General features: G+C 34.8%; 32 protein-coding genes (2 of these 32 only partly in view). 28 read left to right on the forward strand and 4 right to left on the reverse strand.

Features of this window, described 5'->3' with window-relative positions:
- Together LG651_RS06460 and LG651_RS06465 are read left to right on the forward strand one after the other, a co-directional pair.
- Positions 1 to 400, forward strand: partial view of a LacI family DNA-binding transcriptional regulator gene (locus LG651_RS06460; RefSeq protein WP_226695315.1) — the final stretch only. It extends 620 nt beyond the left edge of the window; 400 of the gene's 1,020 nt are visible here — the last part of the coding sequence; its start codon lies beyond the left edge, outside the window; it ends in the stop codon at positions 398 to 400.
- A 232-nt stretch (positions 401 to 632) separates the two neighbouring features.
- Positions 633 to 4,760: a hybrid sensor histidine kinase/response regulator transcription factor gene (locus LG651_RS06465; RefSeq protein ID WP_226695316.1), complete on the forward strand. Its 4,128-nt coding sequence runs from the start codon at positions 633 to 635 to the stop codon at positions 4,758 to 4,760.
- 145 nt (positions 4,761 to 4,905) lie between these two features.
- Here LG651_RS06465 and LG651_RS06470 read toward each other — a convergent pair whose 3' ends face one another.
- The 4 genes from LG651_RS06470 to LG651_RS06485 all read right to left on the reverse strand — a co-directional run bounded on the left by LG651_RS06470 (position 4,906) and on the right by LG651_RS06485 (position 11,169).
- Positions 4,906 to 6,426 (reverse strand): sialate O-acetylesterase, encoded by a 1,521-nt coding sequence (locus LG651_RS06470; RefSeq protein ID WP_226695317.1) that lies wholly within the window; start codon positions 6,424 to 6,426, stop codon positions 4,906 to 4,908.
- Positions 6,427 to 6,450: 24 nt separating this feature from the next.
- Positions 6,451 to 8,286, reverse strand: a complete 1,836-nt coding sequence (locus tag LG651_RS06475; RefSeq protein WP_226695318.1) for an alpha-L-rhamnosidase-related protein — start codon at positions 8,284 to 8,286, stop codon at positions 6,451 to 6,453.
- A 140-nt stretch (positions 8,287 to 8,426) separates the two neighbouring features.
- Positions 8,427 to 9,776, reverse strand: coding sequence for a Gfo/Idh/MocA family protein (locus LG651_RS06480; RefSeq protein ID WP_226695319.1), 1,350 nt, complete (start codon positions 9,774 to 9,776; stop codon positions 8,427 to 8,429).
- Positions 9,777 to 9,789: 13 nt separating this feature from the next.
- Complete coding sequence (locus LG651_RS06485) at positions 9,790 to 11,169, reverse strand: 3-keto-disaccharide hydrolase (RefSeq protein ID WP_226695320.1); 1,380 nt, start codon at positions 11,167 to 11,169, stop codon at positions 9,790 to 9,792.
- Positions 11,170 to 11,438: 269 nt separating this feature from the next.
- On the opposite strand from LG651_RS06485, the gene LG651_RS06490 reads away from it, so the two are divergent.
- From LG651_RS06490 to LG651_RS06615, 26 genes are all read left to right on the forward strand, one after another.
- On the forward strand, positions 11,439 to 14,507 hold the full coding sequence (locus LG651_RS06490) for a SusC/RagA family TonB-linked outer membrane protein (RefSeq protein WP_226695321.1): 3,069 nt from the start codon (positions 11,439 to 11,441) through the stop codon (positions 14,505 to 14,507).
- Between the two features lie 18 nt (positions 14,508 to 14,525).
- Positions 14,526 to 16,172 carry a RagB/SusD family nutrient uptake outer membrane protein gene (locus LG651_RS06495; protein WP_226695322.1) on the forward strand — a complete coding sequence of 549 codons (1,647 nt, stop codon included), beginning with the start codon at positions 14,526 to 14,528 and terminating at the stop codon, positions 16,170 to 16,172.
- Between the two features lie 127 nt (positions 16,173 to 16,299).
- On the forward strand, positions 16,300 to 18,633 hold the full coding sequence (locus LG651_RS06500; RefSeq protein ID WP_226695323.1) for a GH92 family glycosyl hydrolase: 2,334 nt from the start codon (positions 16,300 to 16,302) through the stop codon (positions 18,631 to 18,633).
- The gene (locus tag LG651_RS06505) at positions 18,630 to 19,937 is read left to right on the forward strand and encodes an alpha-L-fucosidase (RefSeq protein ID WP_226695324.1); all 1,308 of its coding nucleotides are present in this window, start codon (positions 18,630 to 18,632) and stop codon (positions 19,935 to 19,937) included. Before LG651_RS06500 ends, LG651_RS06505 begins: the two co-directional genes overlap by 4 nt.
- An 88-nt stretch (positions 19,938 to 20,025) precedes the next feature.
- Positions 20,026 to 21,663, forward strand: coding sequence for a sialate O-acetylesterase (locus LG651_RS06510; RefSeq protein WP_226695325.1), 1,638 nt, complete (start codon positions 20,026 to 20,028; stop codon positions 21,661 to 21,663).
- A 20-nt stretch (positions 21,664 to 21,683) separates the two neighbouring features.
- Positions 21,684 to 25,715 (forward strand): hybrid sensor histidine kinase/response regulator transcription factor, encoded by a 4,032-nt coding sequence (locus LG651_RS06515; protein WP_226695326.1) that lies wholly within the window; start codon positions 21,684 to 21,686, stop codon positions 25,713 to 25,715.
- A gap of 190 nt (positions 25,716 to 25,905) precedes the next feature.
- The gene (locus tag LG651_RS06520) at positions 25,906 to 26,991 is read left to right on the forward strand and encodes a glycoside hydrolase family protein (RefSeq protein WP_226695327.1); all 1,086 of its coding nucleotides are present in this window, start codon (positions 25,906 to 25,908) and stop codon (positions 26,989 to 26,991) included.
- Positions 26,992 to 27,020: 29 nt separating this feature from the next.
- Positions 27,021 to 28,340 carry a sugar porter family MFS transporter gene (locus tag LG651_RS06525; protein ID WP_226695328.1) on the forward strand — a complete coding sequence of 440 codons (1,320 nt, stop codon included), beginning with the start codon at positions 27,021 to 27,023 and terminating at the stop codon, positions 28,338 to 28,340.
- 9 nt (positions 28,341 to 28,349) lie between these two features.
- Positions 28,350 to 29,168 carry an alpha/beta hydrolase gene (locus LG651_RS06530; RefSeq protein ID WP_226695329.1) on the forward strand — a complete coding sequence of 273 codons (819 nt, stop codon included), beginning with the start codon at positions 28,350 to 28,352 and terminating at the stop codon, positions 29,166 to 29,168.
- 5 nt (positions 29,169 to 29,173) lie between these two features.
- The gene (locus LG651_RS06535) at positions 29,174 to 30,667 is read left to right on the forward strand and encodes a sulfatase-like hydrolase/transferase (protein WP_226695330.1); all 1,494 of its coding nucleotides are present in this window, start codon (positions 29,174 to 29,176) and stop codon (positions 30,665 to 30,667) included.
- 4 nt (positions 30,668 to 30,671) lie between these two features.
- Positions 30,672 to 33,482, forward strand: a complete 2,811-nt coding sequence (locus LG651_RS06540) for a heparinase II/III domain-containing protein (protein WP_226695331.1) — start codon at positions 30,672 to 30,674, stop codon at positions 33,480 to 33,482.
- Positions 33,483 to 33,486: 4 nt separating this feature from the next.
- Positions 33,487 to 35,469, forward strand: a complete 1,983-nt coding sequence (locus LG651_RS06545; RefSeq protein WP_226695332.1) for a glycoside hydrolase family 97 protein — start codon at positions 33,487 to 33,489, stop codon at positions 35,467 to 35,469.
- 15 nt (positions 35,470 to 35,484) lie between these two features.
- Entirely contained in the window at positions 35,485 to 37,152 is a 1,668-nt protein-coding gene (locus tag LG651_RS06550) for a sulfatase family protein (RefSeq protein ID WP_226695333.1), read from the forward strand.
- 15 nt (positions 37,153 to 37,167) lie between these two features.
- Positions 37,168 to 39,819 (forward strand): hypothetical protein, encoded by a 2,652-nt coding sequence (locus LG651_RS06555; RefSeq protein WP_226695334.1) that lies wholly within the window; start codon positions 37,168 to 37,170, stop codon positions 39,817 to 39,819.
- 1 nt (position 39,820) lies between these two features.
- The gene (locus LG651_RS06560) at positions 39,821 to 42,610 is read left to right on the forward strand and encodes a heparinase II/III domain-containing protein (RefSeq protein WP_226695335.1); all 2,790 of its coding nucleotides are present in this window, start codon (positions 39,821 to 39,823) and stop codon (positions 42,608 to 42,610) included.
- Between the two features lie 7 nt (positions 42,611 to 42,617).
- Positions 42,618 to 44,981 carry a PDZ domain-containing protein gene (locus LG651_RS06565; RefSeq protein WP_226695336.1) on the forward strand — a complete coding sequence of 788 codons (2,364 nt, stop codon included), beginning with the start codon at positions 42,618 to 42,620 and terminating at the stop codon, positions 44,979 to 44,981.
- A 6-nt stretch (positions 44,982 to 44,987) separates the two neighbouring features.
- On the forward strand, positions 44,988 to 46,355 hold the full coding sequence (locus LG651_RS06570) for an alpha-L-fucosidase (protein WP_226695337.1): 1,368 nt from the start codon (positions 44,988 to 44,990) through the stop codon (positions 46,353 to 46,355).
- 86 nt (positions 46,356 to 46,441) lie between these two features.
- Entirely contained in the window at positions 46,442 to 47,380 is a 939-nt protein-coding gene (locus LG651_RS06575; protein ID WP_226695338.1) for a GDSL-type esterase/lipase family protein, read from the forward strand.
- Position 47,381: 1 nt separating this feature from the next.
- Positions 47,382 to 48,812: a sulfatase gene (locus tag LG651_RS06580; protein ID WP_226695339.1), complete on the forward strand. Its 1,431-nt coding sequence runs from the start codon at positions 47,382 to 47,384 to the stop codon at positions 48,810 to 48,812.
- Positions 48,813 to 48,855: 43 nt separating this feature from the next.
- A complete protein-coding gene (locus tag LG651_RS06585) occupies positions 48,856 to 48,978 on the forward strand; it encodes an FAD-dependent oxidoreductase (protein ID WP_226695340.1) in 123 nt (40 codons plus the stop codon).
- A gap of 56 nt (positions 48,979 to 49,034) precedes the next feature.
- Positions 49,035 to 49,904, forward strand: coding sequence for an alpha/beta hydrolase (locus LG651_RS06590; protein ID WP_226695341.1), 870 nt, complete (start codon positions 49,035 to 49,037; stop codon positions 49,902 to 49,904).
- 179 nt (positions 49,905 to 50,083) lie between these two features.
- Entirely contained in the window at positions 50,084 to 51,439 is a 1,356-nt protein-coding gene (locus LG651_RS06595; protein WP_226695342.1) for a sulfatase, read from the forward strand.
- 18 nt (positions 51,440 to 51,457) lie between these two features.
- On the forward strand, positions 51,458 to 53,251 hold the full coding sequence (locus LG651_RS06600; RefSeq protein ID WP_226695343.1) for an arylsulfatase: 1,794 nt from the start codon (positions 51,458 to 51,460) through the stop codon (positions 53,249 to 53,251).
- A 24-nt stretch (positions 53,252 to 53,275) separates the two neighbouring features.
- Complete coding sequence (locus LG651_RS06605) at positions 53,276 to 56,011, forward strand: hypothetical protein (protein ID WP_226695344.1); 2,736 nt, start codon at positions 53,276 to 53,278, stop codon at positions 56,009 to 56,011.
- Between the two features lie 8 nt (positions 56,012 to 56,019).
- Positions 56,020 to 56,937 carry a prolyl oligopeptidase family serine peptidase gene (locus LG651_RS06610; RefSeq protein ID WP_226695345.1) on the forward strand — a complete coding sequence of 306 codons (918 nt, stop codon included), beginning with the start codon at positions 56,020 to 56,022 and terminating at the stop codon, positions 56,935 to 56,937.
- A gap of 157 nt (positions 56,938 to 57,094) precedes the next feature.
- On the forward strand, positions 57,095 to 57,671 hold the 5' portion of the coding sequence (locus tag LG651_RS06615) for a glycoside hydrolase family 95 protein (RefSeq protein WP_226695346.1). Its footprint extends 1,925 nt past the window's final position; the window shows 577 of its 2,502 coding nt (coding positions 1-577); its start codon is at positions 57,095 to 57,097; the stop codon falls past the right edge of the window.

Here is a 57,671-nt window from a genome sequence, read left to right on the forward strand (position 1 = left end):
AAAAAAGCACAACATCGCATTTAATCCTGAGAATGTAATAGTAACAAGATTAATGGAGGACGATGGTTTTAAAAGCATGCAAACCATTTTAAATTTGAAACAAAAAATTGATGCTGTGTTTTCGGCAAACGATATGGCTGCAATTGGCGCTATTAAATGTATTAAGCAGAGCAATTTAAAAATTCCAGACGATATTGCCATTGTTGGTTTTAGTAACGAACCTATATCAACTGTTATTGAGCCATCTTTAACAACAATTGATCAATCTGGGTTAGAAATTGGTAAAACAGCAGCAGCGTTAATTTTAAGCTACATTGAAAATAAACAAATTCCAGAAAAAGGAGAAAATATAGTTCTTAAGGCAAATTTAATTGAACGAAACTCATCGAAACGAAACTAAACTTTAATTGTAATTTTAGGTTTTTTGATTGTTGTTTTTAGTCTAATTACTTTAGTAAGTATATTATTCTAAATAGTTAATCTTTTAAAAAGTAATATTTTTTTTGTTATTTTAATTTTTTAAATCTTGTTAAGCGAGTTATTATACTTTACAAGAAAACTACTAAACTAAACCACTTTAATTAATGCGAATTAAAATTTTCATAACATTTTTGTTATGGGCCAATCTAAGTATGGCTCAATTAAATAATCTAAGATTTGAAAACTTAGACACCTACAACGGTTTATCCAGTAGTACTTGTGTTGAAATTTATCAGGATTTAGATGGTTTTATGTGGTTTGGTACTATTGATGGGCTTAACAAATATAACGGCTACGAATTTGAGGTTTTTAGAAATATTGTAGACGATAATACCTCAATAAGCAACAACAGAATAAATACTATTGAAGAAGATAATCAAGGTAATTTATGGGTAGGAACAAACAACGGGTTAAACCTGTTTAATAAGCAAACCAATCAATTTACCAGAATAGGGTTATACGACAATCTTTCTTTGGCCAGTAGCAAAAAAAAGATAATAAACGATTTACTTTACGATGGTATTAATAACACCCTTTGGGTAGCCACAGAAATTGGCGTAATAAAAATGGAGTTAAGCGATTATATTATTAATAGTGAAAACTCTAAGTTTTCGTATTATATTCATAATCAGTTGGATGTTAATTCTATCGATAACAATAGCGCTAATGTAATTTTACAAGATAAAGAAGGAGAAATTTGGGTGAGTACTAATGGCAATCACTTAAATAAATATAGTAAAAAGAACGATAATTTTGATAGAGTTTACATTGAAAGCGATATGCCTTATGAACTCAATCATATTAGAAAAAAGGTGTTTGTTGATGAAGATGGTGACTTTTGGATTGGTAACGATATTTCTCGTTTAATTTTATGGAACAGAGAAGATAATTCCTTTAAGCAAGTAGCTTTAAGCCAAAAGAGTATTCCAGTGCACGATATTTATCAAGACAAAGAAGGAATATATTGGGTTTCTACCGATGGTTATGGCTTGTTTTTATGCGAGAAAAATAATGGTGAAGTACATTTTAAGCAAAATATTTTAAACAATTATGCCGATCCGTTTTCATTGCCAAATAATAAACCAACTAAAATTATAGAGGATAATAATGGCGTATTCTGGATGGGGAGTTACGATGTGGGTGTAAGTATGCTCGACTTATCTAGTTCTTTTGCTTATTATTATTACACACCAAATAACAGCCAAGGATTAAATCAAAAAACAGTACAATCTGTTTTGCAGGACTCTAAAGGCCGAATCTGGTTAAGCGCATATAATGGCGGGTTAAATTTGTTTAACGAAAAATCGCAAACTTTTAGTCATTACTCCAGTCAAAACACTAAATTAAGTTCCAACAAAATAATGTACACTTTCGAAAGCAGCGATGGTTTTATTTGGGTGTGTACTTTAGATAAAGGGTTAAATAAATTCAATCCAGAAACCGGGAAGTTTGAAGTTTTTTTACACGATGATAATAATCCTAATTCTATCGGCCAAAGTTCTGTTTGGACAGGGGTAGAAGATTACAAAAATAGAATTTGGTTAGGGTTAAGAGATGAAGGTATAAGTTTGTACAATCCAGAAACGGGGCTGTTTAAAAATTACAAAAACGAGTATGGTAACAAAACAAACTTACAGAGCAATAAAATACTATGTACATTTATAGATTCTAAGAATAGATTATTTGTTGGTACGTTTTTAGGCTTAAATGTGGTGAACCTGGAAGGTTTGGATTCTATTCCTAACGATATTGTTTTTAATCAAGTAGATAAAAAAGGGATTGAAGGTGTTGGTATAAATTATATTACCGAAGATCATGCCGGTAATATTTGGGTTGGCGCAGATAGTGGTGTGCATAAATTAGATGCAAATTTAAACGTAATTAAATCATATTCTTCAATAAATGGATTACCAAACAATTTGGTAGTAGGTATTCAGGAAGACAATAATAAAAATATATGGATATCTACAAAAGGAGGCCTGTCTTTATTACATCCTAATACTAATGAGTTTAAAAATTTTAATACCCACGACGGTGTTCAAGGGTCCGAGTTTCAAAGCAAAGCGATTGCAAAAACTCAAGATGGACGTATCATTGTGGGTGGTATTAATGGGTTTAATATTTTTCAGCCAAACGACATATTATATCCAGCTTCGGTAAGCCTAAAACCGCAATTAACAAACTTTAAATTAAATAATAAAACCGTTATAGCAGGCGATTCTATTAATGGTCGAATTTTGCTAAATAAGGGAATTTCGGAGGTTAACAACGTGGAATTAAAATATAACGAAAATTATATTTCGTTCGAATTTTTAGCATTGCACCTTGAAAACCCAGAAAGAGTTCGGTACGCCTACCGTATGAAAGGTTTAGATGATGAATTTATTAACATAGGATCGAACCGCTTAGTAAACTTATCGAATCTAGAAAATGGAGACTACAATTTTGAAGTTAAAGCATCAATAAATAACAACTGGGAAAATGCACAAACGGCATCGGTAAATATAACCATATTACCTCCAATTTGGCGCACTTGGTGGGCTTACTTAATATATTTTGTGTTAGGAGTATTAATATTTTGGTTAATAATGCATTATTATACCTTAAAAGTGCAAGAAGGTCAGCTTCGAGAGTTAGACCAAATGAAGCTTCAGTTTTTTGTAAATGTGTCTCATGAATTTAGAACACCGTTAACACTTATATTAAATCCGGTCGATAAAATATTATCGAATTTTAACAACGACCCAGAGGTTATTAAAAACTCGGCCTTATCTATTCAAAGAAGTGCTCGTAGATTGCTGCATCTAGTAAACCAGTTACTAGATTACAGAAAAATGGATGCAGGTATGTCTCCAGTGCAACTCGAAAAAGGCGATATGTTAGTATTTGTTCAAGATATATTTTCTTTATTTAAAGGTTTGGCATTTAAAAAAGAAATAGAATATAAATTTAAAAGCTCTTCCGATAAAATAATAGCTATTTTCGATTTTGATAAAGTTGAAAAAATTGTAACAAATTTAATATCAAATGCTTTAAAATTTACAACTAGTGGCGGACGTATAACAGTATCAATTAATCAGGTAAAAAGTAATGCAAATAAGCCGAAGTCGCTGTTTTTCTCAAATAAAAAATTAAGTGATTATGTTGAGATTATTGTAAAAGATACAGGTGTTGGACTAGATAAAGAGCAGTTAAAAAATATATTTTCACGTTTTCATAATGCCGACCCAACAAAAACAGGAACAGGTATAGGGTTAAATTTTACAAAAGCATTAGTTGAGGCACAAGGTGGCGAAATACAAGTAGAAAGTAAATTTAAAAGCGGTGCAAAGTTTATTGTAAGGCTACCATTAAATTTAGGAGCGAAAGCAGAAACAGTTGAGAATGTTAAAGACGAATTCTTAATCAATTCAATTAAAACGGTAGAGTACGATATGTTAATTACGGACGATGTTAATATTGCTGTAAGAGACAATGAAAACGTTAAAAACACCTCTACAAATACTAAAAAGCCTGTTGTACTCATTGTTGAAGATAATAAAGAGTTGCGTACCCATTTAAGTAACGATTTAAGTCAGTTTTATCAAGTAAAGCAAGCAGCCAATGGGGAAGAAGGATTAAAAAAGGTAAAAAAAGCGCTTCCAGACCTAGTAATTAGTGATGTAATGATGCCAAAAATGAATGGTTTTGAGTTGTGCGAGGCAATAAAATCCGAATTTGAAACCTCACATATCCCAGTGTTACTTTTAACAGCAAAGACCCTAGAAGAAGATAGAATTCATGGCTATCAACATGGTGCCGATGGTTATTTATCCAAGCCATTTGTAACAAGTGTGCTTATGGCTCGCATAAAAAACTTACTCGAATCTAAAAACCGATTACGAAAACGTTACTCCGAAATAGGCGGCGTGTTTCCTTCTAGCGAGGTAACTACAAATAATTTAGACGAAGTATTCCTCGATAAAGTCACTAAAGTTATTTTAGATAATGTTAGCGATTTAGACTTTAAGCAAGAGCAACTATTAAAAGAAATAGGTATTGGTCGTTCTCAATTTTACAGAAAAATTAATTCTCTTACAGGTAGTAACCCGAGTAACTTTATTCGAACTATTCGCCTGCGTTATGCTTCAGAATTATTGTTAAAAGATCAATATTCTATTAAGGAAGTTACGCATATGTCAGGTTTTAATTCTACCGCATATTTTAGTAAAACCTTTAAAGAACTCTTCGATTTAACACCTAGCCAGTTTATAGATGAAAATGCTGTTAGTAAATCTTAATGAATCCAGAAAATTGGTTTTTACCATTAACCATTCCAGATAATTTTGTATCCGAGTAAGCTTAGCTATTAACCAAGTGATACGAAAAGAGGTGTAATTCAAATTTTATTTGAATTACACCTCTTTTTTCTTTGTCTTTTTTTAATTACTTCGTTTTGAAAGGGTAGGCTGGTAAGTTAGCTTCATTTACCAGATTAACACTTGGTTTTCCTGCAAAAGCATATCTAATATAAAGTGGTTGCTCAATTTCGGCATGGCTTAAAACAACGGTTTCTCCTTCAATTTTAGCTTCAGCTAATTTCCAATGTTTTGTTTTGTCGGCAATCCAAAAGCCTTTTGGGTTTTCATCATCGATTGTTTTTAGTCCATTACTATTCTTAAAATGAACGATTAAACGGTTATCAATAACTTCTACAGATTTTAACATGGGGCCTTCTGCAACAATAGGTTTATTAAGCGTGTTTTTTGCGGCCAATAAAGCCAAACGTTCACCAATAGGCAATTTGTCTTTTGGATGAATATTCTTAACGTCGCCTAAGTCAATAGTATTTGCAACCGAAGTATGCGGTAAATTAAGCGCTTGTAATTGAGATGCACGCATCCAAGCAAAAGATTCTTCCGTTGGATTTTCTGGGTCTATATTTGGCTTTTTAGCTGTGCCCTTGCCATAACCAGGTAGCATTACAATAGCAAAATGCATGCTAGGGTTTTGCCACTTTGTACGATAATTTAAAATCCATTGTTGTAGTACGTCTGCATATTCCTGCATGCCAATAACTCTGTGAAACCAATTGTTTTCATTAACCGTTGGGACGCCCGAAATGTATCTTGTATTTCGTTCGCCTTGATACCAAACTAAACCTCTACAGGCAAATTTTGTTAAGGGATGCATCATCGCATTATAAATAATATTGGGTTGTCGGCGCATAAAAACATCTTCTTTTTGTGTCCAACCATCGGGAGCATTTAAAGATTTTTTTATCGTGTTTTTGGTAATGGTATCTTTATCAAAATCGAACATAATGTTTTTAAAGTACATAAAGTCGTTTTCCATATCGCGAGGCATCCATGCTTCAATAGATGAGCTTCCCCAAGACGTATGAAGAATTCCGACAGGAATATCTCCTAATTGCTCTAAATAATGCGAAAAAGCAGAAGCTACTGCACTAGAAGAATTACCAATCTGCCATGTTCCAGTTACCTCGTCTTCTTCTTCAAAAGAAACGGTGCGTTTAACATCAAAACTGCGAATGTTTTCAGATAAAGGAGTAATAGCTTTAACATCAGGAACGTTATTTACATTCATTTGCATATTAGATTGTCCAGAACAAATCCAAACTTCACCAACTAGAATATTTTTTATTTTTATTTCAGATGATTTTGATTTAATAATCATTTCACTAGCAGTTTTATTAGCTTGTAGTGGCTCTAATTTAAGCATCCATTTACCGTTGCTATCTGCTAGTGTGGATTTGTTTTGGTTAGAAAAAGTTACTGTAATACTATCGTTAGGAGAAGATAAACCCCAAACAGGAACAGCGATGCCCTGTTGTAAAACCATGTTATCACCAAAAAGGTTAGCGGGTTTTAATTCCTGTGAAAAACTTAAAACTGATTTTGTTAATAGTAAAAGTAAGGTTAATGTGTTAAGAACCTGATTATTCATTTTTTTATAAAAAGTTGATTGTGTTTAGTTTATTATTTTAATAATACTTTCACCAGATTTTAATGCCACTGAATTTACTTTCCGTTTTACTTTTTTATTGTTTAAGTAAGCTTTTTTAAATGGTTTTGGTATTGAAAATTCGGCAGTCATTCCGTCTGGAATTGTAATTGTAAATGTAGCGGTTTGTGCCGAGGTTTTTTCATAATTTCCTAAAATAATACCATGTTGCGTTGGTGTTTTTATTTTTGAAAATGTTAAATCTCCCATTTTAGGTTTTATCTTAGCAATTTTAAACCCAGGAGTTTTTGGTTGTATGCCCCATAAATAGCGAGTAATAGCATTTAAGGGAGCGGTTCCCCAAGCATGATTCCAGTCGGTATTGGGTTTGTATTTTACATCCCAAGCTTCCATAGCCATTGTAGAGCCTACTTTTATCATGTTCCACCAGTTTCTATCTCCAATGGTGTCGGAAATTAAATGATTTGCGTAACGTTCTTCATCATACTTATACAAGCCTTCAAGTAAATATTGAGCCCCATAAACACTGCAGGCCATTCCTCTCGATTTAATAAACTTAGTCACCGAAGCAATATGTTCTTCAGGAACTAAATCGAAAGCTAAAGGAAGCATATTGCCGTGTAAAGAGGCATGTTTTGAGCCCTCACCATCAATATAGATGCCTCTTTCAGAATCTAAAAAGGTGTTATTTATAGTTTGTTTTACTTGTTTAGCTTTTTTACTGAATAATGTGGCATCATCTGTTTTATTCAAGGCTTCAGCAATTTTACTCATTAACACTAAGTTTTTATAGTAAAAGGCGTTTACTGCGGTGTTAACATCAACAATTTCGTAACCATCTCTTTCACCTTCGGCAGTAGCGAGTTTCCATCCGGTATCTTTTTGTGCAGGTGGCCAATCAATAATATCTTTAATTTTAGTATTCGGATTTTTAAATCCTAATTTTTTAATTAAATCTTTAGTTAAGTTTGGCGATTTAGAGCTTATTAAACCATCAGGTCGTTCTAAATCCATTAGTGTTTTAAGCTTTAAATTGTTGTAATGGTTTTCTAAAGGTTTTAAGTCGCCAGTATACATGTAATCTGTATAGAACATGAGTACAGTGTGTAATAACCATTCGGTTGGCCATGTTGGGTGATTAATAAAATAGGCGTTGGTGCGACGCGCCATAGTATAAACGCTATCTACACTGTAATGACTAAGTTGATTTATATAAGCATCGGCTTCATAAGGAATACGCTCACGATCACCATCTACATAATATCCAGTAAATGTAGTTGCTTTTATAGTGTGTTTACACAGTGCCCAAATAGAATCCATAATTGGGTTGGAAGACGAGAAATAGCTGGCATTATCGTTAAATTTTGCGTGCAGCGCCTTTTGTTTAAATGTAAGTTTATCTATCGGGATTTTTAGGTTTTCAACTTCGGCGTAACGAAAAGGTATTATTACTCCAATCGAATCTGGTAGCATTATGGCATCTCCTGTGGTGTTTCTTTTAAAGGCTTGCATGCTTACGCTTGTTGGCGTGTGGGCTAATAAATTTGGTAAAATAGATTTTCTGTACCTAATAGTTGCTCCAGGTTTTCTATCAATTTTATGATTTTCAATTAGTTTTTCTCCTAAATGAACTATTAACGAATCGTTTTGATTTTGAGTTGCAGTTAGTTCAACGGTGCCGAAATAAGCTTTACCGAAGTCAATAAAATAATGACCATCATTTATTTTAACTACGTTTTTAGGTTTAAAAAAAGAGTGTTCTAAATGTATTTTATCATTAGTTTGGCTAAAAGCGTTTAAAATAATCAAGAAACAGGTTATTGAGAGAATGGTATTTTTCATTAGAATAGTTTTTTTTGAAAGTAATAAAATGATGGCTTTAGGTCAATTTTCTTATACAGACAACGTGTTTAGAACGACGGATGTCACGGTAATAAAAAAAAGCCTTAAGTTTTTAACTTAAGGCTTGCTATTAAAAACAATTAAACGGGTTTAATTTCCCATCCTGGTTCGTAAGTTCTAGACCATAATTTCATAGCTTCTCGGTTAAATATTCTTCCAGTAACTTCATCGACTTCGAAAGATTCATTAATTCTTGAGGCAATGTTTGCATAATGGGTTAGCATTTGGCTAATGGCACCTTGTTCTATAGGTGAAGTTAATTCTGCTTTACCTCTAATGGCATCAAAAAAGTTTAAGGTATGGGCTACGGTTAAACCGCCACCACCGCCAAGTGTGTTGCCGTTTTCTAATCCCGGAACAATGTTTTCTTTTATTAGTTTGCCTTTAATATCGTAAAGTTTATAGCCATCTCTGTCGATAAATACAGAGCCATTTGACCCAAATATTATTGTGCCTCTTCCAGCACCATATTTATCGTATCCATTTCTACTTCGTCCATCCCATTGAATAGTTCTATTACCGGAGAATGTAAATGTCGCTTCCATAGTGTCGTACATTTCCCAACCATCATCTTTATAGTGAAACTTACCAGATTTAACTTCAACATGTTCAGGTATTTTAACACCTAAAGCCCAGCGAGCAATGTCTAGTTCGTGCGTAGCATTATTACCCATTTCGGCAGTTCCGTAGTCCCATCCATACCAATGCCAATTATAATTCCATGTATCATCGGTATAAGCTCGACGTGGAGCTGGCCCTTGAAAAAGTTCCCAATCTAACCCTTCTGGAGGTGCTGTTTGTACTTGTTTAGGAACGGGACCTCGTTTACTAGTGTAAAAGGCAATGGCGTTGTAAACATCGCCAATAACACCGTTATGTATTTCTTTGATAATTTCCTGTGATTGCTGAGAGGAACGCTGTTGGTTTCCCATTTGTATATGTTTGCCATATTTTTTTTGATAGGCAATAAGTAAATCGCCTTCTGCTAGGTTATGGCTACACGGTTTCTCTAAATATACATGCTTGCCGGCAGCTACCGCCATACAGGCTCCTGGCGCGTGCCAATGGTCTGGTGTGGCCATAAAAATAGCGTCAACATGTTTATCGTTTAAAATGTTTCTAATATCATTTTCCAGTTTCGGTTTTTGGTTGCTATTTTTGGCTACTTCTTGAGCTGCTTTATCTCGTTGACTTTTCATAACATCGCATAAATAACTTAGTTCAATGTTATTACTTTTGTCGTAAATAGGGTGCATGTAAGAGCCATAACGTCTCCCTAAACCTTGAATTGCAACATTTATTCTGTCGTTGGAGCCAATAATTTTGTTATAACTTTTTGCCGACATTGCACTCAGGCTACTTGAAATTAACGTTGTGCCAGCGGCACCTAATGCTGCTTTTTTTATAAAATCTCTTCTGTTTGAACTCATTGTGGTATTTGGTTTAGTTGTTAATAGGACGAATTTTAATATTTTTAAATGATACAAGATCGCCGTGATCTTGTAGCAAAATTTGGCCTTTATCTAATTCGCCAAAATTTGGCCATTTTACATATTTACTTTCCGAAACTAATTTTTTGTAGTTTTCGCTTTTTCGTTCGTATTCTAAAACTTTCATGCCATTTAACCAATGTTCAATATGATTGTTTTTAGATATGATATGAGCTGTATTCCATTCACCAATTGGTTTTACAGGTTTGTTTGGGTCGGCTTTTATTAAATCGTATAAAGAGCTAACGGTGCGGCTTCCTTCGTGGTTACCTTTTTTTGCGTCTGGGTGTAAATCGTCGTCTAATATTTGAAATTCTAACCCGATTGAAGATCCAGGGCCTTTATTAATCTCGGTATCTACGTAATATTTTATACCACTATTTGCTCCAGGAGTAAGTTTAAAATCGACTTTTAATTCAAAATCGCTAAATTGCTCAGTAGTTACAATATCGCCACCCGCTCTAGATTCGGCTCCACCCGAAGATAATACGCTTAAAATACCATCTTCAATTACCCAACCTTTTTCTGGAAAATGATCGAGCTTAGCACCGCGCCAGCCATTTGTGGTTTTACCATCCCAAAGTAGTTTCCAACCTTTTTTTGCTTCATCTATGGTTAAATTATTTTTTGTAATAATTGGTTCAATAGGGCTTTTTTTGCTGTATTTTGAAAGACTATCGGTTAAAATATTGATGTTTTTCCAAATTATTTCTGTGCCTTCTTTTTTATCCTTTTTAATACTATGTACTTGTAAGCAAATAAATCCGCTAGCTGTTTTATCATCAATTAAATGAGAAGCCGGCACACCGTTAATCCATGTTTTAATGGTGTCACCAATTGCTTCAATACGATAATGGTTCCAGTCATTTTGTTTAAAAGCTTTTTGCGCTTCGGGGTTTTGCTCTAAAGTGTTAAGCCAGCCACGTCGTGCTTCATCGTAAATTCCCGCACTCCAAGCTCTATCAGATGGGTCAATTTCAACTTGATATCCATGAACACGTCCATCTTTGTAATGAGGGAAACTATTGCTTCGTATTTGTATACCGCTATTCATAGTAGAATCAACTTTATAATCTAATTCTAAAATAAAATCGCCGTACATTTTGTTAGTAGTTAAAAACGAATTTGGCGTATTATGTACCGTGCTGCCAACAATAGTTCCGTTTTTAACACTATAATTGGCTTTACCGCCTTTTTGAGACCAACCGTCTAGATTTTCGCCGTTAAAAAGTGAAATCCAAGGTGTTGTATCGGTTGGCGCTTGTTTACAGTTGTAAAATATAATTAAAATAGCAACGAGAAGTATTTTGCTATAAAATACAGGTTTTTTCATGTTTAGTTGTTTTAAAAAAATTAATTCACAAGATAGAATTAAGAAACAGTAGATTGATGGAGGAATCACTCAAATATATGGATTATTCATTCTATCGGAAAAGATTTTATTGCATTAATTTATGCGGATTTTTTATTGTAGAACCCTTTCAGGTAGATTTTATATTACACTTTAATTGATTGATGCGTCCATGAATATGAACTGAAAATCCATTTTATGCTTAATTAATAAACTTAACTTGGCACCAACAACTAAACAAATAATTATTTATGAAAACAATTAAACTAATGATGGCGGTCATGGTTTTATGCTTAACCAGCATATCATGGGCACAGGTAAAAGTGTCTGGAACCGTAACCGATGACCAAGGTTTATCCTTGCCTGGGGTAAACGTAATTGTGAAAGGTAGTAATACTGGAGCTGCCACAGATTTTGATGGTAATTTCCAGATTGCTGTTAATAATGGAGATGTCCTGGTATTTTCTTATTTAGGATATGTAAATAAGGAAGTTACCTTTTCAGGACAAACGTTTTTAAATGTAAAAATGCAGGAAGATGCATCAGAACTCGATGAAGTAGTAGTAATTGGTTATGGTTCTGTTAAACGAACCGATTTAACTGGCGCTGTTGCTTCAATAGGAACGAAAGAAATTACACAACAAAAGAAAACCGATTTAGGGCAAGCCTTGCAAGGTCGTATTGCTGGGGTAGATGTGAGAACCACGAATAATAAACCAGGTGCACCTCTTTCTTTTGATATTAGAGGTAATACGGTAATTCAAAATAATGACGAAACTAGAGATGGATTAAATTTTGATGGCGATTTGTCTAAACCGCTATTTGTTGTAGATGGTGTGTTTTTCGATGATATTAACATTTTAAATCCATCCGATATTCAGCAGGTCGATATTTTAAAGGATGCTTCTGCAACTGCAATTTATGGGTCTCGTGGCGCTAATGGTGTTGTAATAATTACAACAAAAAACGGTGTAGAAGGGGTTACTCGTTTTACATACGAAGCTACTGTAGGTATTAACTCCGTAGCGAATAAGCCAGATATGTTTACTGGTGACGAGTATGTTGCTTTTGTTGAAGATGTTTTACGAAGCAGCGAATGGCAGGGACTTTTTGATTACAATACACCGTATTATCCAACAGTAGATGATTATAATAATGTTGCAATTGATTTTTCTGGAGAATTTAGATCTTCGAATGAAGAAGCCGATAATGTTGCTAACCGTCGTTATACCGATTGGCAAAACGATTATTTAAAAACCGGTATTCAAACCAGTCACACTATTGCGATGTCTGGTGGTAGTAATGGTTTAACTTATAACGGTTCTATTGGGTATTTAAGTAATGAAGGGGTTATGGGAATTGAAAAATTTGAACGTTACAACCTAAGCACTGCTATTACAAAAAAAGTGTCCGATAAGTTTACGGCAGGTTTAAAAGCGTATTTATCATTATCTGAAAGAGAAACAGGAAGTAACGAGCTATTTAGAAGTACACTTCGTTTAGCGCCAACTGTAAATCCAAGAGATCCAGATGGCAACCTAATTTTATTTCCAGACGATCAAGATGGTAGGTTTACAAATCCATACTACGAAGCATACGAAGATGCTTGGTTAAATAATACCAGAGCCTTAGATGTTATTGCAAACGTATTTTTAAATTATACCCCTACAAAGTGGTTAAGTTTTAAAACGCAGTTTGCACCAAACATACGAACTACTCGTCATGGGCAACAATTTGGTTTACTAACCAAATCTGCAAGGAATGACGAAACGCGAACTCGCGCTTATTACGACGCGTTTTTCGATACCTCTTATACTTGGGATAATATTGTAGATATGAATTTTGATGTGGCTGAAGGACACAATTTAAAAACCACATTGATATCGTCGGTTTATTACAGACAAGATGAATACAGTAATATTGAAACTAGAAATTTCGACACCGATATCTATCAATATTACAATACCGCAGCAGGTTTAGATGTTAGAACTTATGCAACCGATTACGAAAAAGAAACCCTAGCATCTTTCGCCGGTAGATTAAACTATAGTATAGATGATAAATACTTATTTACCTTTACAGGTAGGTATGATGGTTCTTCTAAATTAGCTGTTGGTCACGAATGGGCATTTTTCCCTTCGGCAGCCTTTGCTTGGAAAGCCAGTGATGAAACATTTTTAAAAAATGTAGATTGGTTAAGTAACTTAAAACTACGTGTTAGTTATGGTGAGTCTGGTAACGATAATGTTATTGGGCCATATCAATCTTTTGCATTTTTAAACGGTACCGATTATGTTTTTGGAGAGGACCACTTAAATGGCGTACAAGTAGCCGGTTTAGCTAACCAAGAATTAACATGGGAGCGCTCTAAAGAGGTTAACTTAGGTGTAGATTTAGCCGTAGTTCAAAATAGAGTGCGTTTAGGCTTAGAAGTTTATAATAAGAAAACGGTTGATGCTATTTTAGGTAAAACTTTATCGGCTATTACAGGTTATGGAACTGCAATTGGTAACTATGGTTCGGTAAGAAATAAAGGTGTTGAAATTACATTAAATACAACTAACATACAAACCGAAAATTTTAAATGGACCACCAGCTTAAACTACGCACGAAATAAAAATGAAATTATTGAATTGGATGGCGATTTAGATAGTTATCCTTACGGAAATCATGGTGTTCGAGAAATAGGACAACCAGTAGATGCTATTTATAGTTACCAATTTGATGGGATATGGCAACTCGATGAGGCTGCAGAAGCCCACACCTATGGAGCCTTCCCAGGGCAATGGAAATATGTAGATCAAAATAACGATGGTGTTCTAAATCAGGACGATAATGTTGTAATAGGTTCTATATCCCCAGATTGGATTGGGGGTATGACAAATACCTTCTCTTACAAAAATCTAGATTTAACCATACAAATGCACGCAAGATATGGAGCTTATGGGCATTCCGAGTTTTATAACAACTTTGCGCCTTGGCAAAACGATGGCGCCAAGTTTAATAAAGTAGATTTAGATTATTGGTCACCTAATAATCAAGGCGCTAAATATCCAGCAGCACGGTATGCATCAACTGGAAACGATTATTATGTAGATGTAGATTTTATTAAAATTGGTAATATCGGGTTAGGATATAATTTTAATCAACCTATGCTAGATAAACTAAAAATGTCAAGTTTAAGGTTAACCCTAGATCTTCAAAACCCATTTACATTTACAGATTATGCAGGACCAGATCCAGAAACTGCATTAGGAAATACCTATAACGCAGGTTATATGATGAAAACAGTTTTATTCGGACTTAAGTTAGCCTACTAATTTTTAATTCTTAAACACATGAAAACAAATAAAAATATAAAATCAATAGTTACCATTCTTGCTGTAGCGCTTTGCTTTATTGCTTGCGATGATTTTATTCAAGAAGATGCATATTCAGATATTACGAGTGAAACTTTTATTGACGAAGATAATGCCGATCAACTTGTAATTGGGGTTTATACAGCCACACGAGCAGTCTACAGAAATCATGACTATAAATTTGCAGGAACCGATATTTTTACCACAAAAAGTGAATTGTTTGCCTTTAGCAGTGGGAACGATTATAATAATTTTGTAGCGCCAGAAACCAATGGGGTTTGGAGTGTAAATTATAACGTAATTGCAAAAGCAAATACAGCTCTTAACCGTTACGAAAACCAAGTGAATTGGAGCGATACTAATCTAGAAGCTAAAGCTTATGGTATAGCACAAGCACGAGCTTTAAGAGCATTGGCGTTTTTTAATTTAGCAGTGCAATATGGAGGTGTAGTATTAGATCTTGAAGAACCATTAAGTATTCGAAATGATTACACGCGTTCTTCGGAAGAAGAAACATTTAACTTAATTATTAGCGAGTTAGAAGCAGCCATTCCAGATTTGGAAGCAGATCCGCAAATTGGGCGCTTATCGGTTCGAGCAGCAAAACACTTACTATCTGAGGTTTATTTAACAAGGGCGTATAAAACTTTTGCGGGAACTAACGATTTTCAAACAGCAGCAGATTTGGCTGTAGAAGCTATTGATGGTTATGATATTAGAAGTCAGTCATTTGCTGAGGTGTTTGATTATAGTAATCAAATAAACGATGAAATTTTATTCGCAGCCCATTGGGAAAATAATGGTTTTGATGAAGATAGAAATAATAACAAACATTCCTTATTTATGTATAATTTATTTGATTTACCCGGTGTTAGTAGATCAAATCAATACGGCGTGCAAGGTGATGGCCTAATGATGACACCATATTTCTATTCTTTATTTGCAGATAACGATACACGTGAAGATGCAACGATTCATCGCGTAATTTATGCCGACGAAGATTCAGCTTGGGAAGACGATATAGTTATTCCTGGAGATACTGTTGTTTATTTTCCAAAAGAACCTTTAGATGTCGCAGAACTTACCGATAAACTAGATAGATATTGGGTATACCAACCCGATGAATACTTATGGGGAAAGCCAGATGATATTCCAGGTGTTAATTACACCTATTCTTCAAATCCGTTTTTTATAAACTTTCCAATCATGAAAAAGTTTGATGATGAAATTTATAACGATCAAAATGGAGGGGCTAGAGATACTTTTATTTTTAGAATAGCAGAAACCCATTTATTAGCTGCAGAGGCTTTTTTAGGAGCAGGAAACACAACTCAAGCGTTGTTTCATATAAATAGAGTTCGTGAGCGAGCTACAGGAGATGTCGATTTTTATTCAACAATAGATTTAGATGTAATTTTAGAAGAACGCGCTTTAGAATTAGCAGGAGAAACTAACAGGTGGGCGGTGTTAAAACGTATGGGGAAATTAGAAGAACGCATAGAATTATACAACCCACATGTAATCGATCATGGTGCGTTTGATGCTTCTAAACATTTATTACGTCCTATTCCTACCAGAGAAATAGCAATATCACCCAATACCATGGAGCAAAATCCTAATTATTAATAGAATACAATTCAATATTTGAGTTTAGTTTTTTTAGTTTTTACAGGCAGACTTATTTGTCTGCCTGTTTTTTAAAAGCTAGAGATTAAATAAAATAAAGTCTCAATAACAAAACAGCAATACATTTATGAAGAACCTGTTTATATTTAAAAAAGTTATTCTCGTAACTTGTTTGATTTTTGCTTTGTTTTTGTCTTGCCAAAATGTTAAGACAGAACAGGTTCAAAAAACAACTAAAACCGTAGATTATACGGCAAAAGTTTATCCTTGGCTAGATACCGAAAATTCTCGATGGTTTTTCTTTTCTTCGGCATCCAGACCATTTGGCATGGTAAATTTAAGTCCCGACACGCAAATTGGTGGTGCTTGGGGTAGTGGTTATCGATATAAAACCGATACTATAAAAGGCTTTAGCCATATTCATGCTTGGCAAATGGCGGGTGTGTCGGTTATGCCTGTTACGGTTTCTAAAACTGAAAAAAGTAAAATATATCAGGATTTTTATTCAAAATTTAGTCACGAAACTGAAACCGTAAAACCTGGGTTTCATCAAGTTCAATTACAACGTTATGATATTACGGCAAAATTAACCAGCACAACTCGTGTGGGTTTACATGAATATAGTTTTCCAAACACCCAACAATCCGCTATATTATTCAATTTAAACACGAAACTTGGACCTTGTAAAAATGAAAATGGTGATTTAAAACAAGATTCGGCTCGTGAGCTTTCTGGAAGTGTTACCATGGCAAAAACAGGAAGAAGACCTAAACCCATAACTGTATATTTTAAGGTGAAATTGAATGCCGATGTGGCGTCTGTTGAAAAAGATAAAAAAACAGGAAATTATTTAGTTACGCTTAAAGATGCTAGTAAACCAGTGCTAATGAAGCTTGGTATATCTTACACCTCCGTAAAAAATGCCGAATTAAATATAAACGAAGAACTCCCAAGTTGGGATTTTAATAAGGTTGTCGAGGCTTCTAAAAAACAATGGAACGATTTACTAGGCAGAATTGAAATTCAAGGCGGAACAGAAGAAAGTCAATCTCGATTTTATACCGATTTGTGGCATGCATTGCAAGGGCGTCGCATTATTAGCGATGTAAACGGTGCTTATCCAGATTTAACTGGAGAAAATTTTAAAATAGGGCAATTACCATTAAACGAGCATGGAAAACCTAAATTTAATCACTATAATTCCGATTCTTTTTGGGGCGCACAATGGACATTAAATACGCTTTGGGGTTTAGTTTATCCAGAAATTATGGAAGAATTTGTGCATTCCCTAATGCAATATTATAACGATGGTGGTTTGGTGCCTCGAGGTCCTTCTGGTGGTAATTACACGAATGTAATGACGGGAGCTTCGTCTACGCCGTTTATAGTTTCGGCCATACAAAAAGGCATTATTAAAAACGATTTAGAGTTTATTTATCAGGCTTTAAAAAAGAACCATATGTTAAATGGTATTATGGCAAAATCGGGTTATGAACACAATACTTTTGAAGGTGGCGGATTAAAATATTACATAAATCAGGGCTATGTGCCTTACCCATTACCCGATGGTAAATTTGGTATACATGAAGACGGTGCTAGCATGACTTTAGAGTATGCATACCAAGACTATACTTTGGCTCAATTAGCTAAAAAGTTGAATCATGAAAGTGATTATAATTATTTTATAAATCGGTCTAAAAATTATAAGAATGTTTTTGATGTTGAAACTGGTTGGGTGCGTCCAAAAAATGTAAACGGCCATTGGAAGCAAAATTTCGACCCATTTCAAGTTGAGCATGGTTTTATAGAGTCTAACGCGGCACAAGCAACTTGGTTTGTACCGCACGATATTAATGGTTTGGCAGAATTAATGGGAGGCGTTTTTAACGCTTCAGAAAAACTAAATGAACAATTTAAAACAGCCGAAAAACAAAATTTTGCAGCAGGAAATTCGCATGCTCAAGAGTCGCATCCAGAGTATAGTCGAGTTCCTATAAACTATGGAAATCAGCCTTCAATTCAAACGGCTTTTATTTTTAATAAATTAAATCGTCCAGATTTAACACAGTTCTGGACTCGAAAGGTTGCCACTAAAACTTTTGGAGGTTTAAGCCCGAAAGTTGGATATTTTGGAGACGAAGATCAAGGTTTAATGGGAAGTTTAAGTGTGCTACTTAAAATGGGGCTGTTTCAATTAAATGGTGGAACCGAAGAAAATCCAGAATATCAAATAGGAAGCCCTGTTTTTAATCAAGTTACTATTCATTTAAATTCAAATTATTATAAAGGAAATAAGTTTGTAATTTCAACCGAAAATAATAGTGAATCAAATGTAATAGTAAATAAAGTGATGTTAAATAATACGGAAGTTACAGACTTTTCAATAAAGCATAACGATATTATAAACGGTGGAAATCTTCATTTAAAAATGACTAATCAATCTTTAAATTTAAGCGAATGAATCGTTCAGGGAAAATTTCAATTTTACTAATAGTTTTTATAGCGTTTTCATCATTTGCACAGCTAAAAAACAAGCCAGAACTTAATGAGAAGTTTATGGATATGGGCTTTGGTATTTTTATTCATTGGAGTCTAGATTCGCAGTTAGGAAGTGTAATTAGTCACTCTATGGTTGGTGCTTCCGAAGATTATGTAAATCGGTATATGAACGAATTACCAAAAACATTCTATCCAAATAAATTCGATCCAGACGAATGGGCGCGACTTTTTAAACTTACAGGTGCCGAATATGTAATGTTTACAACTAAACACCATAATGGATTTTGCATGTGGGATACTAAAACCACCAGTTTTAATATTATGAATACGCCTTATGGTAAAGATATTACTGGATTATTGGTAAAATCGTTACGCAAATTTGGTTTAAAAGTAGGGTTTTATTTTTCTCCAGAAGATTTTAGTTTTATTCATAAACAAGGGCATTTAATTTCCAGAAAAGGCGAAATGACCCAAACCACAGAAAATGAAGCCTTATTTGAATACGATAAAAAACAACTAGACGAATTATTTACAAAATATGGTAAAATAGATTTAGTTTTTTTCGATTCGTTTTCAAATAAAAATATTGTGCAATATGTACATGAAAAATATCCTGATATTGTAGTAACTCGCGGCGAAATGCAAACACCAGAGCAAAAAATACCAGATGGTGCCATGCAAGGGCCATGGGAAACCTGTATGACTATGGGAACCCAATGGCAGTATAAACCAACAAACGAAACCTATAAATCGGGCACCGAATTAATTGAGAAATTAATTGAAATTAGAGCCAAGGGCGGAAACTTTTTACTAAATATCGGGCCTAAGCCAAATGGCGAAATTCCTATTGAACAAGAAGAACGATTACGAGAAGTAGCCTTATGGATGTTTGTAAACAACGAAGGCGTAAAAAATATTAGGCCTGCGCCACACAAAATTAAAGACGGCGATCTTTGGTTTACCCAAAACGAAAAAGAAAATGCTGTTTATGTGTTTATTACCGACCAAAAAGGGGAGTGGTTTAAAGGATTTAGAAGAAATTTTTTAATTAAATATTTAAAGGCAACTCCTAAAACTACAATCTCCGTATTAGGGCAAAATGATAAAGTAGTAGAATATTGGCCAGAAAACAATCCGGAATCACGATTTATACAACATAGCGGAGGTCTTGAAATTTCTATAAGCAGAGCGCATCGGGTATATAATAATAAAATTTGGCCCAATCCAGTGGTTGTAAAACTTACTAATGTAGAATTTACAGAATAATTTACTCGCACAATTAAAAGAATAGGGTGTAGTTAAATTGTAATTGTTTAATAAAGGTTCTATTTTTAAGTCGACTATTTAATAATTCATGACTATTTATAAAAAATATACCTTTTGGTTAGCTTTATGTTTAACCGGAATTTTGGTTGCGCAACAAAATAATAAAACCGTTATAGATTTATGGCCAGAGTCGGTGCCCGGACAAACCGAAGCAAAACAACAGTCCGTTGTAAGTAAAAATACATCAGGTAATGTTACGCGATTGGCTAAAGTAACGCGGCCAACTTTAACCGTTTTTAAACCCGAAAAACCAAACCAGTCTGGTGCTGCAGTTATTGTTTGTCCTGGAGGTGGTTATGGCATTTTGGCCATAGATAAAGAAGGCTACGAAATTGCAGAATGGTTAAATCAATTGGGGTATACGGCCTTTGTTTTGCAATATCGAGTGCCCAAAAATAGGGCAGGTGCTATTCAAGATGTGCAACGGGCAATAAAGGTTGTAAAAAGTAAGGCTGAATCATACAAATTAAATACCAATAAAATTGGAGTTTTGGGGTTTTCGGCCGGAGGACATTTGGCTGCCCGAGCGTCAATTAACTATAATATTGAAACTTATACAAAAACAGATGAGGTCGATAACTTTTCGCCTCGTCCAAACTTTACCATGCTTATTTATCCGGCGTATTTAGATGGTGGTGAGGACAGATCTATTAGTCCAGAATTTCAATTTAACGCATTTACACCACCTTGTTTTGTGTTTGGAACAGCAGACGACCCTTATGGAAATAGCGCATTAGAAATAACCAAAGCACTTCGAGATAAAAAAGTGCCTGTCGAGCTACACATGCTAGCAAAGGGTGGCCATGGTTATGGATTGCGGAAAGGAAACAACGCAGCAAAAACTTGGCCTAAATTGGCCGAATCTTGGCTCGATAAGCTGGTTAATTCCATGCAAATTGTTAAATACGAGCGGAAATTAAATTTTCCAAAAACCGAGGTGAAACCAGATGGTTTACGAAAAAAGGAAGATGTTTGGGTGTTTTTTTTAGCCGGACAATCAAATATGGCGGGTCGTGGTTTTGTAGAACCAAACGATACCATTCCTAATTCTAGAATTTTAACCATTAATAAATCAAATACCATTGTTTTAGCAAAAGAACCATTACATTTTTATGAGCCAAAAATGGCTGGGTTAGATTGTGGTGTTTCGTTTGCAAGAACGCTATTAAAAGAAATTCCTAACCATGTTTCAATATTATTAATACCAACAGCAGTAGGCGGAAGTAGCATATCACAATGGATACATGATGAGGAACATAGAGCGGTAAAACTCTTCAGTAATTTTAAAGCGAAAATGAACTTAGCCAAAACATACGGTACCGTAAAAGGCATATTGTGGCATCAAGGTGAAAGTGATGCTAACCAAAATGGCATAAAAAATTATGATAAAAATTTAAATAGGCTTTTTAAATCCTTTCGAAAAATAGCCGGAAATAAAAAGTTGCCAATTATGTTAGGAGAATTGGGTGGTTTTAGGACAGATAGTGAAACTTGGAAAGCTATGAATGTGATAATTCATAATTATGCCGAAAAGCATAAATATACCGAAGCGGTTTCAACAGAAGACCTTACAGATCGAGGCGATAATTTACATTTTAACTCAATAAGTGAGCGTAAATTAGGAGAACGATTCGCAAAAACATTTTTAAAAATGCAGCTTGAATGATTTGAAAATTATTACCAACTATGCTAAACCGTTTTTTATTTTATATTTTTTTACTAATTACTTGTTTAATTAATGCTCAAGATATTAAGTTCGAGCATTATAACGATAAAGGTGGGCTGTCGCAAAACTCGGTGCGTCACATTGTACAAGATAAACAAGGGTTTTTATGGATTGGTACCTTTTCTGGGTTAAACCGTTTCGATGGCTACGAGTTTAAAACCTATTTAAGTAATTCGGGAGACAAAAATAGTATTAATAACAACGATATTACCGCTTTAAAATATGATAAAAATAATAATTGGTTGTGGATTGGAACAAGAAACGGCTTAACACAACTCAATTTAAATACCTATAAATTTACCACATATTTAAATCAACCCGAAGTCGCAAATAGTTTGCCCGATAATGAAATTAGGTCGGTTTATATCGATAGTTTTAATAGAGTTTGGGTTGGAACAAAAGATCATGGTTTATATTGGTTTTATGCTGAAGAAAACCGATTTGAAAAGATAAACTTGCCTCATTTTGATTATATAAAAGAAATTTTTGAAGACGATGAAGGTAATATTTGGGTAGGTAGTTATGGTACAGCTTCTGTTGCTAAAATAGTATTAAATAACAACGGTGAAATTCAAAAAACGGCAACTTATACCATTCAAAACAAAAACACTTCAGAAAACAACCCGTATTTAAATTTTATATATCAAGATAAAGCTGCGAATTTATTTGTGGGCACCAGAAGCGGACTTTTTAAGTTGAATAAATCTGAAAATAAATTTGAACATTTAGAGGTTCGTAATAAAGAATTAAACGAAGCTTTGGGCTCTTATTTTAAATCTGTATCGCAATCACCAGAAGGTAAATATTGGGTTGGCACTATTGGCGGATTACTGGTTTGTGATAAGTTAGAAGATATTCAAAAAGGGCATTTTAAACATTATTTTGCCGATTTAACAAATTACACATCGTTGGTAGATAATTTGGTGACATCATTATTTTTTGATGCCTCTGGGGTACTCTGGATTGGCACAGAAAATGGACTCGATAAATACGATCCGTTTCAAAATCAATTTCATTTAAATAAAGACATTTCAAAATACATAGGTAACAAAGTGCCTTGGATTCGTGGTTTTGCAAAAACATATAACAACAACCTCATTGTTGCTACTAGGCATAACGGTTTATTTGTTTCTACTAATTTTGGGTTTAAGCCTTTATATCATGGTAAATACGATATAGCCAGTATTTATACCATAAATGAAAAATTGTTTTTTTGCGGGTTATGGAATGGTAAATTGTTGGTTTATAATTATGTAAATAATACTGCAAAAGTAGTTGATGTTGGTTTTGGGGATACGCCAATTGTGGCTTTCGAAACTTTAGGAAATAACCAGCTCGTTTTAGGCTCGTTTGGCGAAGGGGCTATTAAAATAAATACCAAGAATTTAAAACCTGAAATTAAAGGAGAACACCTGTTAAAAACGGCCGATGTTAACGAAATTCTTTATGGAAAAAATAATGAAATTTGGTTTGCTACCGAAGCCGGATTAATTAAGTATAACCTAAAAACAAAAACTCAAGAGCATTATTTGGCTACAACAGATCAAAAATCTGGGTTGCCACATGTAAATGTAAGTGATATTATTTTCGATAAAAACGAGGTGCTTTGGGTAGCAACTAGGCAAGGGCTTTGTTATTTTGATAAAACTAAAAACAAGTTTGTTCAACCAAAAGAACCTGCTGCTTTAACCGAGAGTTGGATTACAGATTTATTAGTCGATTCTAATAATAATTTATGGTTAAATGTAAATAATAATAGTGTAGCGCGTTACAATTTTAAAACGAATAGTTACAACGCCTATCGGGTAGATAGCGGTAATCGATTAGATTATTACAGTCCAAAAGGTTTTTTTAGTAAAGGCGCTTCAAATATTTATTTGGGTGGTAAAAATGGCGTTATTCATTTTTCTCCAGAAGCATTAAATATTAATAAACTGGCTCCTAAACCAATAATAACCGAAATAAAAGTACAAAACGAAGTTGTAATTCCTGGTAAAGAAATTAACGGTAAAATTCCATTAGAAAAAGATTTAAACGAAGCTCAAATTATGGAGTTAGATTATAATATTCGAAATTTTTCTTTTCAATTTTCTACACCGTCATACACAAACCAATTACTAAATCAATTTCAATACAAATTAAATGGTTTCGATAAGGATTGGATAACAACAAGTAGTAACTCACGTACTATTCAATACACCAATTTGTTTCCTGGTGAGTATCAATTTCAGTTAAAAGCAAGTAATAGCGACGGCGTTTGGAGCACTGTACAATCATATCAAATAAAAATTAATAAACCCTTTTGGCTAACGTATAAAGCCCTTGTGTTGTTTTTATTATTAATAGCGTTAATTACTTATTTTGTTAGGCGTGAGGTTAAAAATAGAATGCGATTAAAGCAAGAGTTAGTAACCGAAAAAGTTAATAGGGAACGCGATGTTAAATTAAACAATGAAAAGCTAAGGTTTTTTACTAACATTTCGCATGAGTTACGCACGCCTTTAACCCTAATTTTAGGTCCGGCTAAACAGCTTTTAGAAGACGAAGAAATTAAAAGTACGAGCTACCAAAAAAGTCGTTTTCAACTTATTCATCAAAACGCAAGTCGATTATTAAACTTGGTTAATCAAGTGCTCGATTTTAGAAAAGCACAAACTGGAGAACTAAAATTAAAAGTAACAAAAACCAATGTTATTCAGTTTACACAAAACACCTTCGATTCCTTTAAAGAATTTGCATATAACAAAAACATTCATTTTAATTTTAACACCGAGGCCGATTCTATTTCTGGTTGGTTAGATAAGGATAAATGCGATAAAATTCTATATAACTTATTATCAAATGCTATAAAGTTTACTCAAAAATATGGCCATGTCGATTTATTTGTAGGTTTTAAAAATAACGATAAAACGCATTTAATTATTGAGGTTTCCGACGATGGTATCGGGATTCCTAAAAAAAGCCAAGAAAAAATATTTAATCGATTTTATCAAGCAACAAATAGCAAAGAAAATAATACGGGTTCTGGTATTGGTTTGTCTCTTGTAAAGGCGCTGGTCGATTTACATAAAGGAGAAATTTCTGTTAAAAGTAAACCTAAAAAAGGTAGTGTTTTTACGGTTTTATTACCAATAACGCGCGATTTTTATAATGAAGATGAAGTGTTTGAAATAGAAAAAAATGAAGAAAATTTTGTTCCTTTTAATGATAAAACACCAAAAAATCTGTCAGCTAATACCGAGATAAAACAAAAGATTTTAGTAATTGAAGATAATTTAGAACTACGGAATTATTTAATAGATTACTTATCGAATTACTATCAAGTTTTTGAAGCTGAGAACGGAGAAGAAGGTTTGCAGTTATGCCGGAAAATTAAACCTATTTTATGTGTTGCAGATGTTATGATGCCAGTTAAAGATGGTTTAGAGTTTTGTAAAGAGCTAAAAAACGACGAATCTATAAGTCATATTCCAGTAATATTATTAACAGCGCTTTCCGAAAACGAAGATAAAGTGCGTGGTTTCGATTTAGGTGCCGATGGTTATTTGGTGAAACCATTCGATCCGGCCCTGTTAAAATCTCGAATTTCAAATATTGTAAAAACAAGATTCGATCTAAAAGCAAAATTCTCTGGAGATACCGATAGTGAAATAAGTTTACTGGTTAATTCTCCTATCGATGAAGCCTTCATGGAAAAATTGTCAATTATTATAGATGATAATATAGAAAACCCCGATTTAACCACAAGTTATTTATGCGATAAACTTGGAGTAAGTTCGTCAAAATTATATCGAAAAATAAAAGCTTTAACCGACTTGTCTCCAAATGAATTTATACGAACTGTTCGTTTAAAAAAATCGGCTCAATTATTAAAAACAAAAAAATACAACGTATCGGAGGTTACAAACTTGGTTGGGTTTAACGACCCCCTATATTTTAGCCGAAGATTTAAACAGCAATTTGGGTTTCCTCCAAGCCAATTGTTAAAGTAAGTAATCGTTACAAATTTTTAGAAGCAAGAATTACTCAAACTAATACAAAATCTACTATTTACCGTGGTTATTGGTGTTGTTCGGTTAAATGAGCAATAGTTTATACGCTATGGTTCATAGTTTATATCAATAAAACACCATAGTTTATATCATTGTCTAAACTAAATCAAGACTTATTTTAATGATAAATGTGAAGTATTTAATTTTATTTTTCTTCGGAATTTTTGCCTGTAACGCACAAAATATAATCTATGATAATTTAGAAGAAGCGCCTGTTGATGGTGGTTTGCAAATGGAAAATTATTGGGTTTGGGGAAGTTCGGTAATAAAAGGAGACGATGGTTTATATCACATGTATGCATCGCGTTGGCCAAGTTATTTGCCGTTTCATCCTGGTTGGATGGTTGCTTCAGAAATTGTTCATGCCACATCAAAAACACCAGAAGGGCCTTATAAATTTCAAGATGTTGCTTTAGGAAGTCGAGGTGCTCAATTTTGGGATGGTCGCTCATGTCACAATCCTAAAATTGTAAAACATAACGATACTTATATTTTGTATTACATGGGCTCAACACATCCTTTCGAAGAAGTTAATCACGGTAATGTAGAGGAATTCGATTTAAAAAGTAAATGGTGTATTGCTGCACGCTGGGGTAAACGTGTTGGCGTTGCAACATCTAAAAGTCCGTTTGGTCCTTGGGAACGACGCGATGCACCAATTTTAGAAGTAAAACCAAATAGCTATTACAGTTTTTTAACCTCAAATCCATCACCGTTAATTAAAGAAGATGGCTCTGTGGTGCTTTTATTTAAAGGTAGAAGCTATCAAGACGATGAAATTACACATAGCGACATGAGTATAGGTGTTGCAACGGCGCCTTCGTTCGATGGTGAATATACGGTTGTAGGAACAAAACCTTTGTTCTCAATGGAACATTTAGGCGAGGTTGAAGACCCGCATTTATGGAGCGATAATACCGGTTTTCATTTAGTTGCAAAAGATCAACGCGGATTAATAACCGGCGGTAAAGGCGATGGTTTATTAGCACATTCAAAAGATGGTATCCATTGGGAAGTCGATAAATCGGCAAGAGCCTATACTAAAATCGTAAAATGGAATAACGGAAAAACAATAAAACAAGGCCAATTAGAACGCCCATTTGTATTTACAGAAAATGATGTGCCAACGCATATTTTCTTTGCCACAATGGATGGTCCTGGAGGTTTTAGCAACGGGACAAAAACTTGGAATATGGTTATTCCTTTAAATCATTAAACTAAAAAAATCAACTAAAATATAATTAAATGGATAGAAAAATTTTAATCTGGTCAATTACAGCAGCACTTGCTGGTTTTTTATTCGGTTTCGATGTCGTTGTTATTTCTGGAGCCGATAAAAAATTACAAGCCTTATGGGGGTCGTCTGAAGCTTTTCACGGTATGATAGTTATGGGGATGGCACTTTGGGGAACCGTTATTGGTGCCATTTTTGGCGGTTGGCCAACTAATAAATACGGACGAAAAAACACGCTCATTGTTATTGGAGTGTTATTTGCTGTTTCTGCCATTGGTTCGGCTTTGGCTAACGATCCGTATGTATTTGCTTTTGCACGTTTTATTGGTGGATTAGGAGTAGGCGCATCAACCATTGCCGCGCCTGCGTATATTTCGGAAATTGCGCCAGCTAAAGATCGTGGACGTTTGGTTGCTATGTATCAATTCAATATCGTTTTTGGTATTATGATAGCTTATGCATCAAATTATTTGTTAAGTGATATTGGTGAAAACGATTGGCGTTGGATGTTGGGTGTAGAAGCTATTCCTGCGGTATTGTATATTTTATTTGCTTTGCAAGTACCTAAAAGTCCGCGTTGGTTACTTTCAAAAAACAGAGAAGCTGAAGCTAGAGAAATTTTTGAAATTATAGAACCTAATGCAGATATTGATGAGCTTATTAGCGAGCATCATGTACACGCAGCAAAAAGCGATAAAACCGAAACTATTTTTATAAAAAAATATAGATTTCCTTTAATGTTGGCTTTTTTAATTGCATTTTTTAATCAATTTTCAGGAATAAATGCAGTGTTATATTATGCGCCACGTATTTTTGAAGCAGCCGGATTGGGCGAAAATTCAGCTTTATTAAATAGTATTGGTTTAGGGGTTACAAATTTAATATTCACATTGTTAGGTGTGTTTTTAATAGATAAACTAGGCCGTAAAACGCTTATGTATATTGGATCTTTGGCTTATATTTTGTCATTAAGTTTATTATCTGCTGCTTTTTTCCTTGAATGGACAGGAATGGCGGTGCCATGTTTCTTGTTTTTATTTATTGCAGCTCATGCTGTTGGTCAAGGAGCCGTTATTTGGGTGTTTATTTCAGAAATTTTCCCAAATCATTTAAGAGCTTCGGGGCAGGCCTTTGGTAGCTCAACGCATTGGGTGTTGGCGGCATTAATTCCATCATTATTTCCATTATTATTAAAAGTTGCAGGAGGCGGCTTGGTATTTTTAGTGTTTGCAGGAATGATGGTTTTACAATTACTTTTTGTTGCTTTTATGATGCCAGAAACAAAGGGGAAAACACTAGAGGAATTGGAAGACGTAATGCTAAAAAAATAAACAAAGTGTATGAAGAAGTATTTGCTAATTATAATATTGATTTGTTTTTCGTTTAAGCTTTTTGCTTCAAATGTCGATACACTTTCGGTATTTAGTAAATCAATGAATAAAACCATTAAAAATGTTGTAATAACGCCAGACGCATATCCAGAAAAAGGGATGAAATATCCGGTAATTTACTTGCTTCATGGCGCCGGAGGAAATTATAAAGATTGGTTAAAAAAAGCTCCCCAAATTAAAGACTATGTAGAAACATATAATGTGTTAATAGTTTGTCCGGATGGGGGAAAAACAAGTTGGTATTTCGATAGCCCTGTTGATGCTTCAATGCGCTACGAAACTTATGTTTCAAAAGAATTAATTGCTCAAGTAGATGCCAAATATCAAACAGCAGATAGCCGAGAAAAAAGAGCAATTGCCGGTTTAAGTATGGGCGGTTACGGCGCTTTGTATTTGGCATTTAAACATCAAGATGTTTGGGGTGTTGCTGCTAGTATGAGCGGCGGGGTTGATGTTAGAGGGTTTCCATTACGATGGGATTTAGCAGAAAGATTAGGAACCTATGCAGAACACCCAGAAAACTGGGAAAAGCATATGGTTATTAATTTAACACATCTGTTAGACGGTAAAAAGTTGAAATTTATGTTCGATTGTGGTACAGACGATTTTTTTTACAATGCCAACGTAAGACTTCATAAAAAACTTTTAGAACGTAATATTCCGCATGACTATATCGAGCGCCCAGGAGGACATACCGTTGCGTATTGGCGAAATTCCATAAAATATCACATGCTATATTTCAATGAATTTTTTAATCAATCAAATTAAAATTTATGCCTTTTAAAAAAGTAAACATAGTTTCAATTTTCGTTATTCTGTTTTGTTTTGTGGCTTGTAAAAACAACGTCGAGTCCAAAACAAAAACGGAGGAAATTAACACACCTACAAATAGTTTAATAAATAGCAAACCGAATATTGTAGTGCTTTTATGCGACGATTTAGGCTACGGCGATTTATCGTCTTTCGGGCATCCAATAATAAAAACACCTAATCTTGATAAGTTAGCCGAAACCGGAATTAAGCTCACTAACTTTTACTCTACGGCACCTGTATGTTCGCCATCGCGCGCAGGATTGTTAACTGGTAGGAGCCCAAATAAAGCAGGGATTTACGATTTTATTCCAGGCTTAAAAAAGAGTCCAGACAACCGAGATTTAGTGCATTTACAAGCACACGAAAAAACCATTCCAGCCATGTTAAAATCGGCTGGTTATGCTACCTGTTTAGTAGGGAAATGGCATTGTAGTTCTCGATTTAATTCAAATGAACAACCACAGCCAGACGATTTTGGTTTCGATCATTGGATGGCAACCCACAATAACGCATCTCCTAGTCATAAAAATCCTAAAAACTTTATTAGAAATAGAGAAAAGGTTGGCGAAATTGAAGGCTTTAGTAGCCAAATTATAGTATTTGAAGCAATCGATTGGTTAAATGCTAAAAAAGACGATAAGCCTTTCTTTTTAGAAGTTACATTTCATGAGCCACACGAGCCTATTGCTTCACCTGAAGATTTGGTGGAAAAATATCTGCCACAAGCAAAAACCAGAGAAGAAGCAGAGTATTTTGCAAATGTTGAAAATGTTGATATCGCTGTTGGTCGCTTAGTTGAATACTTTAAAGAAAACAATATGGACAATACATTAATTGTGTTTAGTTCAGATAACGGGCCAGAAACCTTAATGCGTTACAGCAGAGCAAAACATTCTTATGGTTCTCCAGGGGCTTTAAAAGGAATGAAATTGTGGACTAACGAAGCTGGTTTTCGTGTACCTGGAATCATCAATTGGTTAGGTAAAGAAACCTTTACTGGAACTGCAAATAATGTAGTTTCAGCCTTAGATTATTTTCCAACCTTCGCAGCATTGGCTGGTGCAGAAACACCAAATAATTTAGATGGTGAATCCTTTACATCACTTTTGCAAACGGGTGAGTTTAATAGAGAAAAACCACTTATTTGGGCCTTTTACGATGCTATTAACGAACGTCGTGTTGCGATGCGAAAAGGCAAATACAAAATTATGGCGCGTATTGAAGCTAACGGAGAAACCTTAGGAAAAATCCATAACCTTTACGATGGTAACGAAGCATTAGTTAAAAACGCAGAGTTGGTCGATTTTGTGATGTTTAATCTAGAACAGGATATTAACGAATCGGAAGATTTAAAAGAAAAAGAACCTGAGGTTTTCCATACAATGAAAATAGCATTTCAAAAGGAATACAAAAAACTATTAGACGAAAGCCATATTTGGGTAAGAGCAGAATAATTAAATGATTAAAAAAGTTACCATATTAATTTTCGTATTTACCGTCTTTTTTACTGAAGATGCCACGGCTCAATTTATTTTTCCAGATGAAATTAGTAGAGCGCATCCACGTTTAATTTCGTCAGGAGTTAATCGCGACGCTATTTTAAAAGCTATAGACACTTCGCAGGCAATTAAAACCTCTTTTGAAGCTATTAAAAATGATGTTTCGAAATACATAAATCAGTTTAAAACAGATAAAGATTGGTTGTCGTCTCGTTTGCAAATGTATTGGAAAAGTCATGCAACAAACGTATTTGTAAATGGGGAATTTTATGCCTATGCATCAGGAAAAGCTCCAGTGCCAACCGTTCGATTTACGGGGCAACGCGATTATGTTACCGATTATAAAACACCAAAAATTGAAGATGTAAAACCGTATTTTGAAGATAACCGCGGCCTATTTCTTCAAAATAAAAACACAGATAAATGGGAATGGGTAAGCCCTGAAAAAACGGGACGTGTTATAGAAAACACCAACGAAAATATTATGAAAATTGCCCGAAATGCGGCATTAGTTTATTTTGTTGAAGGCGATGAAGCCTATGCCAAATTAGCGCAACATGTTTTTGATGTGTATATGCAAGGTTTGTATTATAGAAATGAACCTGTAGATTTAAAACAAGGTAATATTCAAAACGTAATTGGCATAACTTCTTTTCAAGTAATTAAAGAAAATATTGTTGATGAGTTAGCCGAAACGTACGACTTTCTGTATGATTATATACAACAAAATCATAACGACAGAAACGATATTTATACAACCTCATTAAAAAAACTTGCCGAAATTATTATTAAAAATGGAGTGCCAGATAATAACTGGAACTTACACCAAGCCAATAAAGTAATTGAAATTGCTTTGGTGTTAAATAATGATGAAGATTATAAAGATGGAAAAGGCTGCCAATATTATTTAAATCGTGTGTTTAATGAGTCGGAAGCAAGACAATGGTCGGTTAACGATGTTTTAAATTATGGCTACGATCAAAACAACGGTGTTTGGAACGAAAGTGCCGGTTATGCCTTAAGCGTTGCCGAAGGATTTACACATTTAGCCGGCGTTATTGAGGAAGCTTTAGGTGTCGATATTATGCCAAATATGCCGGTAATTCCAAAGGCAGTAAAAGTAATGCCGCAATATTTATATCCTAACAAAAGTATTGTAGCTTTTGGCGATTCGCATTATGGCGAATTAAAAAGTCAGCCTTTTTTAGATGTGATAAGTAACGCTCAAAAATTCAATAAAAAAACAGAAGAAGCCACGTTTACAAGCATGCTTTTTATGCTGAAAGATAAACAGGAACTACTCACTAAAAAAGCTCCAAAAAATGCCTTTAATGCTTTTGTTTACAACACAAACGTAACATTAAATAAAACCATTGAAGCTGCTGATTTAACAGATTATGCAACGGCATCGTTTTACGCACCAAATGTAAGTTGGTTGGCTATGCGAAATGGCATGGATAAGCACAACGGATTAATGATTTCGCAAGCGGCATCTTTAGGAAACCATGCACATTCTAACGGAATTGCCATGGAATTGTATGGTAAAGGCTATATTTTGGCTCCCGAAGGTGGTCGTGGTTCTAGTTATTTTAGAGACGATTACCGCCAATATTATTCGCAATTTCCTGCGCACAACACCGTATCGGTAAACGGGAAATCGCAGTACAATAAAATGCGTAGTTATTATGCGTTTGAAGTGAAGGCGATGTATCCGGCGTCCGAGAGAAAATCTGGCTATTACCCAAATATTAATTTTTCCGATTTATACTTTAACGAGCCAAGTACCAACGCCGATCAAAATAGAGTAATGAGTATTGTTAGAACAGGAGAAACATCTGGTTATTACATCGATATTTTTAGGTCGAAAACGAAAGCGGGTACTGCTAAATATCACGATTATTTTTATCATAATTTAGGGCAAGAGTTGGATTTTTCAACTATAAATAATCAAACTATTGCTTTTAAATCATCTTCAAAATTAAATTCCAAATCCGGAAATATTAAAGCTTACGATTTTTTATTTGATGAAACTTCAACACGCATAAAATCACCATTTAAAGCCATCTATAATTTATCTATTAATAATGAGAATATTCAGATGAATATGTGGATGAATGCCGATGAAAATAGAGAGCTATTTAAAGTAAAGTCGCCACATTCTGAAGCCTTTCGTAAGATACTTCCCGAGGATATTGAAAAAGCACCAATGCTTACAACCGTAGTTCGACAATATGGAGAAGCTTGGAATAACCCTTTTGTTGCGGTTTACGAGCCTTCAACCAATAAAGAACCTGCCACAATTAAAACGGTAGAAACTTTTAAAATAGATTCAAAACTTAGTTTTGTTGGGGTAAAAATAGAAAGCAAAACAAACCGGGTAGATTATGTGTTTTCTTCTACTAGTCCAGAAGTTTGTCAACATCAATCTATTGATTTTACAGGAACATTTGGTGTGTTAACGCAAGAAGGTAATGCAACGACATTGTTTATTGGTGCAGGTAAAAAAATAAGTTTTAACGGCTATACCATAGACGTTCTTGGTAAAAAATCGAGTTCGGCCACATTGGTTACTGGCGAGCAGTTTAAACTAACATGCAATGATGCCATTTTATTAACCGTTCCAGATACTTTTAAAAAAGGAGCTATGGTTTTAAATATCGGATTTAAACAATTAAACGGAAGCAGAAAAACAATAGATGGAAAAAAAGTGGTTCAATTTAAAGTGCCACCTACAAATTATCAAAATATATCAATTAAATTAAAAGAATAAATTAATGAAAATCCTTTTCAAAAAAAGTAGTGTAGCTGTTTTACTGTTATTGGTTTTAGCAAGCTGTAAACAAAATGAAGTTATTGAATTAGTTTCACCAGACGCATCAAAAAAAATTGTGTTTATGGATGGTGAAAACTCAAATAATATCTCGTTTTCGGTTCATTACAATAACCAACAAGTTATTCAAACATCCATTTTAGAATTACTTTCAGAAGAGTTAAATTTTTCAGGAAATATAATGGTTGAAAAAGTTGAAAACACTTCCGAAAATTCAACTTGGAACTCAAAGTTTAGTGAATTAAGTACTATTCCAGACCATTATAATCAAATTAAAATTTATTTGAAACAAGGCGAAGCTAAGCTTAATGTTATTGCACGTGCTTATAACGAAGGTGTTGCGTTTGCATACGAAATTCCTGAGCAAAAGGGTATTAAGGAAATTGGTTTAAGCGAAAAAATCTATTATAATTTTTCAGAAGATTATCCAGTTTGGTCTACACCTAAGCGCGAAAAAGGCGTGTTAACTGCTCAAGGAAAATACCGAAAAATTCCAATCACCAAATTGGAAGAAGGGGCAGAACGCCCTTTGTTAATTGAGGTTAGCGATAGTATAAAAATAGCCTTAGCAGAAGCACGTTTGGTAGATTATGCACGAATGAGTTTTAATCGAGGCAATAGTTCAAAGTATAGTATTGTATCATCTTTAGATGGAAAAGTAAGTGAGCAAAAACACGATATTGTATCGGGAGCGGTTATTGCCGAAAGAAAAATTGAAGGTGCTCAAGTACATAAAAAACTGCCAATTATGTCGCCTTGGCGCGTGGTAATGATGGGTAATAGTTATGCCAATTTATTAGAGAAAAATTACATCATTCAAAATTTAAATCCACCATCTGCAATCGATGATTCTTGGGTAGAGCCTGGTAAAGTGTTGCGTGAAACTACGCTAACAACCCAAGGCGGTTTTGCAGCAATTGATTTTGTGGCAAGCCATAACATGCAATACGTTCATTTTGATGCTGGTTGGTATGGAAACGAAATGGATAACAAATCAGATGCGACAACCGTAACACTAGACCCAAAGCGTTCTAAAGGCCCTTTTGATATTGAAGCCATTTGTAAATATGCCAAAGAAAAAGGCGTAAAAGTAATGCTATACATAAACCGAAGAGCTTTAGAAGGAAAGGTTGATGAGGTTTTTCCTGTGCTTAAAAAATGGGGTGTTTCTGGTGTAAAATACGGCTTTGTTCGTGTAGGAGATGAAGATGCCACAGCTTGGATGCACGAAGCGGTTAAAAAAGCTGCAAAGTACAAGTTGGTTATAGATATTCATGACGAATACAGACCAACAGGGTTTTCAAGAACCTATCCAAATTTATTAACACAAGAAGGTATTCGTGGCGATGAAGAGTCTGTGCCTAACGAACATACATTAATTACCATGTTTACAAGAATGTTGGCTGGAGCTGCCGATAATACGGTGTGTTACTACAACAAACGCGTAGATAAAATGGGCTCGCATGCTTCCCAATTGGCAAAAACAGTGTGTATTTTTAGTCCAATGCAGTTTTTATACTGGTACGATAAAGCACCTGCGGCACCTGTAAAAGAGGACGGACTTTGGGGCGATACTAAAACCATTGGTAACGAGCCGGAATTAGAGTTTTTTAACAACGTACCAACCACTTGGGATGAAACTAAAGTACTGCAAGCCGAAATTGGCGAAATAGGTGTTGTTGCCAGAAGAAAAGGAAATGACTGGTTTGTGGGTTGTATAAACGGAACTAAAGCACAACAAGTTACGGTAGATTTTTCATTTTTAGAGTCTAATCAAAATTACGATGCCAAATTATATACCGATGACGAAACGGTAAATACAAGAACCAAAGTAAAAATTACAGAATCAGAATTAAGCAATCAATCAAAATTAAACCTATCGGTTAAAGCCAATAATGGTTTTGTAATGCATATCAAAAAACAATAATCAAACTAAAATACTATGAAACTAATATTAAAATGTGTTACTGTAATGCTTTGTTTTGCGGTAATAGCTTGTAAAAACAAAGAAACCAAACAAAAACCTGTTGTAAAAAAAGAACTTCCGGCTAAGAGACCAAACATCATTTTTATGATGTCTGATGATCATGCGTATCAAGCCATTAGTGCCTACAGCAATCATTTAATCGAAACACCAAATATAGATCGTATTGCAAACGAAGGTATTAAGTTTACCAACGCCTGTGTATCAAACTCTATTTGTGCACCATCAAGAGCAACTATTTTAACTGGTAAACACTGCCACATTCATGGTAAAGTAGATAATGTTTTTCCTTTTGATGAGTCGCAAACCACCTTTCCGCAACTTATGCAACAAGCGGGTTATAAAACCGCTATGTTTGGTAAATTACACTTTGGAAACAACCCAAAAGGCGTTGATGAATTTAAAATTTTACCAGGACAAGGCCGCTATTACAACCCTATTTTTAATACAAACGATGGGCAAATTACGGTTGAAGGTTATGTAACCGATATTATTATGGACATGACTTTAGAATGGTTAGAGAAAAACAAAAACGACGACCAACCATTTATGTTGTTTTCTATGCAAAAAGCACCGCACAGAGAGTGGTTGCCTGCACCTCGCCATTTTAAAGAATATACCAAGAAAACCTTTGTAGAGCCAGAAACGTTATTCGACGATTATGAAGGTAGAGGAAGTGCTGCTAAAACTGCCGAAATGAATTTATTAAAACATATGAATTGGGCTGGTGATGCTAAAATTTATCCAGAACTAATGAAAGAACTCGGTTTGAAAGATGAGTCTGGTTGGGATTTAGAAGCTTTTGAACGCGAAGTTGGTGCCATGAACGAAACACAACGAGCCGTTTGGGATTCTACTTACGGACCAGTAATGGCAGATTTTAAAACTAAATATCCAGAAATGGACGATAAAGCTTTAATGAAATGGCGCTACCAACGTTACATGCAAGATTATTTAGGTTGCATTGCTTCGGTTGATGAAAACGTTGGGCGTTTACTAGATTATTTAGAGGATTCTGGTCTAGATGAAAATACCATGATTATTTATACTTCCGATCAAGGATTTTACCTTGGTGAACACGGTTGGTTCGATAAGCGTTTTGTGTACGATGAATCGTTTAAAACGCCATTATTAATTAAATGGCCAAATGTTATCGAGCCAGGAATTACAAACACCGAAATGGTGCAAAATTTAGATTTTGCACAAACCATTTTAGAAGCTGCTCAAATAAAAGCGCCAAATGATATGCAAGGCGAAAGTTTAATACCATTATTATTAGGAAATGAAGAAGAATGGACGCGCGATGCTGTGTATTACCATTATTACGAATATCCTGGTATTCATATGGTAAAAAGACATTACGCTATCATAACACAAGATTATAAGTTGGCGCATTTTTATTATGATGTTGATGAGTGGGAATTATACGACCGTAAAAAAGACCCACAAGAAATGAAAAATGTAATTAACGATCCTGCTTATGCCGATGTGGTTGTGAAATTAAAAGAACAATTAAAAGAGATGCGTGCGCATTATGGCGATAGCTCGGAGTTAGATCAAGAGATTCTGCGAAAGTATTTAGAAGCTAAAGACAACCCAGATATTGAAACCGTACCGTTGCACTAAAGAGCAATTTTATTTATGAAATTTAAAATCATTGTAGTTGTTATTTTAACCTGTTGTTTAAATGTGGTTGTTGCGCAAAAGGCAGAACATCCAAGAATTTATACAAAGGCAAGCGAGCGCACCAATATTATTAATAAAATTGAAACGGAAGATTGGGCAAAAACGTCGTGGGAAGCTTTATTACAAGATATTGATGGGCATGTTAATCGTCATGTTACCAATCCGGAATGGATGGTGTCACGATTAGCCATGTATTGGAAAGAAGGCGAGCGCTACACGCAATGTTATATTAAAAATCAAGATTGGGATTATGGCGAGGGTAATGCGCCACTTCCAACGGTTCGCTTACCTGGTATGCGCCGCTGGAACGATTTTGTAAATGTACCTTTAGAAGACAGAACACCTTACAACGCTACTGGCGATATGCTAGGAATTAGCCGTTCAAGTGCCGATAAAACACCAGTTTTAGTGCCTTATAAGGAAACCGGACACATGATTCGTCAGAATAATTCTGAAATTTTAAAACTAGCCGAAAAATCAGCTTTTGCTTATTTCATAACTCAAGAAGAAAAATACGCTAAATTTTCGGCCGATATTTTCTGGACTTGGATGCTTGGTACGTATTACATGCAACCACCTTTAGATCCTGAAAAATCTAGTAAAGGTCCTGGAGGTTATGCGCCTGGTGGTATTTTAGGCTATTACGATTACGAAGTTATTCACGACGATCGTCAAGATTTTGCAGCGGCCATTTACGATTTTCTGTACAATTACTTAAATGCAAATCCGCATAAACATTTAAAAACCATAAATAAATCGGTTACCGATGTGTCTAGCGAAGTGTTTAAACGCTTCATTGAAATTGGTTTAGTTCGCGGTGGCAAAAAAGGGAATTGGAATGTAAATCGCTACCGCCACATTATGAATAGTATTTTGGTTTTAGAGCCAAATGAATTTTACGCTGATAAAAAAGGACGCGACTATTATATTCCGTTTTACACCGAAAAATCGGGCGATCATTACGCCGGTTTACCCGAAATTGTTGCAAATTATAATAAAGTCACTGGTTTATGGCCAGAGTCTCCAGGTTATGCCTCTGGCATGATTCCTTTTGTGTTAGAAATGGGATTAAAGCTGTATAATTCTGGCGTAAACACTTTGGCAGGAAACCCCATAATAGAAAAAGCAGCTTTAGCCAATTTAGGATGGTTAGATGCCCGCGGAAACTTAGTGTTATTTGGCGATATGCGCGGTGGTCCAGCAGATATGTCGGCCTTTGAATCGTTGTTAACTTATGCCACTTGGGAAGGGAATACAGAAACAGCCAAAAGTATGGCAACGGCTATTCGAAAAAATATAGCTTCGGGTCAATATAAACGTGAAAATTCAGGGTGGCAAGGCATTATTTTTAATCAACCCTTACCAGATTCAGGAAGCGAATTGCCGTTTCATAAAGCGGCTTATTCGCCATTTCATAGACATATCATCATGAAAAATGGTAACGATGAAGCTAACGGACTAATGTTTACGCTCTACGGCGGAAGATACCAATCGCATTTAGCCGAAAACGGTTTGGCTATGCAATTTTATAGTAATGGTTGGGTCATGTCTCCAGATGCTTCGGCTTACGAATCGTATTGGTCTAAAGATGCAGGTTATCATCGTGGAATTACAGGCTCAAACACCATTGTTCCAGGCTATAAAAAAGGAGCCATTACCATTAATGCTATGGAACCATCGGTAGACACAACAAATAGTTTTTATAATACGACTTCGGTTTCAGATAATGTGTCGTTTGCTGATGTTTCAGCTGAAGAAAAACGCCGATTAGTAGCCATGATTCGTACTTCGGAAACCACTGGGTATTACGTTGATGTTTTCAGATCAAATCAAAACAATAACGATTATATTCATCATAACTTAGGGCATACAGTGTCATTAAAAAACACATCAAATACAACCTTGAAATTGAATGATGTAAATGATTTAGGGACTGAATACGATAAAAACTATAGCTTCTTCAAAAATCAGAAAAAAATAAAATTTAATGAAGATTTTAATGCTATTTGGGATGTTGATTATTTAACGGTAAATATGTGGATGATGGGACAAAATAACCGCGAACTTTATACGGTTTCAGCGCCGCCAACCACACTTAGAAGCGATATTACACCAAACCAGATTAATAAAAGTCCAGAAAATACGCCAACGTTAATTGTGAGGCAAAACGGTATAAATGGCGCAAAATATCCTTTTGTATCGGTTTTTGAAACTTATAAAACGGGTAAAAAATCCATTAAAAACATTTCAAAAATTGAAGCCAACCAAAGTTTTGTAGGTATAACTGTTGAAGGCGAACAAAGCACTCAAATTATTTTAAGTGCTACCGAACAAAAATTAGTTAAACCCGAAAAAGGCATTGCTTTTGAAGGTGTTTTTGGAGTTGTTTCAGAAAAAAACAATGCTTTTGAATATTTATATTTAGGACAAGGCAAATTGCTTCAACACGGAAACTTTAAAATTGAAGCCTTTGATGAAGCTGTTTCTGCTGAATTACGATTTAAAGAGGGACGTTATTTTTATTCATCAGATAAACCGGTGTCAATAAAATTAAATAAAGGAGAAGCAAAAAACTATCCTGCTGGATATAATATGGAAATTAAATAAAATGAGTAAAACCAAAATACATATTTATTTAAGTTTCGCTTTAATTTTTGGCGTTGGTGCGTTGTTTGCACAACAACTACAACATCCAAGAGTTTTTGTGACTAACAACGAAAAAGCTGATTTTTTAAAAACTATAAAAACGGTATCTTGGAAAAACGATTTAATTGAAAAAAAGTCTAAAAACCTTGAGAAGTATCTAGAATATTGTGAAAAAGATCCCAATTGGTTGGTGTCTCGTTTACAAATGAACTGGAAAACAAAAAACAGTAAAGTGTTTTTAAAAGGTGGCGATTTTTCACATTCTGAAGGAACTGCACCGGTGCCAACAGTGCGTTATTCGGGAACGCGCGATTGGGCTACCGATTATAATAGGCCGAAGCTAGAAGATGTAGAACCTTATTTTGACGACCCTCGCGGACTTTACCTGGAGCATAAAAAAACAGGTGAAAAAGAATGGATTCACCCATCGGAAGCGGGTTTTGCTGTCGAGAAAATTAACGAGCAAATTATGAGTTTAGCTGCCGATGCAGCGCTTTTATACTGGTTAACTAACGATAAAAAATATGCCGAATTTGCGGCGCCTGTGTTTTTAACTTACATGGAAGGTATGCATTACCGTGATGCGCCTATAGATTTAAATAAATCGAACCAACAATTTATTTCTGGTTTGGCAACTTTCGAGGTTATCCACGAAGGTATTGTGGTGTCTTTAGTTACCGTTTACGATTTCTTGTTTAATTATTTTAAAACCGAAAACATCGATTTGTCGCATTCGGCAGCGGTATTCCAAAAATGGGGAGACCAAATCATTAAATATGGTATTCCAGATAATAATTGGAATTTGTTTCAAGCACGTTTTTTAACCTACATTGCGTTAGTTTTAGAGCCAAATGCGGCTTATAAAAATGGAAAAGGGCGCGAGTATTATTTAGATTATACCTTCAATATTTCAACCGACCGACAAATTGCTGTAAGCGAATCGTTAAATGTGTACGACCAAGAAACCGGGATTTGGCCAGAAAGTCCTAATTATTCTGTGCACGTTATTACAACGTTGTTAAAAATATTTACGCTACTCGACCATAATACCAACGCCAACGAAATAGCTAAATATCCTATTTTAGAAAAGGCGGTTTTGGCTTCATTTCAGTATTTATTTCCGTCGGGTTATATGGTTGGTTTTGGCGATGGCGGCCATAAAATTTTGCCTCCAGAGAATTTTGAACTTTTAATTTCAAATTACAGAAAATATGAGCAAAAAGATAAAGAAGCCTTAATTTCTGGGTTCTTATCGGAGTTTATTTCTGAAAATTTATACAAAAGGCAAGCAAAAGATTTATTTAATTTATTCTTTTATGTTGATGATATTGTGGACAGTAAAGCCAATTTAAAAGCTTTAACAACGCCAACATTTTATGCGCCAAATGTTAGTATGTTTAATCAGCGTTTAGGTACAGGAAATGATGCTGTTATGCTATCCACTGTGGCGTCGTTTGGTAATCATGCACACGCCAATGGTATTTCGTTAGAGTTGTTTGCTAACAATTATGTATTGGCTCCAGATTCAGGTAAAGGTCCGAGTTATTGGCATCCAACCTTTAGAAATTATTATGCGCGAATGCCAGCACATAATACGGTTATTGTCGACGGAAAATCGAATTATAATAACATGCGAACTTATCATCCGTTTACGTTAGATTATAGTTTTCCAAAATCAGCAAAGACAACAACGTTTAATGAGCTAACCTTTTCGCAAGTATCATTTTTAGAGCCAGAAACGGTATCTAATCAGCAACGTTTTTCGGCCATAATTAATACACCAACCCAAAAACCTTATGTTATTGATGTGTTTCGGTCTAAAAAACAAAAGGAAGGGAAACAAAAGCACGAATATATTTACCGAAATTTAGGTCAAGAATTGGCGTTTTTCAATGAAAATTCTAAGCCATTACAGTTTGAAAAAACCAAAGAATTAAATTCTAAAAACGGACAATTAAAAGCCTACGATTTCTTTTCAAGTAAACAAAAAACATCAACGTCAAATCCAGTAAATGCGTTATTCACATTGAATGAAACAGGAAAACCGAGTAACTTCATGAAGCTTTGGATAAAACCTAGCGAAAACCAAACCATTTATAAGTTTAAATCGCCAAACTCAAACGCTTTAAGCGAAGGTACAGCGCCAAAAACTATTCTTAAAGATTCTTTGCAAACCTTAATTTTAAAGCGCGAAGAAGCGGCGTGGAACAACCCGTTTGCAGTAGTTTATAACCCTTTTATTGAAGATGAAGAAAACCCTATTAAAAATGTAAAATTTTCAAGCTTAGAAGAAAATCCTTCAACACAAATTATAGATATTAATTTAACTAATGAGTTGTTTACAGATCGCGTAGTTTTAAATGAAAATGCGAATGGTATTGCTAAAACCAAAAATTTATATCAAAAAGGTTTGTTGTCTGTAATTCGAACTTCAAAAAATAAAGAAGCTTTCGATTTTATGTTTCTATCGGCTGTAAGTCGAGTAGATTATTATAATTGGACTATTATAGCTTCAACCGAACCTTTAACCTTATCAGTAAAGAAAACTGAAACAGGTTTTGTGTTAGAAAACGATAAGCCATTTACAATAAATTTACCCTATAAAACTGGAGATAAACGTGCCGAATTAACTGTTTTTGAAAACGGAAGAGCTATGTTTAGTCGAACTGCAGTTTTAAATAGAAATAACCCAAATCAGCAATATTTTAAATTAGAAAAACCATATAAAAAATCAACTATAACTTTAAACTAAACTAATAATGAAGAACCAAATATCAAGTTTATTATTACTTTTTGTTCTTGTTTTATCCTGTCATATTAAAGCAGAAACCATTCAGCTTTATGTGTCGCCAACAGGTGATGAAGCTAATTCAGGAAGTCAGTCTGAACCTTTTTCAACTTTAGGGCAAGCCATAGCTAAAGCCACAGCAATTAAAGCAAATCAAGCCAATGCCGAAATAGTTATTAATGTATTACCGGGAGATTATTACTTGTCTGAAGCTATTAAAATTCCAGCAACTTTAAGCGGAATTACTATTACAGGAACAAGTGCCGATGAGGTGGCCATAAAAGGCTCAAAAATATTAGCTCCAAAATGGGAAAAATATAACGACAATATTTATGTAACTGCGGTTGAAGCTGGTTTAAACTTCGATCTGCTCGTTGTAAATGGCGAAGCTCAAATTTTAGCACGTTATCCCAATTACGATGAAAACGGACATTATTGGCAAGGTTATGCTGCTGATGCTATTTCGAAGGAACGATTAGCAACATGGAACAACCCAGAAGGCGCTTATTTTCATGCCTTACACAAAGGGCGTTGGGGTGGTTTTCATTACCAAATTACAGGAGTTGATGCCGATGGAAATGCTATTTTAAAAGGCGGACACCAAAATAATCGTGGTAACCGATACCACGATGAATATCAAATGGTTGAAAATGTATTTGAAGAGCTAGATAGGCCAGGTGAATGGTTTTTTAATAAAGCAACAAGCCAGTTGTATTATTGGCCTGCTGAAAATGTAAATGTAAATAAAGATGCTTTTGAAGTAGCTGTTTTAAAAGATTTAATTCAAGTTGAAGGCACATTAGAAAATCCGGTTGAAAATGTAACAATTAGCAACATTACCTTCCAAAACACTACAAGAACGTTCATGGAAGAGTTCGAACCTTTGTTACGAAGCGATTGGACCATTTATCGTGGTGCTGTGTTGTTTTTTGAAGGTACAGAAGGTTGTAAAGTAGAAAATAGCGTGTTTACCAATTTGGGTGGCAATGTTATTATGGCGAGTAAATACAATAAAAATTTGGTGGTTGAAGGCAATCATATTGTAAATTGTGGTGGTAGCGCGGTGTCGTTTATTGGCGATCCTTCAGCGGTACGTTCGCCATCGTTTAATTATGGGCAATTTGTAGATTTAAAAGACATGGACACCGTTCACGGGCCACAAAATAAATTGTATCCACAAGGATGTTTGGTGGTTAATAATTTGATTCACCGCATTGGTAGAATTGAAAAACAAACCGCCGGTGTACAAATTTCTATGGCTATGGATATTACGGTGCGACACAATAGTATTTACGATGTGCCAAGAGCTGGAATTAATATTGGCGATGGAACTTGGGGCGGCCATATTCTGGAGTTTAACGATGTGTTTAATACGGTTTTAGAAACCAGCGACCATGGGTCGTTTAATTCTTGGGGTCGCGATCGTTTTTGGCATCCAAAACGCGGTAAAATGAATGAAATAACTACTGAAATTCCAGATATGTACTTGTGGGATGCCGTTAAAACTACAATAATTAGAAATAACCGTTTTCGTTGCGATCATGGTTGGGATATTGATTTAGACGATGGTTCATCAAACTACCATATTTATAATAATTTGATGTTGAATAGCGGACTTAAATTACGTGAAGGTTTTAATCGTGTGGCAGAAAATAACATAATGGTTAATAATTCGTTGCATCCGCATGTGTGGTTTGCAAATAGCGAAGATGTGTTTAAATACAATATTGTTGGCGATACCTACCAAGATGTTGGTTTGTTAGGCTGGGGGAAAGAATTAGATTATAATTTATTTCCAACCGAAGCCGCCATGTTAAAACCTCAAATTTACGATCGCGATAAGCACAGTGCTTTTGGTGATCCTAAGTTTAAAGATCCAGCAAATTTAGATTTTACAGTTGCAGAAGATTCACCAGCCCTAAAGTTAGGATTTAAAAACTTTCCTATGGATAAATTTGGTGTGCAAAAGCCAGAGTTAAAACAGTTGGCAAAAACACCAGAGGTTCCTGTAATTAAGGACCCAAGTAAAGCCAAAACAAGTCCAGTGGTGGCATGGTTACGTAACCAATTAAAAAACGTAGAATCAGCGCAAGAACAATCGGCTTACGGGTTAAATTCAGCCGAAGGTGTTATCGTTTTACGCATCTGGAAACCAAGTCCAGCAGTACAAAATAACGGCATTAAAAAAGGCGATGTTATTCTTGAAGCCGATGGTAAACCTGTAAAAACCATCACCGATTTTTTCAAAATATCATCAGAAAATAAAACAAATAAAATGAATTTGGTTATTATGCGTAACCAAACCGAACAAAAATTAACTATAAACACTAAATAATTTTATATGAAAACAATAAAAAATATAGCAATATTTGCTTTGGTAGCGGTAATGAGCGCCAATTTGGGGTTTGCGCAAAGCTCAAGCACTAAAAAATTATCAGATGATGAACGTATGCAATGGTGGCGCGATTCTAAATTTGGGATGTTTATTCACTGGGGAGCTTACTCTATTGTTGGTGGTGAACGCGGATCTAAAATAGCAGGAGGTGGTGCAGAATGGGCTATGGATAAATTAGATTATACGGTTGAAGAATACGAAAAATTCCCAAAAATGTTTAATCCAGTTATGTTCGATGCCGATGCATGGGTAAAAATGGCTAAAGATGCCGGAATGAAGTACATTGTAATTACTAGTAAACACCACGAAGGGTTTTGTTTATGGGATTCTAAAGTAACCGATTATGATATTATGGATATTTCGCCATTTAAGCGCGATATTATTAAAGAATTAGCCGAAGCTTGTAAAAAACAAGGTATTAAGTTTTGTTTTTATTACTCTATTGTCGATTGGCATCATCAACAAGCACAGGGCAATTTATATCCAAACTATAACATTGCACAACATGACGATCCGTCGGTTGTTAATCCAAAATTTCCAAAGTATTTTAAAAATTATATGAAGCCGCAGGTTAAAGAATTATTAACCAATTATGGCGATGTTGGTGTGGTTTGGTTTGATGGCGATTGGATTTCAGATTATACCACAGAAATGGGTAAAGAACTTTACGATTTTATTCGCGATATTCAACCAAATACTATTGTAAACAACCGTGTAGATAAAGGAAGAACAGGAATGGATGGTATGAATAATAAACCTGGTGAATTTGCAGGAGATTTTGGTACCCCAGAGCAAGAAATTCCAGATACAGGAATCGATTCAGATTGGGAAGCATGTATGACCATGAACGGTACTTGGGGGTACAAACCAGATGATACAAATTGGAAAAGTAGTGAAGATTTAATTCATAAATTAGTAGATATTGTTTCTAAAGGCGGAAACTTTTTACTAAATATTGGTCCTGATGGATTTGGTAGGTTTCCAGCGCAAAGTATTCGTCGTTTAAATGCTATGGGGCAATGGACAAAAGCTAACGGTGAAGCCATTTATGGCGCAACAGCAAGTCCTTACGAAAAACCAAAATGGGGACGCTACACAGCAAAAGATGGCGTATTGTATGCACATGTTTTTAACTGGCCAAAAGATGGCGTTTTAAAATTACATAAAGATGTAAAAGTTAAAAAAGCAACCTTATTAACAAATCCAGATGTGGAATTGACATCTTTAGCTACATCAAGAGAAGTTTTAGTAGATGTACCAATGTTGGCGCCAGATGCTATTGTTTCTGTAGTTAAAATAGAGTTAGCAAATTAATTTTTTGCTTTTTCAAAATTTTAGGCAAACACCTTCTTGGTGTTTGTCTTTTTTATATTATTTGAATGTGTAAATAACTTTATAAAATGAAAAAATATAAAAGGATAAGTGTATTTGTTACAGCGATATTGTTTGTAAGTTTGGTGTTTGCACAAGATGAGAACTATGATGTTCCCGATTGGGGAAAATACACTACAGAAAATGGGTTTTTATACGCTCACGTATCCAAATGGCCAGCAGGTAATAAGTTGATTATAGATAGAAGAATAAAGCCTAGAAAAGCATCATTTCTGTCTGATCCTTCAACTAAAATTAAAATAAAGCTTGTTAATGACGAATTAACCCTTTTCCTTCCAGAGAAAAAAGCAGATTCCATTATAAAAATTCAACTCATGCCAGATGAAGATTGGGCCAATTTAAAAAAATATAGGAATGCTAATAAAGCCTTGTTAAAAGCTCCGAAAAAAGAAAATATGGTGGTTTTTATGGGTAATTCTATAACCGAAAAATGGGTTCAGTTTCATCCAGAATTTTTTCAGGAAAATAATTTTGTTGGTCGTGGCATAAGCGGACAAACAACATCGCAAATGCTATTAAGGTTTAAGCAAGATGTTATTAACTTAAAACCAAAGGTTGTTGTAATGCATGCAGGAACCAACGATATTGCTGGTAATACAGGGCCTATAAGTATAGAGCAAATTGCCGATAATATTTTTTCTATGGCAGAATTGGCAAAAGCATATAACATAAAAGTTGTTTTAGCATCAGTTTTACCAGCGAGTAGTTATTCATGGAGTCCAGCTATTAAACCAATAGAAAAAATAAAGGATTTAAACGATTTAATTAAAACCTTTGCCAAAGCGAATGGTATGGTGTATTTAGATTATTATTCGAAAATGGTTAATGATGAAAGCGGTTTAATTGAAGCCTATGGAAGAGATACGGTACATCCTAATGTAAAAGGTTACACAGTAATGGAAGCTTTAGTTTTACAGACATTAAATAAAATTTTAATTAAATACTAAAGTGAGACTTAAATTATTACTGTTAATTGTTCTACTATCTTCATGTAAGCAGCAGCTTGAAAGCGATAAAAAGCAACCTTCAAAAAATGTGTTGCTTATTTGCATTGACGATTTACGACCAGAATTAAATTGCTTTGGGGCTTCATATATAAAATCGCCAAATATGGATGCGTTAGCTTCAAAAGGAATCATATTTACCAATCATTTTGTTAATGCTCCAAGTTGCGGTCCTTCAAGATATTCTTTACTAACGGGACAGTATGGTCTTCAATATAGAAAAAATCACAATCAAGCGTTGTTTTTAAGAGGAAAAGCTTACGCTAAAAATCCGCTTAGTTTACCGCCTACAATGCCAGAGTATTTTAAAAATAATGGCTACACGACGGTTTCTGTAGGGAAAGTTTCCCATCATCCTGGAGGAAGAGGTGGCGATAATTGGGATAACGATTCTATTATAGAAATTCCAAATGCATGGACACAGCATATAATGCCTGTTGGTGATTGGCAAACGCCTAAAGGCGCTATGCATGGTTTGGCAAACGGACAAGCAAGAACGCCTGAACATCGTGAGGTTATGGAAGCTTTTAATGGTATAGATTCTAGCTATCCTGATGGTTTAATTGTAGAAGAAGGCTTAAATCAATTAGAAGAATTAGCAAAAAATGATGCGCCTTTTTTTCTGGCTATTGGCTTAATAAAACCACATTTGCCTTTTGGAATGCCCAAAAAATATCTCGATTTATATGAAGATGTTTCTATACCAAAAATAAATCATCCCGAAAAACCAAATGGTAAAACCACATGGCATAAATCTGGAGAGTTCATGGGGTATAATCATAACGGTAAAGACCCAAGGACAGATTTTGAGTATGCTTTGAAACTTAAAAAATACTACGCCGCTTGTATAAGTTATGCCGATAAACATGTTGGCGATATTTTAAATAAACTAAAAGAAACCGGTGCCGATAAAAATACGGTTGTTGTGCTTTGGGGCGATCATGGTTGGCATTTAGGTGAGCATGGTATTTGGGGGAAACATAGCTTGTTCGAAGAATCTTTAAAATCACCATTAATAATTTACGATCCTTCATTAAAAACGAGTACGAATAAAGTTAAAACTATTGTTGAAACGGTTGATGTTTTTCCAACACTTACTGAATTATGTGAATTGCCTAATCCAGAGTTTTCTAACGGAGAGTCTTTAGTCCCATTAATAAATGATAAAACCCGACAAAAAAAAGCTGCCGTAGCTTATAGCGGGAATGCAATTACATTAAGAACAAAAAACTACAGGTTTGTAGAACATAGCGATGGCTTCGTAGAGCTATATAATCATGCTAAAGATGCAGGGGAAACTTTAAACGTGGCAGAAGAAAATACCGAACAAGTTATAGCCCTTAAAAAACAGCTTCATGAGCAATTAAAAAAATAACATGTTATTTTCGTTTCAAATATGTATTTATATTTAATTGTTTTTGGAAAAAATCAGCGAAACACTAGCTGCTTTAGCACTTAAAAAAAACGTAAATATTCATGAGGTAGATTACCAAGTGTTAAAAGAACAATTATTAAAAGACGATCAAGTTTTATCCTATTAATAAAAGGGAATCGTTGTAATAATAATTATATTGCAAACAACTTAATTTGATTAATTATGAAATTAAAAAAAGGCTTCTTTTTAATATTGGGATTTGTTTTGATGTTTGTTAAAATGCAATCACAAGAATATCAACCAACGAAAAAAATATTATATAAGGTTGTAAATAAAGATAGCCTTTATTTACATGTTTTTGAGCCGAAAACCACAATAAAACCAACAGCGGCCATTGTGTTTTTCTTTGGTGGAGGTTGGGTTGGAGGTAACCCAAAACAGTTTTACCAACAAGCCGATTATTTATCATCTAGAGGCATTTTGGCAATCTCCGCAGAGTATCGCGTAAAAAACACACACGGTACTTCACCTTTTGATGCGGTTGAGGATGCAAAATCGGCCATTCGTAAAGTGCGCGAGTTTGCTCCTATTTTAGAAATTGATCCTAATAAAGTAGTGGCAGCTGGTGGTTCTGCTGGCGGGCATTTAGCTATTTGCACTGCGTTAATTGAAGGGCTAGATAATCCAGATGAAAACCTTAACATTAGTTCTGTCCCCAATGCCGTAATTGGTTATAATCCTGTTTTCGATACTACCGAAAATGGCTACGGAGCTAAAAAAGTAGCGGGCAGGGAAACCGAAATTTCACCTTGCCATCAAGTAAAAGAAAATTTACCGCCTATGCTGTTATTTCATGGTAAAGCCGATAAAACCGTGCCTTTTGAAAATGCAAAACGGTTTAATAAACTTATGAAGAAAGCTAAAAATAACTCAACGTTATTTGCTTATAAAAATCAAGGCCATGGTTTTTTTAATGGTAGTTTTTTTAGAAAAAAAAGCGACGATACTTTCTTCAACGAAACCATGTATCAAACAGATTTATTTTTAATAAGGTTGGGATATTTGAGTGGAGATCCAACTATAGCTAATTAACCATACTTTTTAATAAATAATTTAAAAGCTTCACTGTTATTAACAGTGAAGTTTTTTGTTTTACAAAAATGAATAATTATGACGTTTCTTGGGTAATAATTTATCTAACAAGAAGCATGATTTATACCAAAGTTTAGTCTTAACATGTATTATTGTCTAGACTAAATCTATTTAAAATAATGACAATCAAGAATACAATTAATTATTTGATGGTTTTAATTTTTTCAGGATTCATTTTCTCTTGTAAAACTTCTGGAAAAACAACTCCGCCAAACATCATTTTAATAATGGCCGACGATTTGGGTTACGGCGAATTATCCTGCTACGGTAGCCAAAAGGTTAAAACACCCAATCTAGATAAATTAGCATCGCAAGGTGTTAAGTTTTTAGATTTTCATGCTAACGGACCAGTTTGTAGCCCAACAAGAGCAGCGTTAATGACAGGGAAATATCAGCAACGAACCGGAGTTGAAGGCGTTATTACAGCGGCCGATCATCGAGAAGTTGGGTTGAGTTTAAACGAACTTACCATGGCAGAAGCTATGAAAAACCAAGGCTACACAACCGCCATGTATGGAAAATGGCATTTAGGATATGCCGAACCTTACAATCCTATTTATCAAGGTTTCGATGATTTTAGAGGATTTGTTAGCGGAAACATCGATTATCATTCGCATATCGATCAAGCGGGTTATCTCGATTGGTGGGTTAATAATAAAGTTGAAGACGAGCCAGGTTACACCACCGATTTAATTACAAAATATGCTTCAAAATTTATAAAAGAAAATAATTCTAAAAAAACAGGAAAACCTTTCTTTTTATACTTAGCACAAGAGGCACCACATTATCCTATTCAAGGTAGAAGCGATAAACCGTTGCGAAAAGAAGGAAGTGGTAAATTTATTAGAAAAGTACCTAAAGATAGGGTGCCAATTATTTATACTGAAATGATTGAACTTATGGACGAAGGTATTGGCGATATTATGGAAACTCTTGATGCGGAAGGATTAAGCGAAAACACCATTGTCGTATTTTGTTCCGATAATGGGCCTGCCGGAAAACGTGGCGATAGCGGTGGCTTAAGAGCTGCCAAAACATCTATTTACGAAGGCGGACACCGTGTGCCTGCAATTGTTCGTTATCCTAAAAAAATAAAAGCCGGTTCTGTAAGTAATGAAACTGTTTTAACCATGGATTTGCTTCCAACTTTTGTCGATTTCTCAGAGGGATCAACTACTATCGAAAATTTAGATGGTATTAGCATTAAAAATCATTTATTAAAAGCTGAAAGTTTGCTAAATCGCGATGTGTTTTGGAGTTTTAAAGGACGCTCTACAATTAGAAATGGCGCCTGGAAACTTCTTGAAATTCCTAATGACGATGGCATAGTTTATGAACTATATAATCTTGAAACCGATTTATCTGAAACCAAGAATCTTGCCGCCGAAAATCCAGATAAAGTAGAAGCTTTAAAGCAAAGGTTAAGTCGTTGGAAAACCAATGTTAGGCAAGGAGTAACTTCTGTTGCGCTGTAAATATAAATTCAAAAAAACATGTTTAGTAAACTAAAATTTGGTGCCCTTTTTATAACTTTTACTTGTCTTTTTTCAAACTCAATTTTGGCTAAAGACAAAGCACAAACAAGACCACCAAACATCGTTTTTGTTATAACCGACGATCAAGGTAAAGGCGATTTAGGTTGTGAAGGAAATCCATTTATAATAACACCTCATATCGATAAGTTTTTTTCGGATGCTGTTCGTTTCAATAATTATCATGTGTCTACAACCTGTGCGCCTACACGAGGTTCTATAATGACGGGTCGGCACACCAATAGAGTAAACGTTTTCCATACCATAACTGGGCGTTCGCTATTATTTGAAGATGAGGTTATATTACCGCAAATATTGGCTCAAAATGGTTATGTTAACGGTATGTTTGGGAAGTGGCATTTAGGCGATAATTATCCGTACAGACCAGAAGATCGAGGTTTTACTGAAGTTGTTCGTCATGGTGGTGGCGGTATTACTCAAGGGCCAGATTATTGGGGTAACGATTATTTTGATGATACTTATTGGCACAACGGTAAAACCGAAAAATATAAAGGCTATTGCACAGATGTGTTTTTTAATGAAGCACTAAAATTTATTGAAGTTAATAAGGATAGACCATTTTTCTGCTATATATCAACCAATGCACCACATTCACCTTATAATGTCGATGAAAAATATATAAATCTGTATAAAAAAAATAAAAACATACCCGAACGTACCAAGCGTTTTTACGGTATGATAACCAATATCGATGAAAATTTTAAAGCTTTAGAAAACAAGTTAAAAGAATTAAATATTGATGATAATACCATTGTAATTTTTACAACCGATAATGGGACTGCTGCAGGTAGAAAAGTATATAATGCAGGATTAAAAGGAGGGAAAGGAAGTGTTTACGAAGGTGGGCATCGTGTGCCACTTTATGTGCGTTGGCCAAATGGAAAGCTCATTGGCGGTAAGGATATTAACAATTTGGTGGCACATTACGATTTGCTACCAACCTTTGTAGATTTACTCGATTTAAATTTTAATCCGGTAAAGCGACTAGACGGGAAAAGTTTAAAGCCGCTTTTATATAACGAAAATCAAGATTGGGAGAATCGTATTTTATATATGGATACCCAAAGAAAGCAAAACTTAATAAAGTATAAAGCGTATACCGTAATGGACAATAACTGGCGATTGGTTAACGGTAACCAGTTGTATAATATCAATACTGATTTAGGTCAAGAACATAACGTTATAGATAAATATCCCGAAGTAACAATGCGTTTAAAGGAAGGATACGAAAAATGGGGGCAATCTATTATGTCTGAAAATCCAAATGAAAGATATGCCTATATAAAAGTTGGGTCGCCTAAAGAAAACCCAAGTCGTATTTCTTCTCACGATATGTTAACTGGTAAATTTGACCACATGTGGCATCAATATGGTGCAGCTACAGCAGCTCAGGCAACCGGGCGATGGAAAATAGAATTTGTTGAAGATGGTGAATATAAAATAGCATTAAGACGTTTTCCTAGAGAAAGCAAATTACTAATTAATGCCGTATTTCCAGCGGTAGAGAAAAGCATTGCATTCGATAAGACCATGCCGGCGAGCAAGAAAAATGATTTTACCGAAGCGTTTTTATATGTCGCAAACATACAAGGTGAACATAAAATTGAAAAAAATCAAGAAGAGGTTACTTTTACTGGTTTTGTTCCTGCCGGAAAATACGATATGGAAGCACAACTTATCGATGCACAAAATCGTGTGCATCCAGCGTATTACATTTATGTAGAAAAAATTTAACCAACATTTATAAATAAACTACTAATGATTAAACGGATTGTAATAATATTGGTTGTTGCTACAGCTCATGTTTTAGGAGCGCAGCAAATAAATATTCCATTACCTACAGATTTAGAACAAGGTTACCCAAGAATGTATATCTCGCAATCGGAAAAAAAGGGATTACAAAAAACAATAAAAAAAGAAGCATGGGCCAGTGATGTGCTCGAAGGTATTCATAATAAAATTGATGCTTATGTAAAACGTCATGAAACCGATCCAGAATGGATGCCGTCTAGGTTAATGATGTACTGGAAAACTAAAGCAGCAAATGTTTACGTTAACGGTATTTATTATTCGCATGCCGATGGCAATGCGCCTGTGCCAACTGTTAGGTTTACAGGCTCACGAGACCATACTACAAATTATGCCATGCCAAGTTTAGAAGATATTTTGCCGTACATGGACGACGAGCGTGGGCTATATTTACGCAATAAAACCAAGCCAGGTAAGCCTTTAGAGTGGGTAGAGCAATCTAAAACCGGAGGAATTATACATAGGCATAACCAAAAACTTATGGGGTATGCTCGCGATGCTGCTTTTTTATCGTGGTTAGAAAACGATGAGAAATTTGCAAAATTCGCTTTCGATATTTTCGATACCTACATGTTAGGAATGTATCATCGAAATGCGCCTAAAGATTTATTAAACGGCCATATTCAAACGTTGGTTGGCATGGAGTGTTTTCAAGTAATACATGAGCATACTTTAATTTACGCTTCAGAAGTTTACGATTTTCTGCATCAATACATAGAAAAAAATCATCCTGAAAAAATTGAAATTTATGATGCTACCATTAAAAAATGGAACGACCAAATTATAAAAAACGGCGTGCCACAAAATAACTGGAATTTGCATCAAGCAAAAATTATTTTAAAAGCCGCTATGGTGTTACAGGATAATAATAATTATGAAGATGAAAAAGGGCGTGAATATTACATCAATTATATTTTAAACGAAACCTCTGCGCGACAATGGTCGTTAACCAAGTTTATGGATTATGGTTACGATTATAACAACGGTGTTTGGGCCGAATGTCCAGGCTATTCCTTTGGTGTAACTAAAGATTTAACGCATTTTATAAACGATTTCGACAATACGTTTAATCATAATTTATTGCCATACATGCCGGTTATGGAAAAAGCGGTTAAAGTTTTGCCGCAATATGTATTTCCAAATGGGCAAACCATTGCTTTTGGCGATAGTAATTATACCGATTTAAAAACGGAAGCGATAAGCGATATGATTCGTACAACGCAAAAAAACGGAAATAAAGATTTAGAAAAGGAATTCACCGAAATGTACCGTTTGTTTGTCAAACACGATGAAGTTAAAAAAACATCAAAACCTAAATCAGACATCAGTTCGTTTTTTGCTAGTAAACCAGTGGTTTTAAACCCTAAATTTAAAGCAGGAAATGTGTCTGATTATATGACGCAAACCTTTTACGCGCCAAATGTGAGTTGGCATGTACAACGAAATGGTACTGGTAAACATGGTATGATGGTTTCGCTCAATGCTTCGTTAGGAAACCACATGCACGCCAATGGTATTAATATGGAATTGTATGGAAAAGGTTTCGTGCAAGGCGCCGATCCTGGTAAAGGTGCAGGTTATTTACAACCCATTTATTTAGAATATTATTCGCAATTTCCGGCACATAATACGGTTATGGTCGATGGCGTTTCATCGTACACCGAAATGTTAAGTTATCATGCTTTCGATTTAAAGGGAGAATATCCAAAATCTGAGCAGAAAACAGGTTACTTTAGCGATATTTCGTATTCCAATGTTTATTTTTTAGAGCCTGAAACGCGAAGCGATCAAACCCGATTGGTTAGTATTGTAAAAACGGGTGAAGAAACCGGTTATTATATCGATGTTTTTAGGTCGAAAAAACAGCGTGAAGGCGATAAATTTCACGATTACTACTATCATAATTTAGGGCAAACCATGCAAGTAATGGATGCTAAAGGCGATCATTTGAAGCTTGAACCAACAGACGAAATGGGGTTCGCTGGAGGTCATTTATATGCCTTAGATTATATGTGGGATAAAAAATCTACAAAAGTTAACGAGGATTACCAAGCACAATGGCAAATAGATATGCCAGAAGGCGAAGACGATGTGTTTATGAATTTATGGATGAAAGGTTACGAAGGTCGCGAGGTATTTTCAATAAAGTCGCCACCAAATAAGGCCTTTAAAGGAAATCACGGTTTGCCATACGATGTTAGCAATCAGCCTTATTTAACATTTACCGCCAGGCAACACGGTGCTGCATGGGAAACTCCATTTGTTTCGGTTTTCGAACCGTTTACAGCATCGCAAGGAAAAAGCATAAAAGCTATTTCTAGTTTTAATGATGAGCATGGAAATACCGAGTTTGTAGGTTTAAATATAAGTCACAAATCGGGTCGAGAAGATTTGGTTTTTTCTTCTGCAAATCATAAAAAAAATAAATACAAATCTATTGAAACCGATGCGGCTTACACTTTGGTTGCAAACGAAACAAATGGCGATTGGGTAGTTTTTATTGGTAATGGTGAAGAAGTTAAAGCTAAAGATTATTCAATTTTTGCCCAACAAACAGGAAATGTAGTTTTAAAATTTACAGAAGATAAACTTTGGTTACATAACGAAATTCCTGTTAAAATAAAATTCAAAAATAAGACCGTAAATTTTGAAGCTAGAGATTTAAGACCTATTCAAATTCAATAAAAAGCATCATGAAGTTTAATATCATTTTAATTATAATATTTAGTTTTTCTGTTATTACAAACGCACAAAAACCAGACGAGCAAGACATTTTAAATACATTTCCAAACAAAGAGGTTGTAACCTATAAAACAGTTGATGGAAAAACGTTAAAAATGACCATTTTTTACCCAGAAAACGATAAGTTACAAAAGAAAAACCCTTGGATGTTGCATGTTCACGGTGGTGGTTGGGCAGGAGGAAGCCAATACAACATATTAAAAAAGGCCTTTTTAGGAACACTTCGTGGTTTGTTGGATAATGGCGTTGTTTGTGCAACCATAGAATACCGATTAGCAAGAGGAAAAACTACGGCTTACGAAGCAGTTGTCGACGCCAAAGACGCCGCCCGTTTTTTAATAAAACATGCAAAGCAATATAAATTGAGTAAAAAACATTACGGTGTTTGGGGTGGTTCTGCTGGTGGGCATTTAAGTTTACTTACTGCTTTGGGGCATAATTCCGATTTTTTAGGCGATACTGAATTGCAAGCAATTGTTCCAAAATTTAAGTGTATTGCGTCTTATTTTCCGTTTACATCTTGCGTAAATCCAGAAATTAGACCAGGTTCTATTTTTGAAGATGGAAAATTATTTGTTCGCCTTTTAGGTGCACCAATTGAAGAAAAACCAGAGTTGGCCAAATTGTTAAGTCCAACAGAATATTTAAATAAAAAAACGCCACCAATTTTACTATTACATGGCGATCAAGACGATGTGCTTCCAATAAAAAACTCAACCTACATGCTGGAAGTTGCTAAGCAAAAACAAGCCAACGTAGAGCTGCTTACTATAAAAGGAGCAGCACATAGTTTTCATGGTAAAAACATTTCGCCATCTATTGAAGAATTAAATAATTATGCTACAGAATTTATTTTATCACATTTATAATTTACACTTAAGAGCGCATTTATAAAATTGATTAATGAAATATTTTGAACCTTTTTTCAAAAATATAAAAATATATTGGGGTTAATTTTAAAGGTTTAATGGGTTTTTTTGCTGCCCAAAAACAAGCAAAATGTAATTTAAATAAACTTAATAAAGCATGCAAAGCGCTTTTAAAATACTAATTGTTTTTTCGGTAATCATTACAACTGCTAGTTATTCGCAATCTAAAAATTTAAAACTTTGGTACGATGCTCCAGCTGCCAACTGGAACGAAGCCTTGCCAATTGGGAATGGCCGTCTAGGAGCCATGGTTTTTGGTAATCCGGTAAACGAAAATATTCAGTTAAACGAGTTAACACTTTGGGCTGGCGGACCGCATAGAAACGATAATCCAGAGGCAAAAGCTGCTTTGAAAGACGTTCAAAGCTTGTTGTTTCAAGAAAAGTACGACGAGGCACATCGATTGGCTAACGACAAATTCTTATCGAAAACATCACATGGTATGCCTTACGAAACCGTGGGGAATTTAAGGTTGAATTTTAATAACCACGAAAACGTAAGTAATTATTACCGTGAGTTAGACATAGAAAAAGCAATAAATAAAACTACTTATAGCGTAAATGGTGTCGATTATTCCCGAGAAATTTTCACCTCGTTTACCGATAATGTTATCGTTATTAAGCTAACGGCAAACAAAAAGAAAAGCATCAGTTTTACGGCTTCAATGGATAGGC

The sequence above is a fragment of the Neotamlana sargassicola genome (assembly GCF_020523965.1).
Classification (GTDB): domain Bacteria; phylum Bacteroidota; class Bacteroidia; order Flavobacteriales; family Flavobacteriaceae; genus Neotamlana; species Neotamlana sargassicola.

What these genes read in the sequence shown, in the direction of transcription:
- LG651_RS06465 (WP_226695316.1), top strand. Translation starts at nt 633, where the DNA reads ATGGCTCAATTAAATAATCTAAGATTTGAAAACTTAGACACCTACAAC.
- LG651_RS06595 (WP_226695342.1), top strand. Translation starts at nt 50,084, where the DNA reads ATGACAATCAAGAATACAATTAATTATTTGATGGTTTTAATTTTTTCA.
- LG651_RS06530 (WP_226695329.1), top strand. Translation starts at nt 28,350, where the DNA reads ATGAAGAAGTATTTGCTAATTATAATATTGATTTGTTTTTCGTTTAAG.
- LG651_RS06525 (WP_226695328.1), top strand. Translation starts at nt 27,021, where the DNA reads ATGGATAGAAAAATTTTAATCTGGTCAATTACAGCAGCACTTGCTGGT.
- LG651_RS06515 (WP_226695326.1), top strand. Translation starts at nt 21,684, where the DNA reads ATGCTAAACCGTTTTTTATTTTATATTTTTTTACTAATTACTTGTTTA.
- LG651_RS06560 (WP_226695335.1), top strand. Translation starts at nt 39,821, where the DNA reads ATGAGTAAAACCAAAATACATATTTATTTAAGTTTCGCTTTAATTTTT.
- LG651_RS06490 (WP_226695321.1), top strand. Translation starts at nt 11,439, where the DNA reads ATGAAAACAATTAAACTAATGATGGCGGTCATGGTTTTATGCTTAACC.
- LG651_RS06495 (WP_226695322.1), top strand. Translation starts at nt 14,526, where the DNA reads ATGAAAACAAATAAAAATATAAAATCAATAGTTACCATTCTTGCTGTA.
- LG651_RS06550 (WP_226695333.1), top strand. Translation starts at nt 35,485, where the DNA reads ATGAAACTAATATTAAAATGTGTTACTGTAATGCTTTGTTTTGCGGTA.
- LG651_RS06505 (WP_226695324.1), top strand. Translation starts at nt 18,630, where the DNA reads ATGAATCGTTCAGGGAAAATTTCAATTTTACTAATAGTTTTTATAGCG.
- LG651_RS06500 (WP_226695323.1), top strand. Translation starts at nt 16,300, where the DNA reads ATGAAGAACCTGTTTATATTTAAAAAAGTTATTCTCGTAACTTGTTTG.
- LG651_RS06555 (WP_226695334.1), top strand. Translation starts at nt 37,168, where the DNA reads ATGAAATTTAAAATCATTGTAGTTGTTATTTTAACCTGTTGTTTAAAT.
- LG651_RS06535 (WP_226695330.1), top strand. Translation starts at nt 29,174, where the DNA reads ATGCCTTTTAAAAAAGTAAACATAGTTTCAATTTTCGTTATTCTGTTT.
- LG651_RS06565 (WP_226695336.1), top strand. Translation starts at nt 42,618, where the DNA reads ATGAAGAACCAAATATCAAGTTTATTATTACTTTTTGTTCTTGTTTTA.
- LG651_RS06470 (WP_226695317.1), bottom strand. Translation starts at nt 6,426, where the DNA reads ATGAATAATCAGGTTCTTAACACATTAACCTTACTTTTACTATTAACA.
- LG651_RS06480 (WP_226695319.1), bottom strand. Translation starts at nt 9,776, where the DNA reads ATGAGTTCAAACAGAAGAGATTTTATAAAAAAAGCAGCATTAGGTGCC.
- LG651_RS06540 (WP_226695331.1), top strand. Translation starts at nt 30,672, where the DNA reads ATGATTAAAAAAGTTACCATATTAATTTTCGTATTTACCGTCTTTTTT.
- LG651_RS06485 (WP_226695320.1), bottom strand. Translation starts at nt 11,169, where the DNA reads ATGAAAAAACCTGTATTTTATAGCAAAATACTTCTCGTTGCTATTTTA.
- LG651_RS06575 (WP_226695338.1), top strand. Translation starts at nt 46,442, where the DNA reads ATGAAAAAATATAAAAGGATAAGTGTATTTGTTACAGCGATATTGTTT.
- LG651_RS06590 (WP_226695341.1), top strand. Translation starts at nt 49,035, where the DNA reads ATGAAATTAAAAAAAGGCTTCTTTTTAATATTGGGATTTGTTTTGATG.
- LG651_RS06510 (WP_226695325.1), top strand. Translation starts at nt 20,026, where the DNA reads ATGACTATTTATAAAAAATATACCTTTTGGTTAGCTTTATGTTTAACC.
- LG651_RS06475 (WP_226695318.1), bottom strand. Translation starts at nt 8,286, where the DNA reads ATGAAAAATACCATTCTCTCAATAACCTGTTTCTTGATTATTTTAAAC.
- LG651_RS06600 (WP_226695343.1), top strand. Translation starts at nt 51,458, where the DNA reads ATGTTTAGTAAACTAAAATTTGGTGCCCTTTTTATAACTTTTACTTGT.
- LG651_RS06570 (WP_226695337.1), top strand. Translation starts at nt 44,988, where the DNA reads ATGAAAACAATAAAAAATATAGCAATATTTGCTTTGGTAGCGGTAATG.
- LG651_RS06605 (WP_226695344.1), top strand. Translation starts at nt 53,276, where the DNA reads ATGATTAAACGGATTGTAATAATATTGGTTGTTGCTACAGCTCATGTT.
- LG651_RS06610 (WP_226695345.1), top strand. Translation starts at nt 56,020, where the DNA reads ATGAAGTTTAATATCATTTTAATTATAATATTTAGTTTTTCTGTTATT.
- LG651_RS06545 (WP_226695332.1), top strand. Translation starts at nt 33,487, where the DNA reads ATGAAAATCCTTTTCAAAAAAAGTAGTGTAGCTGTTTTACTGTTATTG.